The organism is Nitrospira sp. Nam80, assembly GCF_965152575.1.
Window position 1 is genome coordinate 3285172 of record NZ_OZ224216.1, and the last position, 57671, is coordinate 3342842.

Consider the following 57671-nt stretch of genomic DNA (forward strand, 5'->3'; position numbering starts at 1 on the left):
TATTGCGGTCGACAATCGGCATGCGATCAATCTTCCAGTTCGTCGCACAGGCGCCGATCAGCGTATCGAGCTCCTTCTTATGGGTCAAGACGCCGTCCACAAGCTGCTCCGCAAACTTTCTTGTGGCCTCCTCAAGCGGATATTCTTGCCAGAATTCATCCAGCCAGGATCCACCTCTTCCATGAATATCGTACTGAAACAGAATTTGGAGCGCCCGCTCCCGGGCCTGATGACGGGACGCCATATTACCGCTTTACCCCTTTCACAGGACGCCGCCTCGACCGCTCTTTCAGCACCACACGCGCCGCAGGCGCTTCGCAGATCGAATCTTTGATTAGTTGCTTCATGACGTTCGCCATTTCAATCGCAGTGACTGCTGCGCCGGCGCCGCGATTATGCCTGGCCGGATCGGCCCGTTCGATCGCCTGCGCCACGGTGTCCGTCGTCAAGACACCGAAAACCACCGGAATATTCGTATCCATCGAAGCTTGAAGGATGCCGCGGCTCGCCTCGGCGGCAATATAATCGAAGTGCGGGGTGTCACCCCTGATGATCGCACCGAGGCAGATCACGGCATCACATCGTCCCGACCGGGCCAATTGGCGCGCGGCCAACGGGATTTCAAACGCGCCCGGAACCCGGATTACTTCAAGATCCTCTTCCTTGGCTCCGGCATTGGTCAGAGCCTTGATCGCCTCGGCCAGCAAGCGGCTCGTCACGAACTTGTTAAACTTGCTCGCGACAATCCCAAACTTTAGTCCAGTCGCATCATGAGACCCTTTCCGGAGTTTCATCAGTTCACAACGGCCATGGCAAAAATAGCTGCTCAACGGGTCGGCATTCTTACCCAGCAGCCGTCACACCTTCTTGAGAATGTGTCCTAGCTTGGCTTTCTTTGTTCTCAAATACCGCTCATTCGCCGCGCGCGGGGCGATTTCGATGGGGACCCGTTCAACGACCTTCAATCCATATCCTTCAATCCCGACGATCTTACGGGGATTATTCGTGATGAGCCTGATCTGGTGCAGTCCCAGATTCACTAGAATCTGCGCCCCGACCCCGTAATCGCGCAGGTCCGCCTTGAACCCCAGCTTGAGATTGGCTTCCACTGTATCGCTGCCGGTGTCTTGCAATCCATAGGCCTTGATCTTGTTCAGCAAGCCGATGCCCCGTCCCTCTTGATTGAGATATAGCAGGACTCCGCGGCCGTCCTTTTGGATGATCTCCATGGCGCGATGCAGTTGATCACGGCAATCACAGCGAAGCGAGCCCAGTGCGTCGGCGGTCAGACATCCGGAATGGACACGAACCAGGGTCGGCACCTCGGAATCGACGCGGCCCTTCACCAACGCGATATGGGTGGCGCCGTCGACTTCGTTTTCAAACGCAATCGCCTCAAAATCACCGAACACCGTCGGCAGGAGCGCGCTCGCCGCCCGCTTGACGAACGTTTCCCGTCTCATGCGGTATTCGATCAACGCCTTGATCGTGACCATTTTCAATTTGTGGGATCTGGCAAATTTAGCAAGTTCAGGCACACGCGCCATCGTGCCGTCTTCGTTCATGATCTCGCAGATGACGCCCGCCGGATAAAGCCCCGCCAGCCTGGCAAGGTCTACCGATCCCTCAGTTTGGCCGGCACGTCGCAACACACCGCCCTTTTGTGCTTTCAAGGGAAAGATATGGCCGGGCCGGGCTAAGTCAGCCGGGGTGCTGTTCGGGTCAATGGCCACATGGATCGTCGTGGCGCGATCGGCCGCGGAGATGCCGGTCGTGATGCCTTTCCGCGCATCGATGGACACCGTAAAGGCGGTGCCGAACGTTGCGGTATTTTCGGCCGCTTGTGGCGGCAGTTGCAATTGCTCGACCCGATCCGGCGTAAGCGCCAGGCAAATCAGCCCGCGGGCATGGGTCGCCATGAAATTCACGGCAGCCGGTGTGATCTTTTCCGCCGCCAACACGAGGTCACCCTCGTTTTCGCGATCTTCATCGTCCACGAGGATGATGAATTTGCCGCGCTTGATATCCTTGATTGCGTCTTCGATCGAATTAAACGGCAAAGGCATGGCAGTGTTGAGTTATGAGTTCTGAGTTAAGAACGGTGAATACGACCCATTGCCTCCGCAGCGCGGAGCAGCTATCAAATTCCGGCATGATACCAGTTAAAAGCAGTGATCTTCTCCTCGCCTCCAACTCGGAACTCATCGTTCAGCACTCAGAACTGACTTTTTGCCGGCTCACATAACCGGTTTTCTTGATCCTCTGTCAACCAGAAAAACCCTCTCCATGCCGTTCGACAACGCTTTCCTGCTGAAGAGCCGTTCGAACGGTCACGGCTGCGACGGCAGCCACGACGGAAAACAGCCAGAGCCCTGATTGAAATGTCCCGGTCAGATCCTTGAGCGATCCCAGGCAAAAAGGCAGCAGAAATCCACCAAATCCGCCCGCAGCGCCGACGATGCCGGAGGCCATCCCCATTTGCTTCGGAAATTTTGTCGAGACTACTTGAAAGACGGCGCCATTCCCGAAGCCCATGGCCCCTACGGCTAAGACAGTATACGCCACCGCATGGAAAAACCCCGGCATTGTTCCGACCAGGGCCAGACAGAGCGCGATCCAAGCGAACACCAGCCGCAAGACGATCAGTCCGCCAAATCGATCGGCGACGTATCCGCCGACGGGACGAATGAGGCTTCCGACCAACCCGCATAGAGCCGTGATCGATCCCGCCGTTACCCAATCGGCTCCATATTGATCGTGAAGGAGAATCGGAAGAAAGCTGCAAAATCCGACAAATCCCCCGAATGTCACCGCATAGAGAAAGCTGACCCAGTGCATGGATCTTTGGGATAGAGATTTCACCATGGTCTGCCACCATCGCCGCCCCGGTTCTTGGCGTGCGATGCCCCGATCCGGTTGCACCAACGCCGTGAACAATGCGAGCGTGAGAACAAGAGGGATCACCATCAAACCAAAGACACCGTGCCACCCGACACTCTGCCCCAGTCGCGGCGCAAACAGCATCGCCAGGACGGTGCCGCTATTGCCGGCCGCCGCAACTCCCATGGCCAGCCCTTGATGGACAGGGGGATAGGCATAGCTCGCAATCGGCAACGCGACGGCAAAACTGGCTCCTGCCACTCCCAGCAACAGGCCCGTCATCAACAGCCCTCCATAACTCGTAGCCCCCAGCCATCCCCATGAGACGGCCAGGATTTCACAGATCAGCAGCACTATCCCCGTTCTTTTCGTCCCGTACTGATCGCTGCACAGCCCGACGGCGATACGCAAGAGAGCTCCTCCAAGCAGCGGAGCCGCAACCAGCAATCCTTTCTGCGTCGCCGATAAACCAAACGCTTCAGAAATCGGCACCCCAAGGGCTCCGATCAAGAGCCACGTCATGAAACTCACTTCGAAATGCAACCATGCGCCCAGCAGCGACGGCCAATGACCGCTTCGCAGCGCATCCACGACACGCATCATATGCGCCGCCTCCTGCTCATCATACTGTTCAACACGCTTATCGAATGCGTATCACTATACGAGTCACCGTTTGAACGGTGCAAGCAGGCGCCGCCGCCAAAGCCCTCCGCCTTTGTACAGGGCTCGGTATCTGTGATATTCGTATCTCTGGACCAAGGCCACCGCGCTATGGCAAAACGTAAACCCCAGCCTATGCATGAGACGGAGACTGATCCGGCTCATGAAACAAGCGACGCCGAGATTCTTGACCCGACCGATGAGGAGGTCGACGCACAGGAAGTACCCTCCGACTCATCTGATTCTATTGCCCAACCCGCCACGCCGCTGATCCCGGCCACGGAAACGACTTCGGTCGTCCCGGTTACCGCGCTGCAACAATATCTGGCCGAGATCCGTCGCTATCCCTATCTATCCAAGGAAGAAGAACTGCGCCTCTTCCGGGAGTATCAACTCAAGGGCGACCGCGACGCGGCGGTCAGACTTATTTTGGCCAATCTGCGCGTGTCGGTCGCCATCGCGGCGGAATATCTTCACACCGGCGCCGACCACATGGATCTCATTCAGGAAGGGAACGTGGGCCTGTTGCAGGCGATCAAGAAATTCGATGCCTCCAAGAACGTGCGTTTTTACGCCTATGCAGCCTGGTGGGCCAGGGCCTATATCCTTCGCTATTTGCTGAACACGTATCGCCTCGTCAAAGTCGGAACAACGCAGGATCAGCGCAAACTGTTTTATAACCTCAGAAAAGAAAAGGCGAAGCTGGAGCGGGAGGGATTCGTCCCAGATACGAAACTTCTGGCGGATCGATTGAACGTCCGCGAGCGCGACGTCATCGAGATGGACCAGCGATTGGGGAGCTGGGAACTGTCGCTGGATCAGCCGATCGGCGAGGAGCAGGACGGGACGCTCATGGATATCTTGCCGACGCAGGACGTCCCCGCCGACGAGAAATTGGCGGACACCCAACTGAAGCACCTCTTCCGGCAAAAGCTGGCCGAATTCATCACCAGGCTCGACGAGCGCGAGGAAGATATCCTACGCAACCGTATTCTGTCGGACACGCCGCTGACCTTAGAGGATATGGGGGCCAAATACGGCATCACCAAGGAGAGAACCCGCCAGGTCGAAGCCCGCATCATCAAACGGCTACGCGACTACATTAAGAAAGAAGTCAAAGATTTTGATCAGCTCCGCACCTAAGCGGTCCTTCACGGCATTCCTGATCTGTGCTTCTATCCATACCGGTCTGTGTACCTTCTTTGGCTCGCTTCCCGTGATGAGCGCAACACCGGTAGAAATGGAAAACACGCGCCCAGGAGATCCGACCTGGGTGCTGACCAACCCCGCCGATCACGAGATTGAAGGCTATGCCTCCGAGACCAGTGTGAACCGCGGCGAGACCATTACCTTTTTCATCAGCACCATCGATGCGTCGTATACGATCGAGATCTACCGGATGGGCTGGTACGGAGGAGCCGGAGCACGGCTCGTGAAAGGCGGAATCAGGCTGGAAGGCATGCGCCAAGCGATGCCTGCGCCCGACCCGGTGACGGGATTGATCGAATGCGAGTGGGTTCCGAGCTATGGCCTCGTGACCTTCAATCCGGACGATCCTTCCGATTGGATGAGCGGCATCTATCTCGCCAAGTTGACCGGCACACCGAGCGGTAAACAAAGTTATATGATTTTTGTGATCCGGGATGACGCACGCCCGTCCGACTTTCTCTTTCAAAGCAGCGTGACCACATATCAGGCCTATAACAGTTGGGGCGGGAAATCGACTTATCCATCCGGCAGCTTGGGCGAGCAATGGGCCCGGAAGGTTTCCTTCAATCGGCCTTACGCGCGCAGCGCTCACCCATCGGCCGCCTCCGGCGTGGGAGCGGGGGATTTTCTCACGGCTACTTCCATCCATCCGACTTCCCCGATTTCACCCGCCGGTTGGGAATACAATATGGTACGTTGGCTGGAACGACAGGGTTATGATGTAACGTATAGCACGAATATCGATATGCATCGGGATGGACATTGGTGGAAGCGGCACAAGGCTTGGCTCTCGGTCGGACATGACGAGTATTGGTCCAGAGAGATGCGCTCGCACGTGGAGGAAGCGCGTGAACGAGGCGTCGGTCTCGGATTCTTTTCCTCCAATACCTGCTATTGGCAAATTCGCCTTGAACCGAGTCCTCTGACAGGACAGCCTCACCGGACCATGGTTGCTTACAAGGAAACCGCGCATCAATCGGATCCTTACGCGATCGACGATGATTCAAGCAATGACCGGCTGGTGACGTCTCAGTGGCGCGACGCTCCCGTCAACGAGCCGGAAGAGTCGCTGATCGGGGTGATGTATGATGCGGTGCCCGTCGATGGGGACATCGTCATTTCGCAGTCATCGCACCCGATTTTTTCCGGCGTACCGCTGCCCCCGGATGGCAGGCTTCGCGGGCTTCTCGGCTATGAGGTCGACCGCCCGTTTTATGGAAGTCCGCTAGGTCTGAGGATATTGGCGCAATCGCCGTACGAAGTTGGAGGCCGGTGGAATCAAGCGGCCATGACGCTCTACACCTGGCCCAGCGGAGCCCACGTCTTTGCGACAGGCTCGATGCAATGGAGTTGGGGGCTCGATGACTACAATGCTCCGGACATCCGGTCCTCACGCCTCAGCGAGGCCGCTCAAGAAATTACAAAGAATGTGTTGGCCTTGCTGATTCAACCGCCTTCACACCATGAACCCGTCTTTCCCACTCATATCGGTTCGGTTGAACAGCAACTTTCCGAATCAGCCGTCCCCTGTTCCCGGCGCTCTTGCTAAATCTTGATGCTCTCGCGTAAAATCAGCAGCTTCTGAAGTAAAGGGGACCGGCCAGAATAATTTCCAGCCCGCCCTTGACTTGTCTCAGAGTGACGCTATCTACAATCCCGTACCTTTTGCAGGGTCGGATGTTGTGCGCGACGCCCAATTCGTGTTTGTCATTTAACCAACCACTTCAGTTCCAGTGTTCATCATAAGGAGGAGGACTGCGTATGGCGACGGAAACAAAGGAAAAAAAGTCAGCGGTGGCCAAGAACTTCCAACCTCTCGGTGACCGCGTGTTTGTCACCTATACCGAGGAAATGGAACGCACATCCGGCGGTATCTATGTCCCGGATACGGCTAAGGAAAAGCCTCAGCGCGGAACCGTGCAAGCCATCGGGAAGAAGGTCGAGAACGTCAAGATCGGCGATCAAGTGCTCTTCGACAAGTATTCCGGCAGCAAACTTCGCATCGATGATGAGGAATGCCTGATCCTCAAGGAAGAGGACATCCTCGGCATTTTCACCAGCTAATTCGCAATAGCCACGACCTACGAACCATTGACGTAAAGGGAGGAGCATTATGGCAAAGCAACTGCTGTATAGTGAAACGGCCCGAGCGGCCATCCTGAAAGGGGTGAACCAGCTCGCCGATGCGGTCAAGGCGACACTCGGCCCCAAGGGGCGCAACGCCATTCTCGACAAAAAATTCGGTGCGCCCACCATCACCAAGGACGGGGTGACGGTCGCGAAGGAAATCGAGCTCAAGAACCCGTATGAGAACATGGGCGCCCAGCTCGTCCGTGAGGTCGCCAGCAAGACCAGCGACACGGCCGGCGACGGCACCACGACCGCCACGGTCTTGGCGCAAGCTATTTACCGCGAGGGGGTCAAGAACATTACGGCCGGCGCCAATCCCATGGAAATCAAGCGCGGGATCGACAAGGCCGTTGAGGCCGTCGTGGCCGAACTGAAGCGGCTGAGCAAGCCCTGTCAGGCCAAGACAGAGATCTCGCAAGTCGGAACGATCTCCGCCAACAACGATAAGACGATCGGCGACCTGATCGCGGAAGCGATGGAAAAGGTCGGCAAGGACGGAGTCATCACGGTTGAGGAAGCCAAGTCCATGACGACCTCTCTCGATGTCGTCGAGGGCATGCAATTCGACCGCGGCTACATCTCCCCCTACTTCGTCACCAACGCCGAGCGGATGGAAGCCGTGATGGATGATCCGCTCATCCTCATCAATGAAAAGAAAGTCAGCAGCATGAAGGACCTGCTTCCGATTCTTGAGCAAGTGGCCAAAATGGGCAAGCCCCTGGTCATTATCGCGGAAGAGGTCGAAGGCGAAGCCCTCGCGACCCTCGTGGTCAACAAGCTGCGCGGCACCTTGAATGTGTCCGCGGTGAAGGCCCCCGGCTTCGGTGATCGCCGCAAGGCCATGTTGGAGGACATCGCCATTCTGACCGGCGGCCAGGTGATCTCCGAAGATCTCGGCCTCAAGCTGGAGAATGTGAAGCTGACCGATCTTGGCCGTGCCAAGCGCGTGACGATCGATAAGGACAACACCACGATCGTGGAAGGGCACGGCGATCCCAAGAAGATCGAAGGCCGGGTCAAGCAGATCAAGGCCCAGATCGAGGAAACCACGTCCGATTACGACCGCGAGAAGTTGCAGGAGCGGTTGGCGAAGATCGTCGGCGGCGTGGCCGTCATCAACGTCGGCGCGGCGACCGAGACTGAAATGAAGGAAAAGAAGGCCCGTGTCGAGGACGCCCTGCACGCGACCAAGGCGGCCGTGGAAGAAGGCATCGTGCCGGGTGGGGGCATCGCCTACCTGCGCTGCATCAAGGCTCTCGACAACGTGAAGGACGTCCCGGCCGAGCAGAAGGTCGGCGTCGATATCGTGCGTCGCGCGTTGGAAGAGCCGATTCGTCAGATCGCCGCCAACGCCGGTTCGGAAGGATCGGTTGTGGTCGGCAAGGTTCGTGAAGATAAAAACACGAACATCGGCTTTAACGCCGCAACGGATGAGTATGTGGACATGATCAAGGCCGGCATCATCGATCCCACCAAGGTATCGCGCACTGCATTGCAGAACGCGGCCAGCGTGGCGGGACTGATGCTGACCACCGAAGTCATGGTCACGGAGATTCCGGAGGAGAAGAAGGAACCCATGGGCGGCCACGGCGGCCACAACCATGGAATGGAAGGCATGTACTAAGCGAGGAGCCGACGGCTAGCGGCGGATAGCCGTTAGCTGGAGCAGTCAAAGCGGCCCGGTGGCGCCAGCCACCGGGCCGCTTGTTTTTCCAATACCTTTCCTCGCGACAAACAATCGTCACGAGCGGCGGATCGCCGATAACGTGGCCCGCAAGAGACCGGACTGTTGCGGAGTATAAAAGAAGCGACGAAACGTTCGATTCACGTGGTTGGTATGGCGCGCATGGTCGGCGCGGAATCGCGCAAGGGACGCCCGCCGATTCCTCGCATCATAGCCCATCCGGATGGCACATTGCGTCAAGTGTTCCTCATCATCGGGAAGGGAATGTGTTTGGATCTCGTGCACCATTTGCAGCTTATGTTCAACATCCCGGAGAAAACGATAGGCCTCGGCCAACCGCGCCAGTTCGCGTTGGGACAGAAGACCGTGTTGATACAAACGCTCCAGCGCGGCGAGCGTATTGCGGCTGACAATGCCGGATAGGCGCCCGCCGGCGATCACTTGAACCGTCTGGGCAAGGAATTCGATCTCACGAATTCCGCCGATGCCCAATTTCACGTTGCGCCGCTCGTGTCCTTGATCGGCGATTTTCTCGTCGATCATTTCTTTGACCGCCCGCACGTCGCGAATGATAGCCAAGGCGCCTTGTTCGTCTCCCATCCCGAGGACGCCTTGATTCCAGACAAACCGCTTCGTCATGCGGACAAAGGCTTTGCCCAAGGCATGCGAGCCGGCGACAGGCCAGGATTTGAGCAAGGCTAATCGTTCCCACACACGCCCCCTGGTACGGTAATATCTGGCATACTCGTCCAGCGAACGGGCCAACTGTCCCACGCTTCCCTCGGCGCGAAGGCGGAGATCGACGCGAAACAAATAGCCTTCCTTGGTCGGTTCCGACAGTGCCTTCGTCAACCGGCGCGCGAGCAGCTCAAAGTATTCCTCGTTGGTGATTGTGCCGGAGCCGGGTGAATCCTTGAGCCGTTCCGGGTGGTCCTTTCGTCTCGTGTGCCCTTCGGAGGAGTACACATAAATCAGGTCCACATCGGAACTATAATTAAGCTCATGCCCGCCCAGTTTGCCCATTCCGATCACCGCAAATTCTGCTTCGACCCACCGTCCTTCACGGTTGAGATGCATAGGAACGCCATATTCCCCGCGAAGGTCGCGATCGACGATTTCATACGCCGCTTGAATCAGCACGGAGGCCAGATGCGACAGGGATGCCGTCGTCTCCTCGACGGTCGCGAGCCGGAATAGATCCCGCACGCCGATCTTCAACATTTCCCTGCGCCGGAAGCGCCGGAGCGCCTCCAGTTTCAACTCCGTGACAGTCAAGCTTCCCATGGTGGCCCGGAGGGCCTTTTCCATCCCGACCCGCGACGGCGGACTGGACAATACATCTTCTTCCGCCAGCCAATGAATCAACGTGGGATCCCGAATGAGAGTAAAGGCCAAGGCGTCACTGTTGCCAAAGATCGTACAGAGCAGATCCAGCATGCGGGGAGACGCATGGAGGTAGTCCAACGTAGAAGCGCGGCTGACCCCCCCGGAGAACAATCGTTCCCAATGGTTGAGCGCCTGGTCAGGGTCGGCGGTGCCGGCGGTGGATTCAAGCAGGTCCGCCAGAATCGTCGCAAGCTGCCGGCGCTCGTGAGGCTCACCGGCCATCGACTGAATGTTGCGGTCCGCCTCCTCGAAAGATCGCACGCCGTATGGCAACAGGATACGGCGCACCTCCTGGATACTGAGCCCGGGAGCCAACAGCAAAGGAGTGGGGTCCCGCGGCCTCGCCGTTTTGGCCGGGGCGCTGCCAGGAGCGGACCGGATGGGCTTGTTTAAAGTTTTCCTCATGGCGGAGGCATTATACTGACGGGATTCTTGGGGTACAACGAAACATCCTTCAGGTATACTGGACGTCATGCCCGCTTCACAGTTCCTTTCTCAATCGCTTCGGGAATTGATCGCATCCCGGTGCAAGGAAATAGCCGACGACATCATCGACGATTTTCTCGGGCGCATGGATCCGGACTATTTCGCTAATTTTGAACCGGAAACGATCGCCCGCCATATTAGGCTTGCCTCGGCCCTCTCGCTCGACAATCCCTGCGAATTGTCCTGTGTGCCGCTGAATGGGCATCACGTCGAACTTACGGTCGTGGCCTATGACTATTTTTCTGAGTTCGCCGCCATCTGCGGGCTCTTATCCGCATTCGGACTGAATATTGACGAAGGCCGCATCTATACCTTTACCGAGGCAGAGGTCCCCGCCGCTTCAGGAACGGACCGATGGCGACGCCATCGCCCGAAGGCACGACCCGGGCTCAGCCGAAAAAAGATTGTCGATGTGTTCCACGTCCATCCGGTCGAAGGGGCGGTCTTTACCGCACAACATCAACAACGATTGTCGGAGGAACTGATCCGTGTCGTGAAGTTACTCGATGACAATCGTTTTGAAGAGGCGCGCCAACGTGTCAATCGGCAGCTCGTCGAGTGGCTTAGTCAACGGCGGAGCGCCTTCAGCGGCCTGCTGCACACGGTCCAGATCACCTTCGACAATAACCGCTCACCGACCGATACAGTCATGGACATCCGGTCCGATGATACGCCGGCCTTTCTCTACGCCTTTGCCAACGCGCTGGCCATGCGGAATATCTACATCAGCAAGGCGCAGTTTGAGAATGAGGGCGGCAAGTTGCGCGACCGGTTCTATGTCCGCAATCGCTATGGCCAAAAGGTCATTGACGAGACCGACCAGCAGCAATTGCGCCTGACCGCCGTGCTGATTAAACAATTTACCCATGCCTTGACCTGGGCTCCCGATCCGGCGAAGGCATTGGAAGCGTTTGATCAGTTTTTGGACCTCATCATGGAAGAGTCCGCCCGTTCGAAGGATTCGCCCGCGTTGAAGTACTTGCAGGACAAAAAGAGTCTGCCCGTTCTCGCTCGACTGCTTGGTGCGAGCGATTTCCTATGGGAAGATTTTCTGCGGCGTCAGCATGGGAACTTGCTGCCGATGCTGCACGATTATCAAGACGCGCCGTTGATCAAGCCCCGGGCGGCGCTTGGGAAAGAGTTGGACCGGCTCGTGGCGCGCGCGAAGAGCGATGAGGCGCGCAAAGAAGCGTTGAATCAGTTCAAAGATCGGGAACTCTTCCGAATCGACATGACGCACCTGCTCGAGGCCGCAAGCAGCCTCTCCGATTTTTCACTCGCCTTGACCGAACTGGCTGAATTGATCATGGCCCGTAGCCTCAAGGATTGCATGGCGAAGCTGGGGCGGCGATATGGAGCACCGAGGCTGGACAGTAACCGAGCTTGTCCTTTCGTGATCCTCGGCATGGGGAAATTCGGTGGACGTGAACTCGGCTATGCTTCCGACATCGAGGTTCTCTTCGTCTATGGCGGAACCGGGCAGACCGGCGGGAAGGAGCGCGTGGCCAACAGCGAATATTTCGAACGGTTGGCCCAGGAATTGCTGGGATGGATTGAAGCCAAACAAGAAGGTATTTTCCATCTCGATGTCCGGCTTCGTCCGCACGGCGGCAAAGGCTCATTGGCCAATGCGATCGATGAGGTGCGGAACTATTACAGCGCCTCGGGATCGGCCGCCCCCTTCGAGCGCCAAGCGCTCATCAAGCTCCGCACGGTCGCAGGCGATCGCAGCCTCGGCCGGCAGGTGGAAATGCACCGTGATGCATTCGTGTACGGCATGGAACCGTGGGATGAAGAAACGGCGTTGGACCTCCGGCGGCGGCAGATCAAAGAACTGGTCGAGCCGGGACAGGTCAATGTCAAGTACAGCGCGGGGGGTCTCATCGACATCGAGTATGCCGTGCAATACCTTCAAATACTCCACGGGCATCGCCGGCCGGCGCTGCGGCAAGTCAACACGTTGCAAGCGCTCGCGGCTCTTGCACGAGAAGACTTGATCAATCCTCAAGAGGCCGAGCGGCTGGAGAAAGCCTACACCTTCATTCGAAAGCTGATCGATGGGCTTCGCATGGTGCGGGGCCATGCCAAGGACCTCGTCCTTCCCGAGACCTATTCCGACGAGTTCGTCTTTCTGGCTCGACGGCTGGGCTACACCACGGAAGACTGGCAGGCCGGTGCCAAGCGCCTCCAGTCGGACATCGAGCAGCATATGAGCGGGACGAGGAAGTTTTTTGAGAAGAGGTTTGGAAGGTTGTGAGATGGGGAGGACAGCGGGCCTGCCCGGCTCCGGCGGCGGCTCAAACCTGCATGGCCTCGAAGCGACTCGGCTGCGGAACTCGGTCCGTTGTGACATTTGTCAACGGACCTTCGGGCAGTCCTCGCCGCCACCTGCGGTGACCGTCGCTCCAAGGCCATGCGAGCCACCGCAAGTCGCCGGGAAGCCCGCATCCTCCTGACCTCAGGGAAAGAGCGAACAGTGCTCGCACTTCGCCGAGTCGGTGAGATACCGTGGTCATTGGAGGACTCCGTGCGCGGCAGGGTTGACCACAAAAGGCCGGCGATGTTTCGCGACGCTATGGACGGCCGCCAGCAGTTTGTGCATGGCGGCGATGAGGGCGACCTTGGCCAGTTTGCCGAGCACGCAGGCGCTCGTAGAACGCTTTCAGCCAGGGATTGAAGCGGACCGCAGCGAGCGTCGGCATCCAGAGGGCCGCCCGCAGCCGCGCATGGCCCAGCGGGGTCAGCCCCGCCCGGCGAACTGTCGTGTGCCGGACTGGCGCAGGGCGGGGATCACGCCGACATAGGCGGCCAACGCCGCCGCACTGCGGAAGGCCGCGGGAACCGCCGCCATCCTGCGGGAGATTGCGGACGTCTTCACGAAACAACTTGGCGCCTCTAATCCCGCCTCAGGACCCCGCGCTTCCCTCGTACGCGCGCAGCAGATCGGCTACCGACAACACGCCGATAATTGTACCGTCCTCAGTGACCGGCAGATGTCTGATGCCGCTTTTCTTCATTAGATTGGCGGCTTCAGCCAAGGCTTCGCTGTCCTCGATCGTGACGACCGCTTTGGTCATGCACATGGTGACCGTCGTCGTATTGGGATCGAGGCCTTTGGCCACGGCTTTGCGGCTGAGGTCGGTGTCGGTGATGATGCCGATATATCGGGACCCGTCATCCACGAGCAGTGACCCGACTTTCCATTTTTGAAGCAGCCGACCCGCCTCCTTAATCGAAGCCTGCCGATGCACGCTTCTGACATCGGGAGACATATACTCGGCCACTTTCTTGCCGTTGAAACGATCGGCCGGTCTCCTTCCCATTTCGATCCCGCGCGACACCCTTCTAAGCGTCAATTGAGCCAGACAACTCTCCAACACTTGCTTGCGCTGATGCAAACTTTCCCGCTCCGTATCGTGCGCGCCGCTTTCCTGTGCCTCTTCCGGAAGAATGCCGGTTTCTCCCAGCTTGGCGTAGTAATAGGCTTCGATCTCATTCGACAAGGTACCGAACACCTGTCCGATCAGGTCTTCGGCCTCCTCGTCGAACTGTTCAAGCGACCCGGCGGATCGTTTTCTGGCCAGCAAGGCCGGGAAGGCCGCGAGTTTCTGACGGAACTGTTCGATATGGCGATCGAGCATGAGCCCGCGCGCCATGGTCATTTTTGCTTTCTTCGGCATGAGCCCTCCGTATGAAGTTCGAGGCAGAGAATAGCGCAACCCGCCAAGTGGCTCAATAGCCCATCTGGTCGAATCGAGGTCGCAGCCCCGGCCGCCGGCTGATCTTCTCTGATGTCCCGCCTTCTGACTCTATCCGGCCACTCGCTCGGCTTCGGCAGTGCCGATAGTCTTGCGAGCCGGGCCTTGTCCGGCTTTTCTTACATCTCCGCCGCGCACCCGATGCATCTTCTCCCGCGTGTGGTACGGGACTAACCCCTCCAGGACGGCCGGCAGTTTGTCGCATGGCACATCCTCCATGATCTTGACGGCCGGCTTCGGATCGATGCCCGATCTCCCCCCCACGAAGATGTCCACTGCGTCCACCACCTTGCCGTCCACCTTGCATTTCTTTCCCAGTAGACCGATATCGGCCACCAAATGGTTGCCGCAACCGGCAGGACAACCAGACCAATGCATGGTGATGGGCTTGATATTGGAACCCAGGTGCTTTTCCAAAATCCTGGCTGTCTCCACCGCCCGGGTCTTCGTCTCGATCACCGCCAGATTGCAATAGTCGTTGCCCACGCAACTGACCAGGCCTTTATAGAGCGGCGACGGATTATACGAAAATTGCTGCACCAGGCGTTCTTGCGCCAGGTCGCCGACTTTCCGGTCACTCACATTCGTGATGATAATGCTTTGGCTAGGCGACAAGCGCATCTCACCCGATCCATATCGTTCCGCTAACGCGCAGATCGACTGCAAGTCCGTCGCGGTGATCCGCCCCACCGAAATCTTGAGACCAACATAATTCACGCCCCGTTGCCGTTGACGGAAGATGCCGACATGGTCTTTTTCCGCGTTTTTCCGCACATCCGTCCCGGCGGGAGACAGCTTGCGTCCTACCAGACGCTCGACTTCTTGGCGAAATCGGTCGGTTCCCCACTCATCGAGTAAAAAGGCCAGGCGCGCTTGTGTGCGATTTTCGCGCGGCCCATGGTCCCGGTAGATTTGAATGATGGCGCGGCACACATCGAAGGCTTCGGCCGGAGTGACGAATATGTTGAGCGGACTTGCGATGCGATAGCCTCCCGATCCAAGCTTGCCGCCGGCGAGAACATTGAACCCGAAACACTTGTCATGGCCAATATCGTGATAGGCCGGGACGAGCGACAGATCCTGCGTTTCCGCATGCAGGCAGTTGTCGGGACAGCCGGTGACAGCGATATTCATTTTTCGTGGCAGGTTGGAGTATTCGCGGTTGTTGATGATCTCGTCGTCGAGCACCCGCGCAATCGGCGTCGCATCGCACAATTCGTCCGGGCTTAGACCCGCGACCGCACAGGTCATGATGTTCCGGACATTATCCATGCCGGTTTGAAGCGATGTCAGTCCGACCTCTTCCAGTTTGTCAAAAATGACCGGGATCTGCTCGATCGTGACGTGCCGGAGTTGAACCTGTTGGCGCGTCGTCACATCCAACAAGCCGTTGCCATAGGAGGCCGCGATGCCGGCCAGGGCGCGCAACTGATAAGAATTGGTTTTGCCGCCAGGAATACGGACCCGGATCATGAAATGGCCCGGCGTCGGATTCCGCAGAAACAGGCCGCACCACTTCAGACGCTGGACATCAGATTCAGGGATAGACTGCCATCCCGTTCGCGCATAATTCGCGATCAGTTCTTTGACATCCAAACCGTCTCGCTCCTGTTTCAGCAGTTCAATCTTGTTCATGCAGCCACACTCCTTATCACGTGGTAATCCATGCCGACCTTCCGCAATAGGACATCCCCCGTCCGACTCAGATGGTCCACCGCGAGCAAGACCTGCGAAGCTGTCAAACCGGACAGGGTGACCAATTCTTCCAATGTTCGCGACACCCTGTCCGGCAATAATCGAAGCAGCGTAACCTCGTCGTCTGTTTTCATGACTCCGCCCTCCTCATCCTCCTCCTCGTTTGCCCTGCATTTCCTTCTCATAGAACTGGACCATCTCGGCAATCTCCTCCTCGGTCAGGCCCTTCTCGATCCATTTGTGGCCTTCCTTGCGGAGCATCTCTTCCGCCACTGCCGGCGACAGCTCACGCACCAACGGCAGGAACTTGGTGTAGAAACTCTTGGCGACTTCGTAGAACCCCTGCCAATGCACATAGTCCGGTGCCACTTTGGAGAGCCCGTGTCTGGCTCGGCGCCCCTCATGGTGCCAGAGCTCGTAGAACACCCATTCGATCTTTTCATCGTACGGGGTCGGCGTGATCTTCTTCATCTCGAGCAGCTTGTCCATCGCCGCCTTGGCCGGCCGGCCGAATTTGTCGTTGTACAGGTTGATTCCTTGGTCCATCGAGGTAAAGAATCGCTCCACGATCTGCTCGCTGTGACAGGAGGAACAGACTTGTCTCATGGCCTTTCGCCGGTCCTCGTAATTCTCCAGCCTCGTTGAAATAACCGGACGGAGAGTCCAACTGATGCGTTCTCCGACATCGTGCGTCACCTCTTGCGTACCGGTCGCGCTCATATGGCAAGTGGCGCAGGTGGGGAAGAGGTAATCTTTTCCCGGGTGCCACTTCTCCGATGGATCGGCCAATTTCATTTTTTCTTTATTGGCCTCGTACATGACGCCATGTTTGCTTTCGTAATAGGCCTCGATCTGCGGATGATCCGGACCCATGTGGCAGCGGCCGCAACTCTCCGGTTGCCTAGCCTGCGCGACGGAGAAACTATGTCGGGCATGGCAGGCGGAGCAGGTGCCCTTCGACCCATCCGGATTCACGCGCCCGATTCCCGAATTCGGCCAGGTGGCTGGATGGAGCTTTCCATTTTCCATCACCTTAATGATGCTTCCATGGCAGCCGGCGCACCCGGTGGTCACGACCTCCGGTCCTTCCACGACGTTCCCAAGAAAGTTGTCGAGCGAGCCGGTAAACTGGGCGCCCTTGGCATGGTGGGATCGTGCGAATTCCTTTGCCTCTCTGTCATGGCAGCGCATGCAGTCCTTGGGAGTGACCAACGTTGAGATGAGGAAGCCTTCATGGTCATAGGCGTCCGTTTCGCCTTTCTCGGCGCGATGGCACTCCACACAGCCGATGCCCTTGGGCGCATGGCGGCTGACTTTCCAATCGTTGATCCCGCCCACTGCGACATCTTTGGCCGTATGGCAATCGATGCACCGCTTGTTTTCGGCGGACACAAACGGGCGGAGCCCACCCCCACGCCGCTCTTCGACCTGAACATACCCGACTCCGGTCAGCGCGAGGAATAACACCAGACACAATCCCCCGATGATGTACCGCGAGAAATTGAGTGTTCCATTCCGTTGGCGTCGTGTTTCTTCACCCTGTTCTTCACCGAGGTCTTGCATACATGCCTCCTCTACATCACATCACGGTATCCAACGCCATCAAGACCGCCACTCCAAGGACGAGCAGCGTACCTATGATCGCGTTCATCATTACCATCGGCCATCCACGTCGCGATAATTCACGATCCACGAATGGGTACATCACAAACAGCCCGGCGCCCCCCAAGAGACTCCACAGTGCCACCGGCCCCGGCAGCAAGGTAATCCACATATACGGAGCCGAGAAGTACCAGGGCGGGGACACATCCGACGCCACCTCCTGCGGATTGGCCGGTTGGCCGAGGGTTGGGGGAAAAATCATCACGACATCGACGATCAGCAGGAGCAATCCCACCGCGATCGCCCCCATTTTCAAGGTATGTTCGGGAAAGAACGGATGGAATCCGCGACTTCCCTTCACCTCCGCAAAGCCCATCAACCGGACAATGATCACATGGCCGATCACCAGACCGCCCCACAACGCGGGCAGGAGCTTGGTATGAAGATCATAGAGCCTTAAGAGGGTAACGCCTGAGACCTCTTCACCGCCCCTGAGGAGATACAACAAAGGAGTTCCCACCACCGGCAGCGTTCCGATCATGTTGGTCACGACCGTCATGCCCCAGTAGGACACATTGTCAAAGACCAGCGAATAGCCCGAAAATCCCATGGCGAACGTGACGAACAGCACGATGGAGCCGCTGACCCATTTCAACTCGCCGGGCGGCCGGTACGCGCGCGTGATGAACACCCGGATCACGTGAAACAGCAAAAAGAGAATCATGAGATCGACAGAGGTCTTGTGTAATCCTCGGATGAACCACCCGAGGTAGATCTGATTCGTAAGCTCCTCGACACTCTCATAGGCTCGTTCCGGTGAAGGCACGTAGTAAAACGTGAGCAGGAGCCCCGTCGTCACCAAGAGCCCGAACAGCGTGAGAGGAATCGCGCCCAGCGTGTATGGCCACCAATCCAGATGCTGCGGGAGGTCCTTCTGGATGTAATCCACCCACGTCTTGCCTTTATCACTTTCCGTGGTGTGGGAAGCCTGTGTTTCGATCGATGACATCCGCTTACCTTTCAGGAGTTCTGAGTTTTGAGTTATGAGTTCTGAGCTATGAGTTCTGAGCTATGAGTTCTGAGTCCTAAGTTCTGAGTTGTTCAAAGAATCACCGGCTTCGTGTGCAGCTTTGTCGCGGCAGCGAATCCGACACTGCAAATGAACCGCTCATGGATAATGCGGGTTAAGCATTCACAATATTGACATACAACTGGCCGCCTCGTTTCAGGATCTCGAATCGATCGAGCGGGCGCGGCGGCGGGCCGGCAACGTTCAGCCCCGTCTTGTCAAAGACTCCTTGATGGCACGGGCAGACAAACTGTTCCCGTTCCTTGTTCCAAGACACGAGACATCCCAGGTCCGTGCAGCGCCTCGAAAACGCGGTGATTCCCTCGTCTGTCCTGAGCACCAGCATCTTGTGACTCCCGAGGTCAATCGGCACGGCTTCACCGAGCGGGATTCGCGATTCTCCGCCGATCAACACGGCTTCGTACCGCTTCGGCTTCTGGCTGGGAATGAGAAACTGCGCGAACCGTAAGCTGAGCGCACCAAGGCCGAACAGCATCCCGAAGCCCATTACGGCTTGGCTCAGAAACTTTCGTCTTCCTGCATCGTCATGAACAATCGCCATTCAACACCTCATTGCTCGTCGTACATGAATCACGTTATCGTGAAGCGCGTCGATTACGCGATTTCGCGACTGTGTACATCCAACATCTCATGAGTACCCCTTCTCCCCATGTTGTGTCAGATCAAGCCCCATGGATTCCGCTTCCTCCTCCACCCGCGGCACCAGGACCATCCGAAGCACCGTGATCACCACGAACGTCATACCGGCCGCAAACAGCGCCACCGCCAGCATCGCAACGACCTGAGCAAACAACTGATAGGGATACCCATTGAACAGCCCGTCGCTTCCGTCGGGATTCACCGCGGTCGACGCAAAGAGCCCCGTGGCGATCATGCTCCATGCGCCTGCGACTCCATGCATGCCGAATACATCCAAGGAGTCGTCATAGCCCAGAATAAGCTTGACGTAGTTGACAACCATGTAGGACAGGGCTCCCGCCCCGATCCCGATGACGATCGCGGCCAGCGGACCGACATAGCCCGCTGCCGACGAGCTCGCCACCAATCCCGCGACCGCTCCGCTTACGGTTCCCAACGCAGTCGGTTTATCCCGCTGCATCCACTCGGCCAAGGTCCAGGTCAGGGCCGATGCGGCAGCCGCCGCGTGAATCGCCACCAGCGCGCTCGTGGCCGTATTCATGGACGAGGGTGATGGACCGGCGGAGAAGCCACACCATCCGACCCACATGAGCCCCGCGCCACATACGGCAAATGGTAGATGGTTCGGGATCATCTCGATTCGTCCATACCCCCTCCGAGGCCCGATCACGAGCGCGGCAACCAAGGCACTGACTCCTGCCGACAGATGGATCACCGCCCCGCCTGCGAAATCGAGACTCCCCATATTGGTCAGCCATCCTCCGCCCCAGAGCCAGTGCGCGATCGGACCGTACACCGCACCCACCCAAACAAGTCCGAAGAGTAGGAAAAACATGAACCGAACCCGTTCCACCAGCGTTCCGCTCACCAACGCCAAGGCCAGTGCTCCTGATAGGGCGTGGTGAAGTGCACGCGACGGGCGGCCGCTTTCCATGCCCGTCGCCGCAGTTTCATATGAGCCGACCGCTATCCTTTCACCCCACAACAGCCACTCAATAGAAGCCAGCACCAGCGCGAGAAAAATCATGGCCATCGTGTTCAGGACGTTTTTCTTCCGCACCATTCCGCCGTAGAACAAGGCCACGCCTGGGAACGTGAGCATGACCAGCGTCGTAGACATCACCAGCCACAGGGTGTGATCGCGCTCAGATATCATACGACCGCCTGCTTGATACGCACTTCGTACTGAAGTCCGCCCGCCCGTTGTAACCGAATATCGCCGGATCGGCTCAGGCGGTCGATCGCCAGAAAGACCTGTGACCAGTCAAGACCAGACGCCTCCACGAGGCTGTCCATGGTTCGGACCTGTCCTTTTCGCAGAATATCCAGCAGCACCTCTTCCGTTGACACATTGTATTCGTAAGCCGAAGCCGTCATGGTATCCTCCTTCGTCGTAGGGACTGAAAATACAAAGGCGCCATAAGCTGATCGAAAGAGGCGGCGTTGCCTCCGTCTTCAGTCTTGGCGCCTTTGCCAAACTTTACCCTGACAGCGCTGTCGGGTAATCCGGTCTTTGGGAGCGTCTCAGTTCAGTTGTCTCTTCACACAATCATCGTGCGATGGTCGCTCCCTTTCTTCCAGACGTCATCCGCCAACAGGACGGCGACATCACACCATACAGGCGACCCGTAGGAAGTTTACGAGTACGCGCGTTCGTCGTGCTGACTGAGATCAAGCCCCATTCTCTCTTCGTCCTGTGATACGCGCAGCCCGACCATGCGGTCTACCAATTTGAGCAATCCATACGTGAGCGCCGCCGAGAAACCGGCGACCGAGACTGCCACGAGGACTTGAATGCCGAGGAAAGACGGATTTCCGAAAAAAAGGCCGTCCGTCCCGCTCATATTTACCGCCTTGGATGCAAAGAGTCCTGTCGCCAGGATCCCAAGCACACCGCCAACCCCGTGGATTCCCACCACATCGAGTGAATCATCGTAACCAAGCCTCACTTTCCAATTGATCGCCAGGTAGGACAATCCACCTGCTAGGAGCCCGATCAACAAGGCAGAAGACATGCCCACATAGCCGGCGCCGGGCGTGATCGTCGCCAGACCGGCCACGGCGCCGCTCGCAATTCCCAACACGGTCGGCGATCCGCGATGCAGCCACTCCACTACCATCCATGTCAAAGCCCCAGCCGACGCAGCCATATGTGTCGCGAGAAAGGCTGCGACCGCCGTGTCGTTCGCCCCCAGCGCGCTGCCTGCATTAAACCCGAACCACCCGAACCAGAGGAGCCCTGTTCCCAACAGCGTCATGGGCAGATTGTGCGGCGCCATGTATTCAGCGCCATACCCTTGCCGTGCGCCGAGCACCGTCGCGCAGACGAGCGCACTGATCCCGGAACTGATGTGCACCACCGCGCCTCCGGCGAAATCGAGCCCCCCGAGGCTGCTGAGCCATCCGCCGCCCCATAGCCAATGGGCGACTGGCACATAGACCACGACCGACCAGAGCCCCGCGAATAACACCAGTGCGCTGAATTTCATTCGCTCGGCAAAGGCACCCGTGATTAGGGCCGGCGTAATTGCCGCAAACATCATCTGAAAGATCATGAATGCTTGATGAGGGATGGTGGAGCCATACGGTGGATGAGGAGCCAGTCCCACGCCTTGTAACCCAACCCATTCCAATCCGCCGATGAGCCCCCGCTTGTCGGGCCCGAATGCAAGACTGTACCCGAGCAGGATCCAGAGGACGCTGACCAGGCAGAGAATGACAAAACTCTGCATGATCGTTCCAAGCACGTTCTTGCTGCGAACCAGGCCGCCATAAAACAGCGCCAATCCAGGAACGATCATCGCCAACACGAGGGCCGACGACATCAAGACCCAAGCGGTGTCGGCTCCACTCACGATCCCCGCTGTCACTGTCTCCGCGGCGCTCGTGGCCGGCATGAGTAGCGCGACTAGCGGCCCGGCCCATTTCCAGTGGTGCATCCATAACCGTGATCCCATATGTTCCTTCGCTAATGTGAGCATCTCATCGAGAGACCGCTTGGACGGCTCGGCCATCCCCGTTCGTCAGAACGTTTTATATTCGAGCCATTTGCCGTTCAGCGTGATCTTGCAGCGTGCTTCGCCCTGGCCGCCGGTGACTTTTTCCATGTCCAAGGTGAAATCGATCGCGCTCATAATGCCGTCCCCGAACATCTCGTTTGCCATTTCACGCAACGAATCACCGTACACGCCGATAATCTCGAGCAACCTGTACTTGAACGGATCTGTCATGTTCGGCAGATCCGTTCGCACCGGAAAGCGGCTTAAGGACTGAACGATATCGTTGTCCAAATCCAGAAGCTTGCCGACCTTCACCGCTTCGTCCGTGGTGAACCGATGATTGCCGTTCAACGCCGCCGCCACGAAGGTGGGATTCTTCCCAACGGTTTTCGCGACATCGGCAATCGTGAGTTTCTTTTCGAGTCGAGCGGCCTTGATCCTCTTGCGTATCGCTTCTTTTTCCATGTTGGCCTCCTTTGATGGCTTCACATTTGGGATCGTTATACATGCATCAGATCTGCGCTGTGGCATCGACACATCCATATGGCGGGCGTTCGTTACGATTGCCTTTCACCTCCCCGCCCGTATGAACGTACTATGCGGCTCTTCTTAGCGCACAGCCGATGATACGGCTTCGAAATCCACAATGACGGGAGACCCGTCCATCGACTGATCCGAAGATGCTCCGTCTCCGCTCGTCCCCTGTTTCGCATGACGGACCAGGAAGTGAATGATATGGTTTCTGATTTTGTAGTAATGCGGGTGATCAATGATCGTCTCCCGCAATCGCGGCCGAGGAATCGTTACATGGACCATCTCGGCAATTCGCGCCTCGGGTCCGTTCGTCATGAGCAGTATCCGGTCGGACAACAAGATCGCTTCGTCGACGTCATGAGTGACCATGAACACGGTATTTCTCGATGTGTTCCACATTTGAATCAACTCTTCCTGAATGACACCCCGCGTAAGGGCATCAATCTGCGCAAACGGCTCATCCAGCAGCAGCACCTTCGGCTCAATCGAAAATGCCCGAGCCAGCCCCACGCGTTGCTTCATCCCGCCCGACAATGCAACAGGGCGCTTATCCTCGGCGCCCTTCAATCCCACCAGCATAATGTACTTGTGGACATGGGTCGTCACCTGTTGACGCGTCCATTCCGGGTATGCCGATCGGACCGCCAGGGCGATGTTCTCAAAGACCGTCATCCAGGGCATCAGCGCAAAGTTTTGAAACACAACCATCCGATCCAGCCCCGGTCCGGAAGCTTCACGACCATTGAGAATGACTCCTCCCTCAGAGGGCGTTTCCAATCCGGCTATGATGTTGAGCAGCGTACTTTTCCCGCAGCCCGAATGCCCGATGGTCGTGACAAACTCCCCCTTCTGGATCTTGATTGTCACGTCTCTGAAAATACAGACTTGACCGTCTCCGGATGGATTCGGAAAATACTTGCTCACATGGTCGATTTGAAGAAATGACATCGGTTACTCCTGGTATGTGACATAGCCTGCCAGCTTGTTGAACCCTGAATCCAACACCACGCCAACGACTCCGACGACCAGAATGGCGAAGATCACACCGGCAATGTCCAGATTGTTCCATTCAATCCAGCTCAAATATCCGACACCCAGTTCGCCCAGCAGCATCTCCGCCGGCACGACTGCGACCAATGCGCTACCGAAGGAGATTCGCAATCCGTTCACAATGGTGGGTGCTGCCGCAGGCAGAATCACTTTGAACAGCCGTTTGAACCAAGATAACTGCACGATGGCGGCCACGTGCAGATACTCCTTCCTCAGTGAATTCACGCCGAAGGCGGTGGTCGCCAACGTGGGCCACAGCGCAGCCATGAACACAACAAGGACCGCCGTCCACTTGGGATCTTTAACCGTATAGAGCAGCAAGGGCATCCAGGCCAGCGGGGAGATGGGCTTGAGAATTTGAATGTACGGATTGACGGCCCGAAACAGGACCCGGTTCAGACCCAAGACGACCCCGAGCATGATCGCGATGATCGAAGCTGCCAGAAACCCCACGCCAAAACGCGAAACCGTGTACAGCACCAGATAGGCGATTCCGTGATCGTTCGTCCCTTTGATTTCAAACGCTTCAGACATCTCCACGCGGGCTTTGTCGAGCACCGCCAAGGGTCCCGGAACGCCGCTGACCTTTTCCTTTTCAGCATTCCAGCTATAGACTCCGTCCGCCCCCCGCACGATATCGCCGTTGAATTCCATCAACTGCAGTTGTTCCTCGGTCATTCCTGTCGGGTCAAATGTTGGCCGCAACGTGAAGAAGTGCCAGCTGAGAAGAAAAATCACCAGTAGGAAGCCTGATATAAGCCATGGGTTTCCCCTCGCCTGCCCTGGCGCCGTTCCACCAGATCGAATCCCCCTGATTTGGAGAGCCCGCAGGTCTCTGAGCCGCAACCACACGCATGTGGCAAAGCGGCCGAGCCATCCCGACGGCGAAAGGACGCAGGATGTGCCAGGATCTGTGCCGGAGTCGGAGGTTAACTTGGATGATAGAGCCGACCAAAGTGATTCCATGTGGGCCTCACGCCATGCTGTGAATTTTGAACCCTTTGAGATAAGCCTCTGCCTGGTTCGGATCGAATTCCTTGCCCATGATGACATGTTTTGTCGTGGTGGCCTCGTGCGTCGGATAGCCGAGCTCCTTCGCGACACGATCACACCCCGTCGCCAGGTAGACCTGTTCAGCGACCGTTTTATAGTTCACGTCCCCCTTCACATGGCCCCACCGCTGCATTTGCGTCAGAATCCAGATGGCCATCGAGTGCCATGGATACGGGTCGAAATCAATCCGATCCGCAGCCTTCTGAATCTTGCCAAGTCCGTCCGCGAAGGTCCCGGTCAAGACCTGCTCAAGCACGGTGACCGGTTGATTGAGATAATTGGTCGGCGCGATGGCAACAGCGATCTCCTTCCGATGCGCCGGGTTTGACGCATAATGAGCCGCATCGACAATGGAGCGCCACATCGCATGGAAGGTGTTGGGGTATTGGGTCGCGAACGCCTTCGTCACGGTGAACGCGCAGCAGGGATGGCGATCCCAAATCTCTTTGGACAGCTTGAAGATGAAGCCGACATTCTCATAGACCGCTCGTTGATTGAATGGATCCGGTCCCAAATACCCGTCGACGTTGCCGGCCTTCAAGTTTGCCACCATTTCCGCCGGAGGCACGATTCGAATCTGCACGTCCTTATCGGGGTGAAGGCCTCCTTCCGCTAAATAATATCGGAGCAGGTAGTTGTGCATGGAGTAATCGAACGGAACACAGAACCGGAAGCCCTTCATATCTGCGGCCTTTTGAACGCCCTTGTGTTTGATGTGCAACGTGATGGCTTGCCCATTGATATTCTCCACCGCCGGCATGTACATCGGTGTCGCCATGGAACCGGCGCCCAAGGTAATGGCTAGAGGCATCGGTGTCAGCATGTGCGCCGCATCCACTTCCTTGTTCACCGCCCAGTCCCGAATCATCGCCCACCCCGCTGCACGCTTCACCGAAGCGTTCAAACCATGTTTTTTGTAGAACCCCAATGGCTCGGCCATGATGATCGGCGTGCCGCAGGTGATGGGAATGAACCCGATGCTGACATCTTTCTTCTCCGGCGGACCGGCCGGTTCAGCGGCAAAAGCCCGGAACTGTTCCAGAGGGAACAGGTCCGCGATCGCGGCCGTCAGCGCCGCTGCCCCGAGGCCGACGAGAAACTGCCGGCGGGAGGGTTCGGCTGCACGAAGCACAGCCGCCACGACCGACTCTTCAACTGTCTTGTGGAGGTATTGTTCCGCTGTTTCGGCGTCCTTCGCGTCGCCGACGACTTTCGCCAGGGAATGAGACGGTGGGACCGAGTGGTCGTTCATTGTAGCCTCCAAGAGTTCTCTCAACGGCCCGGCCTTTCCTCGTGCGCCCCGCTGATATTCGGAAGATTCATCAAAAACAAACGTCCTTCTCCCAGCGATTGGAAGAAGGACGTCGTTGTCCTCTTGGCGAGATGACATTCACTCGCCCGTGAGACATCATTGTCTCACCTGAATTTGTTCAATAAAAAAGGCGTCCGCCATTCTTGTCATAGAATGACGGACGCCCTTGTCCGTTTACCAACTTGTCGAGCGTTGACTCAGGCGCCGTTGCCGTAAGCCTTGCTCGTGGATAGAACCTATACCATCCGATCCTATGGATCGTCAAGCGCTTGCTTGAAATACAGCTCTGCTAGACATCGTAGTAGAGGCAGAACTCGTACGGATGCGGCCGGAGCCGCAAGGCATCGACTTCCTTGCTGCGCTTGTAGCTCACCCAGGTTTCGATCAGATCCTCCGTAAAGACGCCGCCTTTGAGGAGGAACTGGTGGTCCTTCTCCAGATGCGTCAATGCCTCGTCCAAACTGCCCGGCATCGTGCGGATCTTGGCGGCCTCCTTCGGTTCCAGATCGTACAGATCCTTCTCCCCCGGCTCGCCTGGATTGATTTTATTTTCAATCCCGTCGAGGCCGGCCATCAGCATGGCTGCAAACGCCAAGTACGGATTACAGGCGGGATCAGGAAACCGCACTTCGATGCGTTTGGCTTTCGGGCTCGGTGAGTACATGGGGATGCGGATGCCGGCCGAACGGTTCCGGCTGGAATAGGCAAGCAGCACGGGGGCTTCGAATCCCGGCGTCAGCCGCTTGTACGAGTTGGTGGTGGGATTGGTGAACGCCGCCAACGCCGGGGCATGTTTGAGAATGCCGCCGATATAGTACAGGCAAATTTGAGAGACGCCCGCGTACTCTTTGCCGGCAAACAGCGGTTTACCGTCTTTCCAAATGCTTTGATGAGAATGCATGCCCGATCCATTGTCGCCAAAGATCGGTTTCGGCATGAACGTCACGGTTTTTCCATGACGGCGGGCCACGTTCTTGACGATGTACTTGTACATCATCATCTTATCGGCCATTTTCAGCAGGGAGTCGAACCGGACGTCGATTTCGGCTTGTCCCGCCGTAGCCACTTCGTGATGATGCTTCTCGACCGCGATTCCGGCCTTCTCCATCTCGATGATCATTTCGCTGCGAATATCTTGTTGCGTGTCGGTCGGCGCCACCGGGAAATACCCCTCCTTGTGGCGGATCTTCGATCCGAGATTCACGCCTTCCTGGCCGGCATTCCACACGCCTTCTTCCGAATCGATGTGATAGTACCCGCTGTGGTTCGTTTGGTCATAGCGGGCATGGTCAAAAATGAAGAATTCGGCTTCCGGGCCCCAATAAGAGATGTCGCCGATCTTCGTGCTCTGCAGATATTTCTCGGCTTTCTGGGCGATGAATCGAGGGTCCCGTTCGTAGCTCTCTCGCGTAATCGGCTCGACGATGTTACAGGCCATGCTGAGCGTGGGCACTGCGCTGAACGGATCGAGACAGGCCGTCTCCGGGTCGGGCATCGCCAGCATGTCGCTGTTATTGATGGCCTTCCAGCCGCGAATCGACGACCCGTCAAAGCCGGACCCGTCTTTGAACAAGGTTTCGTTTAATTCGCTCACGGGAATACTGAAATGCTGCCACGTGCCGACCAAATCCACAAATTTCAGATCCACGATTTGGACCTTGTTCTTCTTGGCAAACTCTAAGACTTCACGAACGTTCATCCGCCCCTCCTTTCACACTCTTCACAGTAATACCGCCACATTCATTTCCTTCATGCCGCCTTCACCTCGAGAAATGTCTCGACATCCCGAAGGACCGTCGCCCGCACCGCGTCGAGCTGCGCCTGTTCTTCGAGCTTGCCGCCCGATTGATTCGTCACATAAAAAACGTCCGCCACCTGATCCAATCTCGTCGAAATCCGCGCCGCATGGACGGACAGGCCGAGCCTGAAGATCGCATTCGTGATGATGTACAACAATCCCTGGCGGTCATCGGCAAAGACATCGATAATCGTGAACCGGTCGGAGGTCTCATTGTCGATCCGCACTTCCGTCGGCTGACGGTTGAGGGGGACCATCCGGGCGCTATTCAGCCGCGTTCCCCGACGGATCAACTCATCCACATGTTCCCATCCTTTCAACACGGCGGCGATTCTTTCTCCAATGGCGCGACTTCGCTCCTCTGGCGGCGCGCCGTGATAATCCCGGTCCATGACTTGAAAGGTATCGACGACGATGCCGTCCGTGCGGGTCAGGATCTGGGCATCGAGAATTTGAAGGCCGCTTGCCGCCATGACCCCCGCGATCTTCGAGAAAATTCCCGGCACTAAATCATTGTGCGTGACCACGGCGTATTCGGAGGTTCCCAATTGTTCGTTATACTCGGCATCGACGACCACCTCGCCGCTATGCAGGCGCCGGATGGCGGCCAGATGCGCCGCGATTCGCTTCGGTGACGTCCCGCAGGCATAGCGGATCGGAAATTGGCCAAGCTGGGTCTCCACCCATCTCGCCCCGGCGTCGGCCGGTGCCGCCAGCGGCTCCTGCGCGGCCACGTCCATCGCCACCTGCTTCAGCCGCTCGGGCACATCGTCGGTTTCCCGTTCTCCGGACACTTCCTGCATGGCTCGATAATACAACTCGATGAGCAGCGATTCTTTCCACTTCGTCAGCACTTCAGGACCAACCGCCGCGATGTCGGCAGCCGTGAGCACCAACATTTTCCGCAGCACCTCCGGCGTACCCACCTCTCGCGCGAACGGCAGCAGGACTTTTTCATCGTAAGGATCCCGCCTGAAGGCCGTGTGCGCCATCAACAGATGTCGATGGACCAAGAAAACCAGCGTATGGGCCTCCTGTTCGCCGAACTCGAACCGGGCTGCCGCATCCTCGGCCAACCCACGACCGATCTCGCTGTGATCTTCCTCGTGCCCTTTCCCGAGGTCATGCAGCAGGATTGCTAGATGCAGCACATCTTTCCGTTTGATGTCGCGATAAACGCCGCCCAGCACACCCTGATCCTGAGCCAAGGACTCGGCCTTGGCGACGGCAAGCAGACTGTGCTCATCGACGGTGTACTTGTGATAATGATTGAACTGCATCAGGCCTCTGACCCGGGCAAAGGCCGGAACTAATTTTTCCAGCAGATGCGCTCGGTGCATCGCATCCAACGTTTTGGCGGTCCCGGGCCCGGACAGAATGGCGAGGAACATCCGGCCCACCTCAGACGACCGGAATGCCTCGGCCGGAAGTGCATCCGCATGCCGGTGGATGTCTTCCAGAAAAGCCGGATCGATGGTCGCCTGCCGGGAGCGGGCCACATCGAATAACTTAAGCAACAGCACGGGATTTTTCAGGACCACCAGGCGCGCATCGGAGGCCACCGTCAACACGTCGCTTTTCAGGATGAAATGACTCTCGATACGCGGCGAGGGCAGGAGCCGCATCACACGCTGGTAGAGCGGGACGAGGCGGCAGCGCGCCATGAATCGTGCCGAAGCGGCATGCAGTTCCGTGGTGTGCCGATAGTATTGCTGCATGAACTGCTCCACGGCGAGCAGATGCGGCAAATCAGCAAACCCGAACTGCTGAGCCAGCCACACTTGGTCCTCGAAGGTCAAGATCTCTTGCGCCATACCGGCGCGGATATGCAGAAACGCTCGTACCCGTAGCAGAAATTCGCGGGCCTCTTTCAAGGCTCGATAATCGTCCGGGGAGAGAATGCCGCGGTCGGATAACTCGCGGATGGTCGGCGCGCGATATCGCGCCATGCCGATCCATTGCAACAGATGAAGATCCCGCAAGCCACCTTTGCTTTTTTTGACGTTCGGCTCAAGAAGATAGACGGTCTCGCCGAATTTTTGATATTCGCGGCGTCGTTCTTCGAGTTTGGACTCGAGATACTTTTCCGTGCCCCGGAAAACGACTTTGCGCAGATAGCGCGTGTGAAACTGCTGGAAGAGTTCCGGGCTTCCGGCGAGAAACCGAGCCTCCATCATGGAGGTCCGCACCGTCAAGTCTTGAATGCCGAGGTCGATGCAATCCTGGATCGTCCGCACACTATGACCCACTTGGAAACCTGCGTCCCACAACGGATGCAGCACGCCCTTGACGAAATCGGGGACGATTTTTCCTGCCTCAGGCCGATACAGCACCATCAGATCAATGTCGGAATACGGCGCCAATTCCCGCCGGCCATATCCGCCGAGGGCGACCAGGCAACAGTGCTGGAAGCCAGCGGCAGTATAAGCTCCACCACCTGCGCGCGCGGCAGTCTTGTACCGGCCCACGATGAGCGCATCCACCATATCGGTGGTCGCTCCCACGATTTCATCGCCTGAGGCTCCGTTCATCACGCGCCGCTCTATCGCCTGGCGTTGCCCACTCAACGCGGCGCCGATCGCGACCGGCGATCCGTCCTGCAGTTCACCGGCGGTTATTTCGGAATGCTGAGCCATCGTCAGAGCGCGCTCTCTCCTGTTTCGCCCGTTCTGATACGGACGGCGGAACTCAAGTCACGCACAAAAATTTTTCCGTCCCCGATGCTCCCGGTTTTGGCGGCTCTTGTGATCGTGTCCAACACTCTCGGCACCTGGCTGTCGGTCACCGCCACTTCAACCTTCACCTTGGGCACGAACTCGATCGTATATTCCTGCCCTCGATACGTTTCCTTGTGGCCCTTCTGGCGCCCGAAGCCTTTGACCTCGGTGACGGTCATGCCCTGCACACCGATCTCCAACAAGGCATCTTTCACTTCATCCAGTTTGAAAGGCTTAATGATCGCCTCGATAAGTTTCATGCCTCCTCCCCGTAAAAAGTGATCGCCCGTGGCTGATGGTTAATGGCATCCGCCGGAAGCCTCGGCGCATGCATGTCATCGCTTGCCCTGACTCTCTGCCGACTGCCAAGAACCGCCGTCATGCATGGCCCGGATGTGAAACGAGTCATCATAGCCGATCTCATTCTTTCACACAAATACCGCGAACAATGGGGCAGCCGCATCGCTTCGATCAACCCTCTGCCCAAACGGCCGCTCCCTCCCTCGCAAAAAAAAAGACGCCCTCATGGTCGCCTCGACGACCTCAGGACGTCTTTGTCCACTTTCAATAGGGGAGCCTTACCGAAGACGTCATTGTCCCGGCAAGAATGGGGGCTTATAGCATCGACTCTTAAAAACTGTCAAGGGATCCTTCAGCCGGCCAACATTGCACACGCCGGCAAGCTTAGCCCGCATTATTCAACAACGTTTCTACTGCAACCGCGTATACGTTGCTACGACAAGCCTGTCAGTGGAGTCGGTGGCAAAAATCCTCTCCGCCGCGATTGATCGAACGCGGCGGGTCAAGCGAAGCTTGGTATGGCGGGCGGGCTCGCCGCTCGGTGGCTCCAGACAGCTCACCGTCTCGCTGGCGCGCACAAACGTGCCGTGCCTTATTCGGCACGGCGTGGACCTCGCATGGCGTCTGCGCAGCTTCGTCACGAACCGTCATGAATAATGCGAGTTATGAATAGGCTCGTTCGTTGTGTTGGGTCAAATCAAGTCCGGTCGCTTCTTCCTCCTGCGTGACCCGGAGACCCATCGAACCCTCGGTGAGTTTCAAAATGGCATAGGTGCCGATAAACGAAAACGCGCTGACAGCAATCACGGCAATCAACTGAGTGCCGAATAATCCTGAATTGCCGGCAAAGACTCCATCCGCGCCCAGTGGGTTCACGACCCGCGACGCAAAGAGGCCCGTGGCCAACATTCCAATGATCCCACCGACTCCGTGCGTCCCCAGGACGTCGAGGGTATCGTCATACCCGATCCTTCCTTTCCATACGATGGCTAGATAAGAACAAGCGCCCGCCGCCGCGCCGACGATGATGGCAGCCGCCGGACTGATGAAGCCTGCCCCCGCCGTCGAGGTGGCCAATCCGGCCACGGCGCCGGTCGCGATTCCGAGCACGGTCGGCTTCCCGCGATGATGCCATTCCACCACCATCCAGGTGAACGCTGCCGCCACAGCCGTGAGGTGTGTCACGACGATGGCATTGACGGCTACAACGGATGCGCTCCTTGCACTTCCACCGTTGAATCCGAACCAGCCGGCCCAGAGGAGGCCCGTCCCAAGCAGCACGTACGGGAGGTTATGAGGGGCCATGTAGTCCGTCCGCCAACCTCGCCGCTTTCCCAGCACCATTGCGCAAGCCAGGGCACTGAACCCTGAACTCACATGGACGACCGTTCCTCCGGCAAAGTCCAAGGCCCCGAGCTTCCTGAGCCATCCGCCGCCCCAGACCCAGTGCGCAATCGGCGCATAGATAAAGAGGCTCCAGAGCAGAGTAAAGAGCAGGACGGAGCTGAATTTCATGCGTTCGGCAAACGCACCTGCTATCAACGCCGGCGTGAATGCCGCAAACAACAACTGAAACAGCATAAACGCCTGGTGGGGGACGGTCGGCGCGAGGGGCGGGTACGGAGCGCCCTCCACCCCGCTGAGCAACATCCAGTCAAGGCCGCCGATGACCCCGCCTCGATCGGGACTGTACGCCAAGCTGTATCCGCACACGACCCACACCAGCGTGACGACACAGAGAATGGCAAAGGTCTGGACCATAGTGCCGATCACGTTCTTGCTCCGGACCAATCCTCCATAGAAAAACGGGATACCGGGAATGACCATGAGCATGACCAACGCGGACGCTGCTAACAACCACGCCGTGTCGCCGCTGTTCAAGACGGGCGCCGCTTCTCCCGGCACCGGCAGGACCTGTTGCCCCAACGCAAGAGACGGCGATAGAAAAGTGAGCGCCATGGCTGCTGTAGCCGGCATCCCATGCCGAACGTTTGTCATCGTCACCTCCATCCTGAATTTGCGACCGACTCTCAGAGATTCCGATACTTGCTCGTAATCGGCATGCGGCGGTCCTTTCCCAATGCCCGGTGCGTGATCTTGATGCCGATGGGCGCTTGACGGCGTTTATATTCACTGTGGTCGACCATCTGGATCACCCGGGCCACCGTTTGACGATCGAATCCTGCCTGGACGATGTCCTCCAGCGACTGGTCGTCTTCGACGTAGGCTTTGAGAATAGGATCCAAGACCGCATAACTGGGCAGTGAGTCCTCATCCTTCTGGTCATGCTTCAATTCGGCTGTGGGCGCACGCTCCAATACCCGCTTTGGAAGGACCGGGGACTCGCCGGCTCGGTTGCGCAGATGAGCCAGCTCATACACCATGGTTTTCGGCACGTCTTTGATGACGGCGAAGCCTCCGGCCATGTCGCCGTAGAGCGTGGCATACCCCACGCTCATCTCGCTTTTGTTACCGGTCGTTAGAACCAAGTGCCCGAACTTGTTCGACAGGGCCATGAGAATGTTTCCGCGAATGCGCGCCTGAATATTCTCCTCGGTTGCGTCGGGTCGGCGGCCATGAAAAGCCTTCTCCAACGCCGCCAGATACGAGCGGAATGTCCGGGTGATTGGGATGGTCAAGAGTTTGATGCCCAGCCGCTGCACGATATCCGCCACATCTTCCCGGCTCTCTCGGGAGGTATAGGGAGACGGCATGAAGACGCCAAGCACGTTGTCAGGGCCGAGGGCGTCCACTGCCAAGACGATGGTTAAGGCCGAATCCACGCCCCCGCTGAGGCCAATGACAACCCGCTTGAACCCATTTTTTCCGACATAATCGCGAATCCCGAGCGTCAGCGCGCGGTACACTTCCTCCAACGGCTCCAACCGTGAGACATGGACCGGAATAGATCGGCTCCGTTGTGGAGCGGACGCTCTGGTGGTTACCATGATCCGGTCGATCAACTTGCCGAGATTGGGAATAGAGGGTTTTCTGCCGCTCTGTCTCATCCGAGCCCGCGCCACGGGTTCCACATCCAAGTCCGCGATGATGAGGTCTGGTTCGAATGCCTTCCCCTTGACGGTCACCTCGCCGGTATGATCGAGGATGAGGCTGTTTCCATCGAACACCAACTCATCCTGTCCGCCCACCATATTGGTATAGGTCAGGATCACGCCATTTTCTCGAGCGCGGGTTGCCAACATCTGCTCGCGATATTGGCTCTTGCCCATGTGAAAGGGAGACGCATTGATGTTCACGATCACTTCGGCGCCCCCGGCGGCTTGTGCGCGGGTCGGCCCCTCGGGGAGCCAAATGTCCTCACAGATATTGATGCCGATCGCCACCCCGTCCAGCATGAGCAATGGAAGGCGTTTGCCCGGATAAAAATAGCGGCTCTCGTCGAACACACCGTAGTTCGGCAAACACCATTTGTAGTACGTTGCCGCCACACGCCGATCGGTAATGATCGCCGCGGCGTTATACAACTCATGGCGGCCGGCCGGCAGGACGGTCGGAGATGTCGCCCGATGTGCGGGCGCGTGCCCCTGCCCGACATATCCCACGACCGCCGTGATTCCGCTGACTTGTTTGACGATATGTTCAAGAGCACGCCGGTTATCCTCTACGAATCGCGCTTTGAGGAGGAGGTCCTCCGGCGGGTAGCCGGTCACGGCGAGTTCAGGAAACACCACGAGATCGGCTTTCGCCTTTTTGGCTTCCCGGATCGATTCGATGATTCGTCGCCCATTGCCGTCGAGGTCTCCGACCGTCGGATTCATCTGCACCATGGCAATACGAAGTATGCGCATGATCTTGCTCGCTATCCCCTCACGGCAGGCTCTTGACAGGACTATCCTGCAAGGCTTCGACAAAGGAAGCAACAAGGGGTTCCAAGCAGCCAGTTGAGGGTGGCCATGATCCCGGCGTGAGAAGCGCTAAGGATGAAGATTGGTCTCGTTTCGGCATCCCGGTCAAAAAAAAACGCCCTCGCTCTCCGGAAGAGCTGAGGACGTCATTGTCCGTTTCACTTGGTGTCTGAGAAATGGAGACTCCGTTGTCCCCTCAAAGCGGCCCCACGGTACCATCGGCCGACATGATTGTCAAACGCATTCCCCGCATCGCAACTGGACAGACCCTAACAGGATGTTCTCGAAGTGTCAGCGATGATGTATCCACGGGTAGCGAAGATAGTTTATTCCGACACCCTGCTAATATTTGCGTAAAGTCACAGGAGGTTGCCCCCACAATGTGAATCGGACCGCGGCCCAGAGTTGCTCCAGCGCGGCGGTCAAGACAGGAGCGGAACGAGCGACCAGCTTTACGACCACGCCGGGCACGGCTGGGGTGGAAACGCCGCCCAGCAAGGCTCCCGGTTCGGCATCAAGGACATCGCCGATTCTCGCCTCCAAGGTCTTCCAGGCATCGGGGTTCAGTGCGTCGCTCACAATGTAGAGTGATGCCACATAGTCCCACGAACGAGCGATCCCCGCAGGATGGAATGCAGAGGCATGGTCGAGGCGGTAACGTTCTATAACGGAAACGCCCGATGCCGTGGTGATGGCAACATGATTTGCCAGGCTCGAAAAGGCCCACCGTTCCTCTTGTGCCACCCGCCCAGCGGCCATGGCATCCCACAGCATCACAGTCGAGTTGGGAGCCAGCCGGACCTGGATGGTTTGGCGAAAGCGCGACCCGGCATACGGGATAGTGTGTTCCGGTGCCCACTCGAGAATCGCCCCTTCACCAACCATAACCTTGATCGTCTGAATGGCTTCAAGATCCTTTGAGCGGGATCGGTACACACGATTGGCGGAAGGTGTCGATACGATGACATGCGACTGAGCGGCCAATGTCATATGAATGGAAAGCCGATCTCCCCCGACAAGGCCGCCGGAAGGGTTCACCAACAAAGTATAAGCCGATCCGGTATCATCAAGATAAATAGGAGGGAACAGATGCCACGGACTTGTGCGAGACGCACCGGTCATGACGGTTCTACGATCTTGGCAAGCGAAACTCATGGTCAACCGTCCGACCCGGCCGATCTCTATCAGCGATCTACTTCGTCTTGCCATGCATCTTCCTCAGCCGCAGCCTAGCACAATCCTCGATCCGTCTTCAGTGTGCGGTGAAGCAGGCCCGTTCGTCATGAGGCTGAGCGAGGTACCGGACTTCTCTTTTCGCCTGGGAAGATCGATGAAAACAATACCGGAGAGCGGCCAGAAGGGAAGATCAAACTCGGTAGGTGGAACAAGCACGCGGATGAAGGTGAGACTCGATCCACTCAACAATGAGGTCGAGCCCTTCGCCGGTCACCAGGTTGGAGAAGATGAACGGAAGATCGCCGCGCATCCGCCGGCTATCGCGGTCCATGACGGCCAAGTCGGCGCCCACATGCGGGGCCAGATCGGTTTTGTTGATCACCAATAGATCGGATCGGGTGATTCCGGGGCCACCCTTCCGAGGAATCTTATCCCCAGCCGCCACGTCGATCACATAGATCACGTGGTCCACCAGTTCCGGACTGAAGGTGGCCGCCAGATTATCGCCTCCGCTTTCGACGAACAGGAGTTCCGCATCGGGGTGACGCTTCAAAAGATCGTCAAGCGCCTCCTGATTATGCGAGGCGTCTTCCCGGATCGCCGTATGGGGGCATCCGCCGGTCTCAACACCCACAATACGATCCTGAGGCAATGCGCCTCGCCTGGTGAGAAATTCTGCGTCCTCTTTTGTAAAAATATCGTTCGTGACGACCGCGAGGCTGTACCGATCACGGAGGCGACGGCATAACGCCTCGACCAATGCGGTCTTGCCAGATCCGACCGGCCCACCGATTCCAATCACGGGAATCTGTCGGGCGCGCGCTTTGGCCGGCCGCCCGCTGCCAGACAGATGTTCATTGTCACGATGCATGTCGTCTCTCGTCACTCGTGAAGGGTATCTCGTGTGCAAAAGTGAAACGTGGTGTTTTGGTGATCCGCCAAAATCTGCACATCACGATATCACGCAATCACGAAATCGTACTTCACGCTACTATCTCACCCGCCCGCCCCCGGCGCGCCGAGACGCGCCTTTCCCAAGCTCACCCGCCCACTCCGCGCACGCCGAAACGTGCGCTCTGCCGGGTCACGCTACGATCGGAACAACCTCGATTCCAGCCGGCTGTGCCGCATGGCGTAGATATCCTGAATGGGCGACCACGCGGACATGTCGATTTTTAGCGGGATCCGGTGGCTCAATTCAATGAACAACGGCGTCCAGTTCGCCAGCAAACGTTGGCCCTCCCGTTGTCCGATAGGCAGCAGTTTCATCGCCGCAGAGACAAATCCCACGGCCGTCTGATACAGAAAGGCGGCGATCGCATCGGCGCGGGACCATCCGTTCGCCGCGAGCGTCAGCCCCAGGCAGACGGAGAAATGCCCGGCGGTCCGGGATCCTATGATCTCCTGGTGGAACGTCCGCAGCATCGCATGCGGTTGGTCTCGATCCATGGCGATTCGCATCACCTGCCGACCCATTTGGCGGCTGGCCAGTCGGGATTCGAGACCGATTTTCATGGCTTCCAGTTCAGCATCCGCTTTGAGAGCCTGCTGCAATTTCTCTTTTTTGATCGCTTCGCAGGCGAGACTCACCGCCACCGCTTCCCGCATGCCGATTCCCCCGCGCAAACTATCCTCCACATACTCTTTGAATTCGCCGGCATCGCGGACCGCCCCTCCCTGCACAGCCGCTTCCAGCCCTGACGAATAGGCATACCCGCCGGACGGAAAGAAACTGTCGATAAAGCGAAGGCCGTGAAGCAGGCTCAGCGTATCCAACCTGGTATTCGCTTTCTCAATCAGGCTGATCAAGAGGTTGCTGCCGATCTCACCCACCCGCCCGCGCGCGTCGAGACGCGCGCCGTCCCAGGCTCACCCACCCGCCCCGGCGCGCCGAAACGCGCCTTTCCCAGGCTCACCCACCCGCCCTGTGCGCGCCGAGACACGCTTCACTTCTCCGGCTCGGCCGGAGGAAGCCTTTTTCATCAATCTAGAACAGGAAATATCGCTGGGCCATCGGCTGCACAACAATCGGGTCGCAGGTCAAATGGACGCCATCAGCCCTCACCACATAGGTTTCCGGATCGACCTCGATTTTCGGCAAGGCATTATTCAACTTGAGGTCCCGTTTCTTGACGGTGCGGCAATTCTTGACCGCCACGACCCGCCGTCGTAGACCCAATTTCTTCGGCACTTCCCGTTCCAGCGCCGCTTGAGACATGAACGTGACACTGGTACTGCCGATCGCGCGTCCGAAGGCGCCGAACATCGGCCGGCTGATGACCGGCTGGGGGGTTGGAATCGACGCGTTGGGGTCGCCCATCGCCGCCTGCGCAATGAAGCCGCTCTTTAAGACCATTTCAGGCTTGATGCCGAAGAAGGCCGGTTTCCAAATGACCAGGTCCGCCACCTTCCCGACCTCGATCGATCCGATCTCATGTGCCACGCCGTGCGCGAGGGCCGGATTGATCGTGTATTTCGCGACATACCGGCGGGCGCGGAAATTGTCGGCCCGCGGATACGGCGCTTCGGTCCCGGATGGCGCTAGATGGCCCCGCTGAACTTTCATTTTATGAGCCGTCTGCCAGGTCCGAATGATCAATTCGCCAATGCGTCCCATCGCCTGCGTGTCGGACGACATCATGCTGATGGCCCCCAAATCGTGCAACACGTCTTCCGCGGCGATTGTCTCTCTGCGGATCCGTGACTCGGCAAAGGCCACATCTTCGGGAACCTTTTTATTCAAATGATGGCAGACCATCAGCATATCCAAATGCTCATCCATCGTATTCACGGTAAAAGGCATGGTCGGATTCGTGGATGACGGCAGCACATTCGGCTCACCGCACACCTTGATAATGTCCGGGGCATGACCGCCCCCCGCGCCTTCGGTGTGATAGGCATGGATCGTTCGTCCTTTGAATGCCTTAATGGTGTCCTCGACGAACCCCGCTTCATTCAACGTATCCGTATGCAGGGCGACCTGAACATCGTAGCGGTCGGCCACACTGAGCGCCGTATCGATGGCGGCGGGCGTGGAGCCCCAGTCTTCGTGCACCTTCACGCCGAGCGCCCCGGCTTCGATCTGTTCATTGAGCGGTTCCGGTCTGGAGCAATTGCCCTTCCCTGTAAAGCCCAGATTGATCGGAAATCCTTCTGCCGCTTCGAGCATGCGGTGAATGTTCCAGGGTCCCGGGGTGGATGTCACGGCGTTTGTACCGGTCGCTGGTCCCGTTCCTCCGCCGATCATGGTCGTAATCCCGGCCGAGAGCGCCTCCCACGCCTGCTGAGGGCAGATAAAATGCACATGGCTTTCGATGGCTCCCGCCGTGACGATGCAACCTTCCGCCGAAATGGCCTCCGTCCCGGCGCCCAGTTCCATCCCTGGTGTCACGCCCGGCATGAGGTTCGGATTACCCGATTTCCCGATTGCCACGATCCGCCCATCTTTAATCCCGATGTCCGCCTTCACGATCCCCCAGTAGTCCATGATGAGCGCATTGGTGATGACCGTGTCCAGCGCCCCGCCCGCATTCGTGGCCGTCGGCGACTGGCCCATGCCGTCGCGGATGACTTTGCCTCCTCCGAATACGGCCTCATCGCCATAGGAGGTATAATCGCGTTCGACCTCAATCAATAGGTCCGTATCGGCGAGCCGCACTCTGTCTCCTACGGTGGGACCGAACAAATCGGAATATTGCTTTCTGGGGATCTTCACCTGGTCCCTCCCTTCCGGATAAATCCTCCTTCCGTCGCGCGAATCAGGGCTTGGGCTTTTGCCTGAGTATCATCCAGCGGACCATCGGTCAGATTATTGATGCCGTGGACCACCCGCTTGCCGCCAAAGGCGACCAAAGTCACGCGCTTTTCTTCGCCCGGCTCGAACCTCGCCGCAGTGCCCGCCGGAATACAGAGTTTGAATCCAAACGCTTGCTCGCGATTGAATTGCAACGCCCGGTTCACCTCGAAGAAATGGCAATGAGATCCGACTTGGATCGGCCGATCGCCGGAATTCGTGACCATCAGTTGTCTTGTCTCGCGGTCGGGAAAGGCCTCGATATCCCCGGACGCGAGCAGAATCTCGCCCGGCGTGACGGGCTTGGCCAGCTCGGTGCGGAGAATCGACGCGACGGACTTGTCCCTACTCGGTGACTTGGTGCGCTTCTGCTTCTTGGTTACAGCTCGTTTCCGTAATGATGTCGCCATATCAGTTTCCTCTCGGGAATGCGCCCCCCGGAACCAGGACTTACCGAATCGGGTTGTGAACGGTCACCAGTTTCGTGCCGTCGGGAAAGGTGCCTTCAACCTGGAACTCATGGATCATCTCCGCCACACCGGGCATGACGTCTTTTCGAGAGAGGAGCGTCGTTCCATACGACATCAGGTCCGCAACGGACCGTCCATCACGAATGCCTTCCAGGATGGCGGCGGTGAGGTAGGCGATGGATTCGGGATGGTTCAGCTTCAGGCCTCGGGCTTTGCGATCCTTGGCCAATTGGGCGGCGACATAGATCAGGAGCTTTTCCTGCTCCCTCGGCGTCAAATGCATGGACTCACCTCATTGTGAATCGCTGAGGCCTCATAACCCCTTGCAAGGGGCTGAATGTTAGTCTACGATCCGGCCACTGTCAAGACATACTCTACCGTGAATGCACGTAAGTAACTCTGACCGGAGGCCTGTCATGGGCGAGATACCTTGGATGGATCGATTCCGTGACCATCCGCTCCTTGGACCGATCGACTGGATCCTTCGCGGGATCGGCCAAGTCGTGTTTCAGAACAATCCGATCTCGGGCGCCGTCATTCTCGGGGCAATCTTGTACAATTCCTGGATCTACGGAATTGTTTGCCTGGTTGGGACCATCATTAGCACCCTGACAGCCGTCTTGTTCAAAGCCGATAGAGGGATGATCAAAGACGGCCTGTTTGGGTTCAACGGCGCCTTGATTGCCATCGCATTGGTAGCCTATACCAGCCGGAATTTTACCACCGGCAACATACCGAACGGACATCTCTGGCTGTATATCGTCCTCTGCGCGTCGTTCACTACGGTCATTCTGCCGGCATTCGGCGCCCTCTTGGGCCCGCACAACGTTCCAGGCCTCACCATGCCGTTTGTGCTGGCCACCTGGTTTTTTCTCGGCGCGCTGTTCCAGTTTACGACGATTGACGTCTCCCTGAAGCCTACTTCACCTTCCGACTTTACCGGTCCACGGCCGGAGTACACGTGGATGACGTGGTTCCACGGCGCCACGATGGGCATTGCGGAGATCTTTTTCCAGGACAACTGGGGCACCGGCATCATCATCCTGATCGGCATCGCGATCAACACGCGCATCGGGGCGCTGATGGCACTCATGGGATCCACGCTGGCCGTCGGCGTCGCGGTCTTCTACGGTGCACATGACGAGGCCATCCGCGATGGCTTGTTCGGCTACAACGCGGCCCTGACCGCGATGGCCCTCGGCGGTACATTCCTTGTCTTGACCCTTCCGGCGTTCCTCTACACGGTGATTGGCGTGCTGGTCACCGCGCGGGTCTGGGCTTCGCTCGGCATTCTTCTGGAGCCGTCGGGCATGCCGGTTTTGACCTCCGCGTTCGTGTTTGTGACCTGGCTGATGCTCCTGGCAAAGACCGGCTTCCGCTCATTGATCCCCATTGCACCTGCCGAGTCCTCGACGCCGGAAGAGAATCTTAATCGATATCGACTCCGTCAGAACAGATAGATCGCCTCCACCGACAGTGTCGGCTGATGGCTCGTCGCGCGCGACCCAATTTGAAACACGTTTTGGTTGGACTTGTCGTAACGATATTCCAGCCGGGTGATCAGTGTTTTGAACGGCTTATATTGGAGAGTGGAGGTGACCTCCCAGAGCGTTTGCGAGACCGACGGCGCGGACGAGACCGAAGATGCGCCGAAGCAGACGTTGGCCTTCGGCTGATAATCCGTCGTTCCCCCGCATGACACAAGACCACCAGCATCCTCAAAGATCTCGGCGCGGAACCTGACGCCCCATTGCTGATTGAAGTCATGGATCACATATCCCGCCGCGCCGTTCCACCGAGCGTTGCCGGACGAACTGACCGTGCTGCTACTCGCCTGGTTGGCGTAGTACGACTCCAAGACCATGGAGGTCTGTTTCGTCGCCTGCACACTGATAAAACCGCCGACCAGCAGGATCGTTCCACCGCTCGTTCCGGGTGATCCCGGCCTTGGACCCGCAAGACCATACAGCGTCATCTTGACGCGGTCCGACGGCGCAATGGTTAACGCCGATTCCACTAAGGGATCGTGGCGGGTGTTTCCCCGTGCTGAATTGATATACCCGATCGCTCCGATCGAGAACGCGACATGCTTGGTAAACTCGTACGCGACTCGGCCGCCTCGCGTGGTAAAGGGCTGGCCGAGACCAAACAACCACGATCGGGAATAGTTGGGGTTGTGCGGGCTTTCGACGACTTCATATCCGACCACCGAATTGAACTGACCAAGCTGCATATTGAGCCGGCTACCAATCGCCGCGACGTACTGCACATATGCTTCCTGAATATCGACCCAGTTATTGAAGTTAAACCCTCCGGCAAAATCCGAGTCGCGCCCGGCATTGAGTTTCACCCGAAACCCGGCGCGATCTTTCCAGCTCCCCTCGGCTTTGCTTTCTTTTTCCAATACAACTTGCGCCAGGTTGGGCCGGAACTGATCGGCATTCACATCGAAGATACGCAGCTGGTTGATCTTATTGGCGGGATGATTAAAGTTCTGAGTGTAGGACCCATCGAGGTAGCCGTAGAACCGCAGCCCCCATTCTTCCGATAAAAGTCGCTTCGCCACCTCTCTCGGCGTGCCCTTGTGCCGAACGAGGGCATGTACCAGGTCGCGATTCGGCGTATCGTCCGGTGGATCGGCTTGAGCTTCGCCGATTGCAACCACCCACACAAAGAGCACGGCTCCGACAACAAGATGAAGATTGCGAGACGGAGAAGACCGGCATGAACGCGGCAAGAAGCAACTCGCAGGCCTCTGGAAGGATGCGTCATCCATTCATAGTGACGGATGAGGAACACTCCTAGACGACCAGATGCTGTTTGACCTGCTCATGTGTCAGCTCTCCGGCACGTCCTGCCGCCACCACCGCTCCTTTGGCCATCACCACGTAGGAGTCCGCCAGCCGGGCGGCAAAATGAAGCCCCTGCTCGACGAGCAGGATAGCGAAGCGCCGCGCATTTTTGAATCCGATGATCACGTCTTCAATCTGATCGACGATGGACGGCTGGATCCCTTCGGTCGGCTCATCCAGCAGTAAGACCTTGGGGTCGGACAAGAGCGCTCGCCCGATAGCCAATTGCTGCTGTTCGCCGCCGCTTAGCACGCCACCGGGTCGTTCGAGAATTTGGGTCAATTTGGGGAACAGCGCATAGACCTCATCGAACGCCGCCTTCTCGGACAATCCGTTCGCCGAAGCCGACCGCGCCCAATAGCCCAACAGCAGATTTTCCCGCACCGTGAGATGCGGAATGATCTCCCTCCCCTGCGGCACATAGGCCAGGCCCCGCTTCACGCGCCGGTCCGTCGGTTCTTTGGTGATCTCGCAGGCTTCGAGCCGAACCTGTCCGGAACGGACCGGAAGCAGGCCCATGATGCCCTTTAAGGTCGTCGTCTTACCGACACCGTTTCGTCCCATCAGGCAGGCTACTTCGCCCGCCTCCAGGGCAAAAGAGACGTTCCGAAGAATGTGACTTTCGCCGTAATAGACATTCAGATTCTGGAGTTCCAGCATGGTAATTTCGTTGTTCGTTTCTCGTGAAGCGTCCTCAACCAGGTAGGACTTGGTGATTGTGCGATCCGGCCAAGCTGAACTTCACCCAATTACCCTATCACCAACTCGTCCCTCTATCGCATCACCCGTGCGCGACTTTTTGCCGGCCCAAATATATTTCCACCACGCGCGGGTCCGCCTGTACCTTTTCCACGGAGCCTTCGCAGATCACGGCGCCTTCGTGGAGGACCGTCACGGTCCTGGCAATCTGGCGGACAAATTCCATGTCATGTTCGATCACCACGATGGCATGCTGCTCGGCCAGCGCTTGCAACAACACCCCGGTCTGCTCGGTTTCCTTGTCCGTCATTCCCGCAACCGGCTCATCCACCAACAACAGGGACGGGTCCTGCAGAATCACCATGCCGATTTCAAGCCACTGTTTCTCTCCATGCGACAAGGAGCCGGCCCTCCGGCGCTCTTTGTCGGACAAATTGATCATCGTGACGACATCCTGGATGCGGTCGCGTTCATCCTTTGTCGATGTGCCCAGCAATGTCGCCATCACCCCTTTGCTCGGCCGCCTGAGGGATAAATCGAGATTCTCCCAGACCGTCAGATTGGCATAGATCGACGGCGCTTGAAATTTTCGCCCGATTCCCAAGGTCGTGATTTCGTGTTCCTTGAGCCCGACGAGATCGATGTCCTTCCCAAAAATCACCCGGCCTTTGGCGGGCTTCGTTTTTCCGGAAATGACGTCGAGCAGCGTAGTCTTGCCCGCGCCGTTCGGTCCGATGACTACCCGAAGTTCGTTGTAACTGACGATGAAATTCAGATTATTAAGGGCTTTGAATCCGTCATAGTCGACCGTGACGCCTTCCAAGTAAATAATCGAACCGCGCTCCGTCATAGCGACCGCTCTCCCTCATGGACCACGATGGGGCGCCGCAACCGATGCAGGCGGGACCAGCTTCCGCCGCTGAGTTTTCGGAACAGTCCGACGAGCCCTTCAGGGAACGCCAGCACGACCGCGATAAAGAGCCCTCCGAGGAAGAACGGCCACAGTTCGGGGAAATGGTTCGTTAAGACACTGCGGGCCCAATTCACACCGACAGCTCCCACGATGGCGCCGATCAAGGTGGCCCGTCCGCCGACCGCCACCCAGATGACCATTTCCAAAGAAGGCAGCACGCCGATCTGCGCCGGCGTAATGATGCCGACCTGCGGCACATAAAGCATGCCGGCCACGCCGGCCAGGGCCGCAGAGACCACAAAGACGAAAATCTTATAGTTTGCCGGCGAATAGCCTGAGAACAGCACCCGTTGCTCGCTGTCCCGGATGGCGACGAGCACTTTGCCTGCGCGTGATAGGGTAATCCATCGACACATGAGATAAGCACCGCCGAGACAGAGTACCGTCACGACATACAGAGCCCGTTGTGTGCCCGGCTCGCTGAGTGAGAATCCAACGATCTTTTTGAAGTCGGTCAAGCCGTTCGTTCCACCAAGATTCGTCTCGTTGCGGTTAAAGATCAACCAAGCCGACAGCGCGAGCGCTTGCGTGATAATCGCGAAATAGACGCCTTTGATCCGACTTCGGAAGGCGAGGAAGCCGAACACCAACGCAAATGCGACGGGCGCCAGGATGCCGGCCGCTAGGGCCACGGGAAAGCTGTAGAACGGCTTCCAGAACCAGGGCAACTCCTTCATCTGATTCCAGACCATGAAATCGGGCAACTCGCTTCCGTACACACTTTCGGATCCGATCGCCAGCATGAGATTCATCCCCATGCAATAGGCGCCCAGTCCGAAGAAAACCCCGTGGCCAAGGCTGAGAATGCCCGTGTACCCCCAAATCAAATCCAGACCGAGCGCGAGAATGGCGAAGGCGAGAAACTTGCCGAAGCGATTCAAAGCGAAGTCCGAGACATGCAGCCAAGAATCTTCAGGCGGCAGCACATTGAGAAGCGGCAAGACGATCAGCAGGGTAAACCCCGCGAGCCAAAATCCCGGACCTTCGCCGCGCAGGCCCGGTTGCGGATCTGAAGAACTATTCTGCTGCATTGTCATCCGGCTGATGTGTCCTTCACCCATGACCGCACGGCCGTCCGGAAGGAAGAAGCACGAGCATACCAGAGGGGCGATTGAGAGGAAATGGAGGAGTGGGAAGCGGCCGCGGCTTGATCGAACCCAGGCCGCCCGGCCTATGCATCGGCATGCCGTCCCTTCACCGCGAACAGGCCGGACGGACGCCGCTGGAGAAAGAAGATGACCAATACGAGGATCAAGACCTTAGCGTAGACGGCTCCCATGCTGGGTTCCAGCAGCTTATTCAGCCCGCCGATGCCGAGCGAGGCCACGATCGTCCCGGCCAACTTTCCGACACCGCCGGTCACCACCACCATAAAGGAATCGACGATATAATTCTGGCCCAATCCCGGTTCGACGTTCCCGACCAGGGTCAACGCCCACCCGGCAATCCCGGCCAGACCGGATCCGAATGCAAAGGTATAGGCATCGACTTTGCGCGTTGGAATGCCAAGGCAGGCGCTCATGCTCCTATTCTGGGTGACAGCCCGCACGCGCAACCCGATGCCGGATCGAAATAACAGCAGATAGATCGCCACCACGCAGATCGTTGAAAGCACAATAATGAAGAGGCGGTTGTAGGGCAAGTACACGCCGACCATGGCTTGGGCGCCGCCGTTCAGCCAGGCCGGGGCGGTCACGGAGGTCAGATCGCCGAAATACACCCGCGCCGTTTGAATGAACACCAGACTGACTCCCCAGGTCGCCAGCATCGTCTCCAACGGCCGGCCGTAGAGAAAGCGAATGATCGTCATCTCCAACACCAAGCCGACGAGCGCGGCGGTCAAAAACGCCGCCGGCATGGCTGCGAGAAAATATTGATCGAACCATTCCGCCGGCAGATAGGCCTTAAAACAGGCCTGCATCACAAAGGTAGTATAGGCGCCCACCATCATCAATTCGCCGTGGGCCATGTTGATGACACCCATTAGCCCGAAAACCACGGCCAGCCCCAGCGACATGATGAGAAGGATCGAACTCAGGCTGATCCCGCGAAATATCGTTTCAATGGCGGTCGACCAGGCGGACCAGGTTTCAATCCGCTCCAGCGCGTCGGCCGCCGCAAGCCCCACACGCTTCTGAGCCGGATCCGCCCCGGCTTCCGCGGAGGTCTGCACTAATTCTTTCAGCGCAGGGACGGCATTTTGGCTGCGGAGTTCACCGAGCGCGGCCGCGGCGGCCAGCTTGACGGTAGGATCCGGGGAAGCGAGCCTCAGCAGTCCTACGGCTTCCTGCATGGTATAGCGGGCCCACCGGTGCGTTTCGCCGGCCGCCGCTTGTTCGAGCCAGGGGATCGCTTCAGCCAGACCGCTGCTTCCCAAATCATTTGCCGCGGATCGTCTGATGTCGGGATCCCCATCGCGCAGCTTGGCCCGATTACGAATCGCATCGACGACGGGCTTGATCGCCATCCGGACGCTCCGGTCCCCGTCGGTTCGCATCTGTTCCAAGGCCGGAAGGAGTGACTCATCAGCCTCTCTGATCAACAGACGGGCCGCTCCTTCGCGAACTGTCTCGTCCTGGGTGCCGAGATCTGTCAGCGCCTGCCCCACCGCGGGAGACCGCGCCGCGCCGCTCGGCGCGTCGGCCCCGGCTGGCCCAACCCGAACCAGGAGGACGGTGATTGTCAAAGCGGCAAGAAAAAAAGCGGTCGCGTTCATGTTTTCTTGTACGTCCCCTGATGTTTGACCCAGTCGCACCCCTTTTCCGGATTCGTGTATTCACTCCAGGGTTCAGGCTTTACCAAGCCCTTCGACCGCCAGACCACCTTGAACTGCCCGTCCTTGAGGATTTCTCCGATCAACACCGGCTTGTGCGTATGATGGTTCGCCTCATCCATCATGATCTCGCCGCCGGGCGCGAGAAATTTTTGTCCGTACACCGACTTCCGCACCGCATCGACGTCGGTCTTGCCGGCTTTCTCGACCGCCTGCTTCCAGACATGCACACCGAAATACGCCGCTTCGATGGGATCATCCGTCACGCGTTTATCGCCGTCGGGCAGATTGTTCTTTTTGCAGTACTCTTTGAAATTGGAAACGAATTGCTTATTGTGAGCCGTGTCCACGCTTTGATAGTAGTTCCAGGCCGCCAGATGGCCGACCAGCGCGGTCGTGTCCATACCGCGCAGCTCGTCTTCCGCCACGCTGAACGCCATGATCGGCGCGTCTTCCGCGCGCAAACCCTGATTCGCAAATTCTTTATAAAACGGCACATTACTGTCGCCGTTGATCGTGCTGATCACGCACGCGCCGCCGCCCGCGGCAAATTTTTTGATCTTTCCGACGATGGTTTGGTAGTCCTGATGATGGAACGGCGTGTATTCTTCCATGATATTGGCCGCGGTCACTTTCTTCGCCAGCAACATCGCGCGAAGGATCTTGTTCGTCGTCCGAGGGTAGACATAATCGGTACCCAACAAATAGAACTTCTTGTAGGCGCCGCCTTCCTTGCTCATGAGGTATTCGACGGCCGGGACAGCCTGTTGATTGACGGCCGCGCCGGTATAGAACACGTTGCGGGAACATTCCTCGCCTTCATATTGCACCGGGTAGAAGAGCAAGCCGTTGTTCTTTTCAAACACGGGCAACACGGATTTGCGGCTGACGGACGTCCAACAGCCGAACACCACGGCGACCTTGTCCTGCACGATCAATTGCTTCGCTTTTTCGGCAAAGAGGTCCCAGTTGGATGCGGGATCGACCACGACCGGCTTCAGCGGCCGTCCCAACACCCCGCCTTTAGCATTGATTTCTTCCACCGCCATCAAGACCACATCGCGCAACGAGACCTCGCTGATTGCCATGGTGCCGCTGAGTGAATGGAGGACGCCGATCTTGATCGGTTCCTTATCGGCCGCATAAGACAACGCCCACTGCCCGAGATTCCCCAGCAAGGCGGCGACTCCGATTCCCGCCGCCGCCCTGGTCCCGTTCACCAAAAACTCGCGCCGCGAGGGCTGCCGTTGATGATCATCCCCGTCCACCGTCATCGACTCATGTGACTGCATGGGTTCGTTCGGATTCTTCATTGCTCTGTGCCTCCCTTTGCCTATCCATTAAGAGAACGACCGCAGTGCTTCCCGGGTCCTTAGAAATTGTACCAAGTCGAAATCATGAAATTATCGCCTTGGAAATGCTCGCCGGTTGACCATTCGGTCATCAGATGATTCCACTCGAAGGAGGCGTAGAGATCGCCCCAGATGTGGCGGACGGCCGTCAGATAGGTCCGATGGTTCAAGAGATACTGCGTATCGGGTCCGGCCGCGGTGCCTTTCAAGTCTGAGTTGAGCGGATTGTCGAATCCATAGCCTGCGATCAGGGTCACGTCCCGATTGTACGCAAAATCCAATTCACCCCATCCCACGACGGTGCGAATTTCTTTGCCGGTGCCGAGATTTCGATCTTGTCCGAACCGAAAGAATTCGACGCCCAAGGCCTGTCCATAAGCAATTTCGCCGGTGAACTTCAGCCGGTTGGTAATGGGCACTGCCAACTCGGCCCCCACCAGGTACGAATTAATGTCCTGACCCGATGGAATGCCTCCGGCAGTCGGTGCCGAACGATAATGCCGGAAGGCTCCGTTCAACGCGACCATCACACCCTGCATGTTGCCGGTCCCGTAATAGCCGAATCTAGTTCCGACATAGGGCATCTGCTCCGGGTCATTGAACGCGTTCTCGGAGCAGGCAAAGCCGTTGTTTCCGCAACTGCCGGGGGCGACGGTCCCGGCGCCGGCGCCTTGAAACGTCCGGCGTTGGGTTTGCGGCTGAATGGCGGAAAGTCCCCGCTCGAACCGCATAACGGTCAGCAAGCCATTCACATTTTCGGTGAACTGATGCTTCACCGTTATTTGCGGAAGACGCTGCCAGAGGTTTCCGTTGTATCCCATGATGGAAAAATCAATCAGGTTCGGATGCGACGACATGATCGGCGTCCAATCCATACCGGCGGTAATGGTCGTTCGATTGTTATTGGGAGAATATTTTACGTTGGCCAGCCTGAGACGAGGCGAGATGTTGCCCGCATTGTCCGTTTGGCTGTAGAAGTCCGCTTCGACGACGCCCGTTAGAACATGCTTTCCATCGGTTCGATCGGCACGAAGTCCGAACACGCTATAGCGCGGATTGAATGTCGACGAAGAATTGTCGCTTTTTCCGGCCGCGGTCGCATAGCCATTGAACTGGCCGGGGTCCAGCGGGTTAGTGTTTCTGGTGCTATAAATCGCATCGAGTTCGATTCGTCCATACGGCACAATGCTGCCTTTGCCCTGTCCGCCAAAGGTAGGCACCACGCAACCTCCGCAAATCACGGCTGGCGGCGTTTCCACCTCTCGACTGAGACGGCCGGCTCCGGCGGCTTCTCCTGCGCTTTGCTCTTCCTGCGCGAACAACGGAGCCGCCATTGCGAATATCACGATGATGATCGCGCTGACTGCGATCCGCCTTGCCGCTCTTGCATTCATCCTGAGAGCCCTCCTGGTTAGGAACACGACTACATCCGACCGGAGGGCCGCCGATTGTGCAAAAAAAAAACGCCCTTCCGGTCCGGTCATTGGACCAAAAGGACGCCTTTGTCCTCGTCACGATTCGGCAAAAGCGAGGACTCCATTGTCTTCACTCCTGCCAAATATGGGGGCTACTTGTATACCGACTCATGAGCCTCTGTCAAGACAAGATATGCCTATGGCGGCTGTGTTACACTGGCGCTTCATGGTTCTATCCTGAGACCTATGCGACATCATTGTCTGCCGTTCCTATTGGCTGGACTTCTGTGCGTCGGCGGATGCGCGAACCGGCCGCAAATTGACGAGACTATTCAAACCGACGCGGCCCGCGGCTCGGTCTATCTCGAGCGCATTCCCGATCCCCGCTTCCAGGCGGCGCATCCCATCAAGCTGGACCGCAACCTGATTGCCCGGACCCTCCGCGGAGTATTGATTCGCGAGCAGCAGGATGTTCTGCACACCCTGGTGGTCGGCCGATCGAATATCAACGCCGCATTTTCTGAAGAAGACATCGCATTTCTCGCTCCTATCATTGAGCAGGCGCTCACACGCGCCGCGCCAGATCAGCAGGTCGGATTCCGTGTCATTCAATCAGGAACGCCGGGCTATTCGGAGAGAAATGGAGCCGCAGTAGGATCTTCCGAACCGCCCCTCAGCCTTTCGCCGCGGGAGTTTACGTCCGGCAGCGTTTATGCTTATGGACGGTCGCTCTACCTCACGCTGTCGGAATATCGTCTCCGCCCTGAGCAGCCGGACACGGTCAGCATGCCGAACCGACATCTTCCGGATCAAACGGGTCTAATCAGGCGCGACATCCTCTTCAGTCCCGACGTAGCCTTGCGATCGGATCTTTCTCCCCCGACGTTTTCCAACGATGATTTTGGAAAGACCCTCATCATCGATTTACAACGTTTGGCCCAGGCCCCGGTGTCACAGCCGGCGGCGCCCGTCGACGCCGCAATTCCAACTGCGGCGCCCTCCAAACAACCGCCTACTTCAGGCGGCGCCAAGACAGGCGCCCCCGGCGAGGCCCCTGCTTCACGGACAAACGATTTGGAAGGCCTCAAAGCGGACATGAAGAAAAAAGACAGCGAACTGGAAGAATTGCGCAGAGAACTCGGAGCGATCAAACGCCAGCTCGATCAACAGGCCGAGCAAGCGGGAAAGTCCGCGCCGGCGCCAAAGAAAGCTCAGTAAGCTGTGACTCTTACTTCCGTCCGGCCTTCTCCTCGATTTCACCGGCCAAAAGAATAGCTTCCGCGATTTCCCGCATCGATTTCCGCAGATCCATGCTCTGCCGTTGGATGAGCTTGAACGCCTCTTCCTCGGACAATTTCTTGGACCGCATCAAATAGCCTTTGGCGCGCTCGAGCAATTTGCGCACTTGCAGGGCTTCCTGCATTTCGAATGATTTTTCGAGCAGAGTCGTATGGTCGATGGCAATCGCCGCCTGATTGCCGATAGCTTGCAAGAGCTTGACGTCCTCGGTCGTAAACACATGGGGTTTGGACGTGTAGCTGTTGATTACTCCGATCGCCTTCTCCCTCACCATCATGGGGACGCACAGCAGCGAGCACAATCCCTCCCGCTGCGCGAGTTCGCGATACATAAAATCTTGTTCCCGCGTGACGTCGGCAACAATGATCGGCCGGCGCTCCTGCACGGCCCGCCCGCTGATGCTTTGTCCCACCTTCACGTTGGGTTTCCGCCGGTATTGTTCGCTCAAGCTCTGCGTCGAGCCGATGCGTAATTCGTTCGATGACTCGTCCAACAGCATGATGGAACAGATTTTCGATCCCATCATTTGAGCCGTCATGGTCACTATGAGTTGAAGCACGTCGTCGATGAGCCGGCTTGAGGAGACGGTCGCCGATACCTGAGACAGCGTGTCCAATTGCATGACCTTCCGTTTCATTTGCTCGTACAGGCGGGCGTTCTCGATCGCGCCGCCCACCTGATTCGCAATGGTGGACAACAGGGCGATTTCATCCTCGCGGTACCGCCGCGCGCGCTTATGCTGAGCGTTGATGACACCGACCGCTTCCTGTTTAGCCATGACGGGAACTGAAATGAAGGCCTGATATCGGTCCTCAGGAAGGTTATGGAAAAACTTGAAACGCGGATCGTCGCTGGCGTTGCTGGGGATGATGACTCGGGTGCGTTCCCGGGCGACCCAGCCGGTGATGCCTTCGCCTAAGCCGATGGTGATTCGTCCGATCAGCTTGGGATGCGGGTTCTTCGATGCTCGAAGGATCAGCTCATCCCGGGTGTCGGACAGCAAATACAACAGACAGGCGTCCGCGTTGGTGACCTCGACCACCATATCGACGATATGTTTGAGCACGGCCTCGAGATCGAGCGTATTGCTGATCGATTCGCTGATCCGATGCAGCGTATCGACCTCGCGGGTCTTTTCCCGTAACGCCCTTTCGAGTTGCACCACCGTCTGATGTCGTTTGGTATCCATCGATCAACGCCGGTTGAACCCACCGGGGGCCCGCAGCCTACGCCGACCCGGCGCCTGTCTCCCGCCGGTCGCTTCCGCGAACCATATCGCACAATCCTGCCGGTCCAGCGGAACGATCGCGACCTGCCCGATTCGCTTCGGCAGAACGCAATAGACGGTGTCTTGGGCGACCTTCTTATCGGTCTGCATCGCGTTCCACAGCTTCGGAAATGAAATGCGCGGTAACTCATGCGGCAAGCCGGCCGCCTTAACGATGTACCGGATGCGCTCGACGGCGTCCGTGTCGCACAGTCCGAGATGTCTCGCTAGATCCGCTTCCTGCACCATACCGATACCCACGGCCTCTCCGTGGATGAGACTTCGATACCCTGTCATCGCCTCCAGCGCATGTCCAATCGTATGACCAAAATTCAAAATTCGCCGGCGATCCGATTCCCGTTCATCCTCGGCCACGATGTGAGCCTTGATCTCACATGAGCGCGTGATGATTCGCAGTACCGCGTCCTCGTCATGGTTCAAAATAGGCTCCATGTTTCCCGCCAGGAACTCAAAGAAGGTCTCATCGGCGATGACCCCGTACTTGATCACCTCCGCCAACCCCGCAATCCATTCACGGGGCGGAAGCGTGCGCAAGGTGGCGGTATCGGCCAGCACCGAACGCGGTTGATGGAACGCGCCGATCAGATTCTTCCCCAGCGGATGATCGACTCCCGTCTTCCCGCCCACGCTGGAGTCCACTTGAGCGACCAAACTGGTCGGAAGCTGGATGAAAGGGATGCCCCGCAAATAAATGGCGGCGGCAAAGCCGGTCAGATCTCCGATGACTCCACCGCCCAGCGCGACTAACATGGACCCGCGCTCGAATTTCCGGCGAACCAATTCATCCAGGATGTGCGAAATGGTCCGAAGCGATTTCGTCCGTTCACCAGGAGGAAGAACGACGGCGATGGGCCGGTACCCGGCTTCTGCAACGGAATGCGTCACAGGTTTGAGGTACCGGCGGGCCAGGTTCCTATCGGTTATAATGCCGACTTTACCCGTGCACTGAAGCTGTTTGAGAGTCGCGCCGACGTCCGAGAGCAGGCCCCGGCCGATAAGAATACGGTAACTGCGTTCGCCGAGTTCGACGGGCACAGTGCCACCAGACGAACCGCCGATCATCGAGACAGCGCCCGGCCCAGCCATGTTCCAATAGGGATGCCCAAGGAGACGCCGCTGAACACAGCGGCTCTCTGGGCAATGAGAATGAATCGAGGAGAAGTGGTCAAAGCGATGCGGATGGTAACATAGCCACCGGCAAACTAAAAGTCTCTGACATAAGCTTGATAGCTGTCAAAATTCCGCTTCATTTCATCGAGACTGTCGCCGCCGAATTTCTCCACCATCGCGTTGGCGATTTCGAATGCAATCACTGCCTCGCCCACGACGCCGGCCGCCGGAACGGTACAGATGTCCGAACGTTCGACGGTGGCATCGAACGGTTCTTTTGAAATGATGTCCACGCTTTTCTTAGGACTGTACAAGGTTGAAATGGGTTTCATGGCCACCCGCATGACGATCGGCTCGCCGTTCGTAATGCCTCCTTCCAAGCCTCCGGCGTTGTTGGTCTTCCGGATGAAGGCCTTGTCGGTCCGGTCATAGTAGATTTCATCGTGTACTTCCGAGCCGAATCGCCGTGCCGCATCGAACCCCATGCCGATCTCGACGCCTTTCATCGCTTGGATGCTCATGGCTGCCATGGCTAGCCTGGCGCTCAGACGGCGATCCCATTGCGAATAACTTCCCAAACCAACGGGCGGGTTGGTCACCACTACCTCGAAGACCCCTCCTAGCGTATCTCCGCGATGCTTGGCCGTCCTGATCTGTTCGATCATTTTGGCCCCTGCATCCGCATCCGGCGACCGGACATCGGAATGCTCCGCTCTCTTATAGGCCTCCAGCGGGTTGGCCCCGCAGTCCGCCACGACACCTCCGATTTCGACGGTATAACTGATGACCCCAATCCCGAAGTGGCTCAATAAGGCCTTCGCCACGCCACCGATCGCCACCCGGATCGCCGTTTCCCGGGCGCTGGCCTTTTCAAGGACGTTGCGCACATCACGATGCCCATATTTAATCGCACCCACCAAATCCGCATGACCTGGACGTGGTCTCGTCACGACTTTCTCAGGAGGCGTCGGGCCGGGCTCCGCAGCCATAACATCCTTCCAATTCTCCCAATCCTTGTTCGCAATGAGCAAACCAAGAGGGTTCCCGATTGTTGTGCCCTTTCGCACACCGCAGGCAAATTCGACCCGGTCCTGCTCGACACGCATCCGGCCGCCCCGCCCATACCCCTTCTGGCGGCGGGCCAGATCGTGATTGATCATGTCTGCTGTCAGAGCAAGCCCAGAGGGAACACCTTCAAGAACCGCGAGGAGATACTTCCCGTGGGATTCGCCCCCATTGAGATATCGTAACATCGCCGATGGTGGCGATTTTTAGCTCTTTACGATGCTGGGTGTCAAGAAGATCAGGAGCTCTTGTTTGGTCACGTTCTCGGTCTTCTGCTTGAACAGCCAACCGAGCACCGGAACCCTGGAAAGATAGGGAATTCCTGCCACGTTGTTGTTTTGGGTGTCAACGAACACGCCGCCGATCACCATGGTTTCTCCATCCCGCACGAGGACCTGCGTGGTCGCTTCCCGACGGTCGATGCTGGGCCCGGCCGGATTGCTGCGCGCGCCCACCGCATTGCGCGTGGCCCGCACTTTCATCAGGATCAGCTTCCCGATCTCTCTCGGATCTCGGGAGGTGATTTGAGGGGTGACGTTCAGCTCTAAGTTGGCGTCGACGAAGGTGGTCTGCGTGCCCTGAAGCGAAGTCGTCTGAAAGGGAATGGATTCACCCTGAGCGATCTTGGCATCGCGCTTGTCCAGCGTCGTCACCTTCGGGGCCGCGATGACCTTTGTCAGACCGAGGAGTTCTCCCGCAGACAAACGAACGTCCAAGAGCGCTCCATCTGTCTTCCCGATGGTAAAGCCGGCGCCAGGCACCGACGGAAAGCCGGGATTCGCCGGCAGATTAACGAGGAAGTCCGAGACTTGACTAGCGAACCCTCCGGTCGTGCCCGTGCGGAACGCCGCCGTTCCGCTGCTCGATCCCATTTGATTGATATTCTGAATACCCCATTGCACGCCGAGCGATCGCGTATAGGTGGTGTCGGCTTGGACGATTCTCGCTTCAATCTGCACTTGCGGGACTTCAAGATCCAATCCGTCCACCAGCTGGCGCATGACGGCAATCTTGGTCTCGGTATCGCTCACGATCAGCGCGTTGCTGGCCTGACTAAAGTTCATCACCCCTCGCGGGCTCATATACTGCCTCAGCGATTGCTGAACTTCTTGCGCGTTCAGGTTTCGAATATAGAAGACTCGTGTCACGATCGGTTCGGCCTTGGCTTTGGATTCTTTCGCGCGGGCCTCCTCATCCTGTTGTTTGGCGATATTCGTCAGCGTGTCCACCCAAACAATATTGCCTTGCCGGATCATGCCGAGCCCGTTCATCTTCAACAGCATGTCGAGAGCCTGGTCCCAGGGGACATTCGCCAATTTCATCGTGACCTTGTTCTTCACACCCTCGCCTACCACGATGTTGAAGCCGCTCACTTCAGCAATTAACCGTAGTACATTGCTGATATCCGCCTGCTGAAAATCAAGCGAGATACGCCGGCCGACGTATCGAGATTGACCGGTAACCAGTTCCGAACTGGATTCGTCGGTGACCTTGTCTTCCTTCCTCATGTCATTCTCAGACGTCATTTGAACCGTCCTGGCTCTGAGAAGCGCCTTAGGGCTCCGCTGCGAAACCAAGACCGGCGGGATGGAGGACACAGCCGTGCGCCTTTGGCCGATCGACCTCTTGTCGAGAGCCGAATCAGAGGATCCAGCCGACATCCGGAGCCGTCCGTCTGCCTCGGTGTCCGACGCCGCATTGAGCGGGCCGGCCGCCGCCAACAGTCCGGCCACGACCGCAATGCTGAGACAATGTTTGGTGTCCGCGTATGGCTGTTTCATTCTATGCCCTCTTTTGCGTGCAAGAGCTTGACGTATTCCCGCTCCTGTTTGTTCCCATACACATCGGTGAACCGCTCCTGTACGATGATTCCCCGCTCGGTTATTGAACTGACCACGCCGTTGTTAGGGCCGACTCTGGTCCCTCGGCGAATGCTGTACCCCTTACCGTCCGGGGTCTGAACCATCGCCGTATACCCATACGCCCCCCAGACAACGCCGATAAGGCTCAGTTCCGTGAGACCGATACGCTGCAGCGGCGGCAACACCGCATCGGATTGCCCCTGATTGTTGTTCTCGACGATCGGGGCAAATGGGTCGCGGCGGCCCGATGGGTCATAGGCTGCTTCCCCTCCTATCGATGCGACGGCCGGCTCGGATCTGGACAGATTGCCCGCCGGCAGAAGACCGGGCATGTTCGCGTTCTGCTCTTGTCGCGGAAGTTCTTGCACGGAAGGCATCTTCAATGAATCAGACGGACGTATCGTATTGACCTGTCCCGCCGCCATGAGGGGCAGCAGACAGACGATGAGGCCGATTCCACCCGCAATCGGCATGACGCCGTGTCCGCGCCCACGCGATCGGTCTCCCGAAAGTCTCTGTCCACCCATTCCCCGACTCCTTATTTTTTCGCCTCAACAACAGGGCCGGACTTTTTTTCCTGAGGTGCCGCATAGGCCACCAAATCAAAGACCGTCTGCGTCACAACACGTCCTTGGTCGACACGCGGCGATCCGATCTTGACGTCGGACACCGTGATGATGCGGGGGAACTTGCTGA

At 57.8% G+C, this 57671-nt stretch carries 50 protein-coding genes and 1 pseudogene (2 of these 51 only partly in view); 7 read left to right on the forward strand and 44 right to left on the reverse strand.

Features of this window, described 5'->3' with window-relative positions; all coding sequences use genetic code 11:
- The 4 genes and pseudogenes from nusB to ACWGXE_RS15410 form a co-directional block, all read right to left on the reverse strand.
- Positions 1–244, reverse strand: partial view of a transcription antitermination factor NusB gene (nusB, locus tag ACWGXE_RS15395; protein WP_447598782.1) — the 5' portion only. The gene continues 215 nt to the left of window position 1, outside the view; 244 of the gene's 459 nt are visible here — the first part of the coding sequence; its start codon is at positions 242–244; its stop codon lies beyond the left edge, outside the window.
- A 91-nt stretch (positions 245–335) separates the two neighbouring features.
- Positions 336–794: pseudogene (gene ribH, locus ACWGXE_RS15400) on the reverse strand (6,7-dimethyl-8-ribityllumazine synthase); the annotation flags it as partial.
- 63 nt (positions 795–857) lie between these two features.
- Positions 858–2060, reverse strand: coding sequence for a bifunctional 3,4-dihydroxy-2-butanone-4-phosphate synthase/GTP cyclohydrolase II (locus ACWGXE_RS15405; protein WP_447603754.1), 1203 nt, complete (start codon positions 2058–2060; stop codon positions 858–860).
- 205 nt (positions 2061–2265) lie between these two features.
- Entirely contained in the window at positions 2266–3483 is a 1218-nt protein-coding gene (locus tag ACWGXE_RS15410; RefSeq protein ID WP_447598783.1) for an MFS transporter, read from the reverse strand.
- Between the two features lie 168 nt (positions 3484–3651).
- Between ACWGXE_RS15410 and ACWGXE_RS15415 the strand changes: the two genes are divergently transcribed.
- The 4 genes from ACWGXE_RS15415 to groL all read left to right on the forward strand — a co-directional run bounded on the left by ACWGXE_RS15415 (position 3652) and on the right by groL (position 8503).
- Positions 3652–4683, forward strand: coding sequence for a sigma-70 family RNA polymerase sigma factor (locus ACWGXE_RS15415; protein ID WP_447598784.1), 1032 nt, complete (start codon positions 3652–3654; stop codon positions 4681–4683).
- Between the two features lie 130 nt (positions 4684–4813).
- Positions 4814–6298 (forward strand): N,N-dimethylformamidase beta subunit family domain-containing protein, encoded by a 1485-nt coding sequence (locus ACWGXE_RS15420; protein WP_447598785.1) that lies wholly within the window; start codon positions 4814–4816, stop codon positions 6296–6298.
- Positions 6299–6510: 212 nt separating this feature from the next.
- On the forward strand, positions 6511–6813 hold the full coding sequence (locus ACWGXE_RS15425; RefSeq protein WP_447598786.1) for a co-chaperone GroES: 303 nt from the start codon (positions 6511–6513) through the stop codon (positions 6811–6813).
- Between the two features lie 49 nt (positions 6814–6862).
- On the forward strand, positions 6863–8503 hold the full coding sequence (gene groL, locus ACWGXE_RS15430) for a chaperonin GroEL (protein ID WP_447598787.1): 1641 nt from the start codon (positions 6863–6865) through the stop codon (positions 8501–8503).
- Positions 8504–8620: 117 nt separating this feature from the next.
- On the opposite strand, the gene ACWGXE_RS15435 is transcribed toward groL, so the two are convergent.
- Positions 8621–10354 carry a [protein-PII] uridylyltransferase family protein gene (locus ACWGXE_RS15435; protein WP_447598788.1) on the reverse strand — a complete coding sequence of 578 codons (1734 nt, stop codon included), beginning with the start codon at positions 10352–10354 and terminating at the stop codon, positions 8621–8623.
- A gap of 67 nt (positions 10355–10421) precedes the next feature.
- Here ACWGXE_RS15435 and ACWGXE_RS15440 point away from each other — a divergent pair, with 67 nt between their 5' ends.
- Positions 10422–12692 (forward strand): [protein-PII] uridylyltransferase family protein, encoded by a 2271-nt coding sequence (locus tag ACWGXE_RS15440; RefSeq protein WP_447598790.1) that lies wholly within the window; start codon positions 10422–10424, stop codon positions 12690–12692.
- Between the two features lie 255 nt (positions 12693–12947).
- Here ACWGXE_RS15440 and ACWGXE_RS15445 read toward each other — a convergent pair whose 3' ends face one another.
- The 26 genes from ACWGXE_RS15445 to ureA form a co-directional block, all read right to left on the reverse strand.
- Positions 12948–13076 carry a hypothetical protein gene (locus ACWGXE_RS15445; RefSeq protein ID WP_447603947.1) on the reverse strand — a complete coding sequence of 43 codons (129 nt, stop codon included), beginning with the start codon at positions 13074–13076 and terminating at the stop codon, positions 12948–12950.
- A gap of 99 nt (positions 13077–13175) precedes the next feature.
- The gene (locus ACWGXE_RS15450; protein WP_447603755.1) at positions 13176–13286 is read right to left on the reverse strand and encodes a transposase; all 111 of its coding nucleotides are present in this window, start codon (positions 13284–13286) and stop codon (positions 13176–13178) included.
- A gap of 55 nt (positions 13287–13341) precedes the next feature.
- Positions 13342–14115 (reverse strand): CBS domain-containing protein, encoded by a 774-nt coding sequence (locus ACWGXE_RS15455; RefSeq protein WP_447598791.1) that lies wholly within the window; start codon positions 14113–14115, stop codon positions 13342–13344.
- Between the two features lie 129 nt (positions 14116–14244).
- Positions 14245–15828, reverse strand: coding sequence for a ferredoxin--nitrite reductase (locus ACWGXE_RS15460; protein ID WP_447598793.1), 1584 nt, complete (start codon positions 15826–15828; stop codon positions 14245–14247).
- Complete coding sequence (locus tag ACWGXE_RS15465; protein WP_447598795.1) at positions 15825–16022, reverse strand: hypothetical protein; 198 nt, start codon at positions 16020–16022, stop codon at positions 15825–15827. Before ACWGXE_RS15465 ends, ACWGXE_RS15460 begins: the two co-directional genes overlap by 4 nt.
- Positions 16023–16035: 13 nt before the next feature.
- The gene (locus ACWGXE_RS15470) at positions 16036–17451 is read right to left on the reverse strand and encodes a multiheme c-type cytochrome (protein ID WP_447598796.1); all 1416 of its coding nucleotides are present in this window, start codon (positions 17449–17451) and stop codon (positions 16036–16038) included.
- Between the two features lie 16 nt (positions 17452–17467).
- Positions 17468–18499, reverse strand: a complete 1032-nt coding sequence (locus tag ACWGXE_RS15475) for a cytochrome b (protein WP_447598797.1) — start codon at positions 18497–18499, stop codon at positions 17468–17470.
- A gap of 175 nt (positions 18500–18674) precedes the next feature.
- Positions 18675–19121, reverse strand: a complete 447-nt coding sequence (locus ACWGXE_RS15480) for a QcrA and Rieske domain-containing protein (protein ID WP_447598798.1) — start codon at positions 19119–19121, stop codon at positions 18675–18677.
- Between the two features lie 87 nt (positions 19122–19208).
- Positions 19209–20375 (reverse strand): ammonium transporter, encoded by a 1167-nt coding sequence (locus tag ACWGXE_RS15485; RefSeq protein WP_447598799.1) that lies wholly within the window; start codon positions 20373–20375, stop codon positions 19209–19211.
- Positions 20372–20596 (reverse strand): hypothetical protein, encoded by a 225-nt coding sequence (locus tag ACWGXE_RS15490; RefSeq protein WP_447598800.1) that lies wholly within the window; start codon positions 20594–20596, stop codon positions 20372–20374. The genes ACWGXE_RS15485 and ACWGXE_RS15490 overlap by 4 nt, the downstream gene beginning before the upstream one ends.
- A gap of 260 nt (positions 20597–20856) precedes the next feature.
- On the reverse strand, positions 20857–22074 hold the full coding sequence (locus tag ACWGXE_RS15495) for an ammonium transporter (protein ID WP_447603756.1): 1218 nt from the start codon (positions 22072–22074) through the stop codon (positions 20857–20859).
- A gap of 168 nt (positions 22075–22242) precedes the next feature.
- Positions 22243–22683 carry a cyanase gene (gene cynS / locus ACWGXE_RS15500; RefSeq protein ID WP_447598802.1) on the reverse strand — a complete coding sequence of 147 codons (441 nt, stop codon included), beginning with the start codon at positions 22681–22683 and terminating at the stop codon, positions 22243–22245.
- Positions 22684–22827: 144 nt separating this feature from the next.
- On the reverse strand, positions 22828–23700 hold the full coding sequence (locus ACWGXE_RS15505; RefSeq protein WP_447598804.1) for an ABC transporter ATP-binding protein: 873 nt from the start codon (positions 23698–23700) through the stop codon (positions 22828–22830).
- Between the two features lie 3 nt (positions 23701–23703).
- Positions 23704–24480 carry an ABC transporter permease gene (locus tag ACWGXE_RS15510; protein WP_447598806.1) on the reverse strand — a complete coding sequence of 259 codons (777 nt, stop codon included), beginning with the start codon at positions 24478–24480 and terminating at the stop codon, positions 23704–23706.
- 295 nt (positions 24481–24775) lie between these two features.
- Entirely contained in the window at positions 24776–26107 is a 1332-nt protein-coding gene (locus tag ACWGXE_RS15515) for a CmpA/NrtA family ABC transporter substrate-binding protein (protein WP_447598808.1), read from the reverse strand.
- Positions 26108–26456: 349 nt separating this feature from the next.
- Entirely contained in the window at positions 26457–27866 is a 1410-nt protein-coding gene (glnA, locus tag ACWGXE_RS15520; protein ID WP_447598810.1) for a type I glutamate--ammonia ligase, read from the reverse strand.
- 50 nt (positions 27867–27916) lie between these two features.
- Positions 27917–30601 (reverse strand): [protein-PII] uridylyltransferase, encoded by a 2685-nt coding sequence (gene glnD, locus ACWGXE_RS15525; protein ID WP_447598811.1) that lies wholly within the window; start codon positions 30599–30601, stop codon positions 27917–27919.
- Positions 30602–30603: 2 nt separating this feature from the next.
- Entirely contained in the window at positions 30604–30942 is a 339-nt protein-coding gene (locus ACWGXE_RS15530; protein ID WP_447598812.1) for a P-II family nitrogen regulator, read from the reverse strand.
- Between the two features lie 703 nt (positions 30943–31645).
- Complete coding sequence (locus tag ACWGXE_RS15535) at positions 31646–32980, reverse strand: ammonium transporter (RefSeq protein WP_447598814.1); 1335 nt, start codon at positions 32978–32980, stop codon at positions 31646–31648.
- 32 nt (positions 32981–33012) lie between these two features.
- Positions 33013–34791, reverse strand: a complete 1779-nt coding sequence (locus ACWGXE_RS15540; protein ID WP_447598815.1) for an NAD+ synthase — start codon at positions 34789–34791, stop codon at positions 33013–33015.
- A gap of 399 nt (positions 34792–35190) precedes the next feature.
- Positions 35191–36057 (reverse strand): urease accessory protein UreD, encoded by an 867-nt coding sequence (locus ACWGXE_RS15545; protein WP_447598817.1) that lies wholly within the window; start codon positions 36055–36057, stop codon positions 35191–35193.
- A 157-nt stretch (positions 36058–36214) separates the two neighbouring features.
- On the reverse strand, positions 36215–36895 hold the full coding sequence (ureG, locus tag ACWGXE_RS15550) for an urease accessory protein UreG (protein WP_447598819.1): 681 nt from the start codon (positions 36893–36895) through the stop codon (positions 36215–36217).
- A 218-nt stretch (positions 36896–37113) separates the two neighbouring features.
- Positions 37114–37857 (reverse strand): urease accessory protein UreF, encoded by a 744-nt coding sequence (locus ACWGXE_RS15555; protein WP_447598821.1) that lies wholly within the window; start codon positions 37855–37857, stop codon positions 37114–37116.
- Positions 37858–38011: 154 nt separating this feature from the next.
- A complete protein-coding gene (gene ureC / locus ACWGXE_RS15560; protein WP_447598823.1) occupies positions 38012–39739 on the reverse strand; it encodes an urease subunit alpha in 1728 nt (575 codons plus the stop codon).
- Positions 39736–40227 carry an urease subunit beta gene (locus ACWGXE_RS15565; RefSeq protein WP_447598824.1) on the reverse strand — a complete coding sequence of 164 codons (492 nt, stop codon included), beginning with the start codon at positions 40225–40227 and terminating at the stop codon, positions 39736–39738. The genes ureC and ACWGXE_RS15565 overlap by 4 nt, the downstream gene beginning before the upstream one ends.
- A gap of 40 nt (positions 40228–40267) precedes the next feature.
- The gene (gene ureA / locus ACWGXE_RS15570; protein ID WP_447598826.1) at positions 40268–40570 is read right to left on the reverse strand and encodes an urease subunit gamma; all 303 of its coding nucleotides are present in this window, start codon (positions 40568–40570) and stop codon (positions 40268–40270) included.
- A gap of 133 nt (positions 40571–40703) precedes the next feature.
- Between ureA and ACWGXE_RS15575 the strand changes: the two genes are divergently transcribed.
- The gene (locus tag ACWGXE_RS15575) at positions 40704–41747 is read left to right on the forward strand and encodes an urea transporter (RefSeq protein ID WP_447598827.1); all 1044 of its coding nucleotides are present in this window, start codon (positions 40704–40706) and stop codon (positions 41745–41747) included.
- Here the strand turns inward: ACWGXE_RS15575 and ACWGXE_RS15580 are convergent.
- From ACWGXE_RS15580 to ACWGXE_RS15610, 7 genes are all read right to left on the reverse strand, one after another.
- Positions 41735–42967, reverse strand: coding sequence for an outer membrane beta-barrel protein (locus tag ACWGXE_RS15580; RefSeq protein WP_447598828.1), 1233 nt, complete (start codon positions 42965–42967; stop codon positions 41735–41737). The two genes, ACWGXE_RS15575 and ACWGXE_RS15580, sit on opposite strands and share 13 nt — an antisense overlap.
- Before the next feature lie 121 nt (positions 42968–43088).
- Complete coding sequence (gene urtE / locus ACWGXE_RS15585) at positions 43089–43799, reverse strand: urea ABC transporter ATP-binding subunit UrtE (protein WP_447598830.1); 711 nt, start codon at positions 43797–43799, stop codon at positions 43089–43091.
- Between the two features lie 121 nt (positions 43800–43920).
- The gene (gene urtD, locus ACWGXE_RS15590) at positions 43921–44688 is read right to left on the reverse strand and encodes an urea ABC transporter ATP-binding protein UrtD (protein ID WP_447598831.1); all 768 of its coding nucleotides are present in this window, start codon (positions 44686–44688) and stop codon (positions 43921–43923) included.
- Positions 44685–45872, reverse strand: coding sequence for an urea ABC transporter permease subunit UrtC (gene urtC, locus ACWGXE_RS15595; RefSeq protein WP_447598832.1), 1188 nt, complete (start codon positions 45870–45872; stop codon positions 44685–44687). Before urtC ends, urtD begins: the two co-directional genes overlap by 4 nt.
- 110 nt (positions 45873–45982) lie before the next feature.
- Positions 45983–47527 (reverse strand): urea ABC transporter permease subunit UrtB, encoded by a 1545-nt coding sequence (urtB, locus tag ACWGXE_RS15600; protein WP_447598833.1) that lies wholly within the window; start codon positions 47525–47527, stop codon positions 45983–45985.
- Positions 47524–48858: an urea ABC transporter substrate-binding protein gene (gene urtA, locus ACWGXE_RS15605; protein WP_447603757.1), complete on the reverse strand. Its 1335-nt coding sequence runs from the start codon at positions 48856–48858 to the stop codon at positions 47524–47526. Before urtA ends, urtB begins: the two co-directional genes overlap by 4 nt.
- 98 nt (positions 48859–48956) lie before the next feature.
- Positions 48957–50330, reverse strand: coding sequence for a hypothetical protein (locus ACWGXE_RS15610; RefSeq protein WP_447598834.1), 1374 nt, complete (start codon positions 50328–50330; stop codon positions 48957–48959).
- 267 nt (positions 50331–50597) lie between these two features.
- Between ACWGXE_RS15610 and ACWGXE_RS15615 the strand changes: the two genes are divergently transcribed.
- Positions 50598–51569, forward strand: coding sequence for a hypothetical protein (locus tag ACWGXE_RS15615; RefSeq protein ID WP_447598835.1), 972 nt, complete (start codon positions 50598–50600; stop codon positions 51567–51569).
- A 10-nt stretch (positions 51570–51579) separates the two neighbouring features.
- Here ACWGXE_RS15615 and ACWGXE_RS15620 read toward each other — a convergent pair whose 3' ends face one another.
- The 6 genes from ACWGXE_RS15620 to ACWGXE_RS15645 all read right to left on the reverse strand — a co-directional run.
- A complete protein-coding gene (locus ACWGXE_RS15620; protein WP_447598837.1) occupies positions 51580–52839 on the reverse strand; it encodes a GAF domain-containing protein in 1260 nt (419 codons plus the stop codon).
- A 3-nt stretch (positions 52840–52842) separates the two neighbouring features.
- Positions 52843–53973, reverse strand: coding sequence for a 3-dehydroquinate synthase (gene aroB / locus ACWGXE_RS15625; protein WP_447598838.1), 1131 nt, complete (start codon positions 53971–53973; stop codon positions 52843–52845).
- 167 nt (positions 53974–54140) lie between these two features.
- Positions 54141–55301 (reverse strand): chorismate synthase, encoded by a 1161-nt coding sequence (gene aroC / locus ACWGXE_RS15630; protein ID WP_447598839.1) that lies wholly within the window; start codon positions 55299–55301, stop codon positions 54141–54143.
- 18 nt (positions 55302–55319) lie between these two features.
- The gene (locus ACWGXE_RS15635; protein WP_447598841.1) at positions 55320–56894 is read right to left on the reverse strand and encodes a type IV pilus secretin PilQ; all 1575 of its coding nucleotides are present in this window, start codon (positions 56892–56894) and stop codon (positions 55320–55322) included.
- A complete protein-coding gene (locus ACWGXE_RS15640) occupies positions 56891–57502 on the reverse strand; it encodes a pilus assembly protein PilP (RefSeq protein WP_447598842.1) in 612 nt (203 codons plus the stop codon). The genes ACWGXE_RS15635 and ACWGXE_RS15640 overlap by 4 nt, the downstream gene beginning before the upstream one ends.
- An 11-nt stretch (positions 57503–57513) precedes the next feature.
- A protein-coding gene (locus tag ACWGXE_RS15645; protein WP_447598843.1) for a type 4a pilus biogenesis protein PilO crosses the window boundary here: on the reverse strand, positions 57514–57671 show its 3' end. The gene runs 460 nt beyond the window's last position; the window shows 158 of its 618 coding nt (coding positions 461–618); its start codon lies off the right edge, out of view — the gene reads right to left on this strand; its stop codon occupies positions 57514–57516.

What these genes read in the sequence shown, in the direction of transcription:
- ACWGXE_RS15465 (WP_447598795.1), bottom strand. Translation starts at nt 16,022, where the DNA reads ATGAAAACAGACGACGAGGTTACGCTGCTTCGATTATTGCCGGACAGG.
- ACWGXE_RS15540 (WP_447598815.1), bottom strand. Translation starts at nt 34,791, where the DNA reads ATGCGCATACTTCGTATTGCCATGGTGCAGATGAATCCGACGGTCGGA.
- urtC (WP_447598832.1), bottom strand. Translation starts at nt 45,872, where the DNA reads ATGGGTGAAGGACACATCAGCCGGATGACAATGCAGCAGAATAGTTCT.
- ACWGXE_RS15510 (WP_447598806.1), bottom strand. Translation starts at nt 24,480, where the DNA reads ATGACCGAGGAACAACTGCAGTTGATGGAATTCAACGGCGATATCGTG.
- ACWGXE_RS15440 (WP_447598790.1), top strand. Translation starts at nt 10,422, where the DNA reads ATGCCCGCTTCACAGTTCCTTTCTCAATCGCTTCGGGAATTGATCGCA.
- ACWGXE_RS15480 (WP_447598798.1), bottom strand. Translation starts at nt 19,121, where the DNA reads ATGGCGATTGTTCATGACGATGCAGGAAGACGAAAGTTTCTGAGCCAA.
- glnD (WP_447598811.1), bottom strand. Translation starts at nt 30,601, where the DNA reads ATGGCTCAGCATTCCGAAATAACCGCCGGTGAACTGCAGGACGGATCG.
- ACWGXE_RS15610 (WP_447598834.1), bottom strand. Translation starts at nt 50,330, where the DNA reads ATGAATGCAAGAGCGGCAAGGCGGATCGCAGTCAGCGCGATCATCATC.
- ureA (WP_447598826.1), bottom strand. Translation starts at nt 40,570, where the DNA reads ATGCATTTGACGCCGAGGGAGCAGGAAAAGCTCCTGATCTATGTCGCC.
- ACWGXE_RS15490 (WP_447598800.1), bottom strand. Translation starts at nt 20,596, where the DNA reads ATGACGGCTTCGGCTTACGAATACAATGTGTCAACGGAAGAGGTGCTG.
- ACWGXE_RS15575 (WP_447598827.1), top strand. Translation starts at nt 40,704, where the DNA reads ATGGGCGAGATACCTTGGATGGATCGATTCCGTGACCATCCGCTCCTT.
- ACWGXE_RS15475 (WP_447598797.1), bottom strand. Translation starts at nt 18,499, where the DNA reads ATGTCATCGATCGAAACACAGGCTTCCCACACCACGGAAAGTGATAAA.
- ACWGXE_RS15530 (WP_447598812.1), bottom strand. Translation starts at nt 30,942, where the DNA reads ATGAAACTTATCGAGGCGATCATTAAGCCTTTCAAACTGGATGAAGTG.
- ACWGXE_RS15615 (WP_447598835.1), top strand. Translation starts at nt 50,598, where the DNA reads ATGCGACATCATTGTCTGCCGTTCCTATTGGCTGGACTTCTGTGCGTC.
- ACWGXE_RS15455 (WP_447598791.1), bottom strand. Translation starts at nt 14,115, where the DNA reads ATGCCGAAGAAAGCAAAAATGACCATGGCGCGCGGGCTCATGCTCGAT.
- ACWGXE_RS15505 (WP_447598804.1), bottom strand. Translation starts at nt 23,700, where the DNA reads ATGTCATTTCTTCAAATCGACCATGTGAGCAAGTATTTTCCGAATCCA.
- ACWGXE_RS15425 (WP_447598786.1), top strand. Translation starts at nt 6,511, where the DNA reads ATGGCGACGGAAACAAAGGAAAAAAAGTCAGCGGTGGCCAAGAACTTC.
- urtD (WP_447598831.1), bottom strand. Translation starts at nt 44,688, where the DNA reads ATGACGGAGCGCGGTTCGATTATTTACTTGGAAGGCGTCACGGTCGAC.
- ACWGXE_RS15470 (WP_447598796.1), bottom strand. Translation starts at nt 17,451, where the DNA reads ATGCAAGACCTCGGTGAAGAACAGGGTGAAGAAACACGACGCCAACGG.
- urtB (WP_447598833.1), bottom strand. Translation starts at nt 47,527, where the DNA reads ATGAACGCGACCGCTTTTTTTCTTGCCGCTTTGACAATCACCGTCCTC.
- ACWGXE_RS15635 (WP_447598841.1), bottom strand. Translation starts at nt 56,894, where the DNA reads ATGAAACAGCCATACGCGGACACCAAACATTGTCTCAGCATTGCGGTC.
- ACWGXE_RS15535 (WP_447598814.1), bottom strand. Translation starts at nt 32,980, where the DNA reads ATGACAAACGTTCGGCATGGGATGCCGGCTACAGCAGCCATGGCGCTC.
- ACWGXE_RS15435 (WP_447598788.1), bottom strand. Translation starts at nt 10,354, where the DNA reads ATGAGGAAAACTTTAAACAAGCCCATCCGGTCCGCTCCTGGCAGCGCC.
- ACWGXE_RS15485 (WP_447598799.1), bottom strand. Translation starts at nt 20,375, where the DNA reads ATGATATCTGAGCGCGATCACACCCTGTGGCTGGTGATGTCTACGACG.
- urtE (WP_447598830.1), bottom strand. Translation starts at nt 43,799, where the DNA reads ATGCTGGAACTCCAGAATCTGAATGTCTATTACGGCGAAAGTCACATT.
- urtA (WP_447603757.1), bottom strand. Translation starts at nt 48,858, where the DNA reads ATGACGGTGGACGGGGATGATCATCAACGGCAGCCCTCGCGGCGCGAG.
- ACWGXE_RS15620 (WP_447598837.1), bottom strand. Translation starts at nt 52,839, where the DNA reads ATGGATACCAAACGACATCAGACGGTGGTGCAACTCGAAAGGGCGTTA.
- ureG (WP_447598819.1), bottom strand. Translation starts at nt 36,895, where the DNA reads ATGCATCGTGACAATGAACATCTGTCTGGCAGCGGGCGGCCGGCCAAA.
- ACWGXE_RS15460 (WP_447598793.1), bottom strand. Translation starts at nt 15,828, where the DNA reads ATGAACAAGATTGAACTGCTGAAACAGGAGCGAGACGGTTTGGATGTC.
- ACWGXE_RS15545 (WP_447598817.1), bottom strand. Translation starts at nt 36,057, where the DNA reads ATGGCAAGACGAAGTAGATCGCTGATAGAGATCGGCCGGGTCGGACGG.
- ACWGXE_RS15640 (WP_447598842.1), bottom strand. Translation starts at nt 57,502, where the DNA reads ATGGGTGGACAGAGACTTTCGGGAGACCGATCGCGTGGGCGCGGACAC.
- ACWGXE_RS15450 (WP_447603755.1), bottom strand. Translation starts at nt 13,286, where the DNA reads ATGGCGGCGGTTCCCGCGGCCTTCCGCAGTGCGGCGGCGTTGGCCGCC.
- ACWGXE_RS15565 (WP_447598824.1), bottom strand. Translation starts at nt 40,227, where the DNA reads ATGGCGACATCATTACGGAAACGAGCTGTAACCAAGAAGCAGAAGCGC.
- groL (WP_447598787.1), top strand. Translation starts at nt 6,863, where the DNA reads ATGGCAAAGCAACTGCTGTATAGTGAAACGGCCCGAGCGGCCATCCTG.
- ACWGXE_RS15410 (WP_447598783.1), bottom strand. Translation starts at nt 3,483, where the DNA reads ATGATGCGTGTCGTGGATGCGCTGCGAAGCGGTCATTGGCCGTCGCTG.
- ACWGXE_RS15515 (WP_447598808.1), bottom strand. Translation starts at nt 26,107, where the DNA reads ATGAACGACCACTCGGTCCCACCGTCTCATTCCCTGGCGAAAGTCGTC.
- cynS (WP_447598802.1), bottom strand. Translation starts at nt 22,683, where the DNA reads ATGGAAAAAGAAGCGATACGCAAGAGGATCAAGGCCGCTCGACTCGAA.
- ACWGXE_RS15415 (WP_447598784.1), top strand. Translation starts at nt 3,652, where the DNA reads ATGGCAAAACGTAAACCCCAGCCTATGCATGAGACGGAGACTGATCCG.
- glnA (WP_447598810.1), bottom strand. Translation starts at nt 27,866, where the DNA reads ATGAACGTTCGTGAAGTCTTAGAGTTTGCCAAGAAGAACAAGGTCCAA.
- aroC (WP_447598839.1), bottom strand. Translation starts at nt 55,301, where the DNA reads ATGTTACGATATCTCAATGGGGGCGAATCCCACGGGAAGTATCTCCTC.